The 57171-nt window shown below is 69.8% G+C and carries 50 protein-coding genes and 2 pseudogenes (1 of these 52 only partly in view); 30 read left to right on the plus strand and 22 right to left on the minus strand.

Going from position 1 to position 57171, the window contains the following annotated elements; translation table 11 throughout:
* Positions 1 to 296 (minus strand): annotated as a pseudogene (locus CHF15_RS37900) (RNA-guided endonuclease TnpB family protein); the annotation flags it as partial.
* A 144-nt stretch (positions 297 to 440) separates the two neighbouring features.
* On the opposite strand from CHF15_RS37900, the gene CHF15_RS37905 reads away from it, so the two are divergent.
* Positions 441 to 1610, plus strand: a complete 1170-nt coding sequence (locus CHF15_RS37905; protein ID WP_179280145.1) for an MFS transporter — start codon at positions 441 to 443, stop codon at positions 1608 to 1610.
* Between the two features lie 338 nt (positions 1611 to 1948).
* Here the strand turns inward: CHF15_RS37905 and CHF15_RS46095 are convergent.
* The 3 genes and pseudogenes from CHF15_RS46095 to CHF15_RS37925 form a co-directional block, all read right to left on the minus strand.
* Positions 1949 to 2017 (minus strand): annotated as a pseudogene (locus CHF15_RS46095) (hypothetical protein); the annotation flags it as partial.
* Positions 2018 to 2370: 353 nt separating this feature from the next.
* Positions 2371 to 3027, minus strand: coding sequence for a TetR/AcrR family transcriptional regulator (locus CHF15_RS37920; RefSeq protein ID WP_245939262.1), 657 nt, complete (start codon positions 3025 to 3027; stop codon positions 2371 to 2373).
* Positions 3028 to 3227: 200 nt separating this feature from the next.
* Positions 3228 to 4163 carry an SDR family NAD(P)-dependent oxidoreductase gene (locus tag CHF15_RS37925; protein ID WP_089228493.1) on the minus strand — a complete coding sequence of 312 codons (936 nt, stop codon included), beginning with the start codon at positions 4161 to 4163 and terminating at the stop codon, positions 3228 to 3230.
* A 312-nt stretch (positions 4164 to 4475) separates the two neighbouring features.
* Between CHF15_RS37925 and CHF15_RS37930 the strand changes: the two genes are divergently transcribed.
* From CHF15_RS37930 to CHF15_RS45265, 3 genes are read left to right on the plus strand one after another with little or no spacing between them, the layout of a single operon-like run.
* Complete coding sequence (locus tag CHF15_RS37930; protein ID WP_089228494.1) at positions 4476 to 5474, plus strand: RNA polymerase subunit sigma-70; 999 nt, start codon at positions 4476 to 4478, stop codon at positions 5472 to 5474.
* A 5-nt stretch (positions 5475 to 5479) separates the two neighbouring features.
* A complete protein-coding gene (locus CHF15_RS45260) occupies positions 5480 to 5755 on the plus strand; it encodes a hypothetical protein (protein WP_179280146.1) in 276 nt (91 codons plus the stop codon).
* Positions 5752 to 6207: a DUF6069 family protein gene (locus CHF15_RS45265; RefSeq protein ID WP_179280147.1), complete on the plus strand. Its 456-nt coding sequence runs from the start codon at positions 5752 to 5754 to the stop codon at positions 6205 to 6207. Before CHF15_RS45260 ends, CHF15_RS45265 begins: the two co-directional genes overlap by 4 nt.
* 281 nt (positions 6208 to 6488) lie before the next feature.
* Here the strand turns inward: CHF15_RS45265 and CHF15_RS37940 are convergent, their stop codons facing one another.
* Positions 6489 to 6965, minus strand: coding sequence for a hypothetical protein (locus tag CHF15_RS37940; protein WP_089228495.1), 477 nt, complete (start codon positions 6963 to 6965; stop codon positions 6489 to 6491).
* A gap of 264 nt (positions 6966 to 7229) precedes the next feature.
* On the opposite strand from CHF15_RS37940, the gene CHF15_RS37945 reads away from it, so the two are divergent.
* Together CHF15_RS37945 and CHF15_RS37950 are read left to right on the plus strand one after the other, a co-directional pair.
* Entirely contained in the window at positions 7230 to 7979 is a 750-nt protein-coding gene (locus tag CHF15_RS37945; protein ID WP_089228496.1) for a hypothetical protein, read from the plus strand.
* Positions 7980 to 8192: 213 nt separating this feature from the next.
* A complete protein-coding gene (locus CHF15_RS37950; RefSeq protein ID WP_089228497.1) occupies positions 8193 to 10889 on the plus strand; it encodes a DEAD/DEAH box helicase in 2697 nt (898 codons plus the stop codon).
* A 314-nt stretch (positions 10890 to 11203) separates the two neighbouring features.
* On the opposite strand, the gene CHF15_RS37955 is transcribed toward CHF15_RS37950, so the two are convergent.
* Positions 11204 to 11617 carry a hypothetical protein gene (locus CHF15_RS37955; RefSeq protein ID WP_089228498.1) on the minus strand — a complete coding sequence of 138 codons (414 nt, stop codon included), beginning with the start codon at positions 11615 to 11617 and terminating at the stop codon, positions 11204 to 11206.
* Between the two features lie 198 nt (positions 11618 to 11815).
* On the opposite strand from CHF15_RS37955, the gene CHF15_RS37960 reads away from it, so the two are divergent.
* Positions 11816 to 12469: a class I SAM-dependent methyltransferase gene (locus tag CHF15_RS37960; RefSeq protein WP_089228499.1), complete on the plus strand. Its 654-nt coding sequence runs from the start codon at positions 11816 to 11818 to the stop codon at positions 12467 to 12469.
* Positions 12470 to 12653: 184 nt separating this feature from the next.
* Here CHF15_RS37960 and CHF15_RS37965 read toward each other — a convergent pair whose 3' ends face one another.
* Positions 12654 to 13445, minus strand: a complete 792-nt coding sequence (locus CHF15_RS37965) for a helix-turn-helix domain-containing protein (RefSeq protein WP_089228500.1) — start codon at positions 13443 to 13445, stop codon at positions 12654 to 12656.
* Positions 13446 to 13563: 118 nt separating this feature from the next.
* On the opposite strand from CHF15_RS37965, the gene CHF15_RS37970 reads away from it, so the two are divergent.
* Together CHF15_RS37970 and CHF15_RS37975 are read left to right on the plus strand one after the other, a co-directional pair.
* Positions 13564 to 14181 carry a GNAT family N-acetyltransferase gene (locus tag CHF15_RS37970; protein ID WP_089228501.1) on the plus strand — a complete coding sequence of 206 codons (618 nt, stop codon included), beginning with the start codon at positions 13564 to 13566 and terminating at the stop codon, positions 14179 to 14181.
* A 104-nt stretch (positions 14182 to 14285) separates the two neighbouring features.
* Positions 14286 to 15248, plus strand: coding sequence for a patatin-like phospholipase family protein (locus CHF15_RS37975; RefSeq protein ID WP_089228502.1), 963 nt, complete (start codon positions 14286 to 14288; stop codon positions 15246 to 15248).
* Between the two features lie 273 nt (positions 15249 to 15521).
* Here the strand turns inward: CHF15_RS37975 and CHF15_RS37980 are convergent, their stop codons facing one another.
* Positions 15522 to 16541, minus strand: a complete 1020-nt coding sequence (locus CHF15_RS37980) for a nitrilase-related carbon-nitrogen hydrolase (protein ID WP_089228503.1) — start codon at positions 16539 to 16541, stop codon at positions 15522 to 15524.
* Positions 16542 to 17136: 595 nt separating this feature from the next.
* Positions 17137 to 17334 carry a hypothetical protein gene (locus tag CHF15_RS37985; protein ID WP_089228504.1) on the minus strand — a complete coding sequence of 66 codons (198 nt, stop codon included), beginning with the start codon at positions 17332 to 17334 and terminating at the stop codon, positions 17137 to 17139.
* A gap of 396 nt (positions 17335 to 17730) precedes the next feature.
* Here CHF15_RS37985 and CHF15_RS37990 point away from each other — a divergent pair, with 396 nt between their 5' ends.
* Positions 17731 to 17949: a PLD nuclease N-terminal domain-containing protein gene (locus CHF15_RS37990; RefSeq protein ID WP_089228505.1), complete on the plus strand. Its 219-nt coding sequence runs from the start codon at positions 17731 to 17733 to the stop codon at positions 17947 to 17949.
* Between the two features lie 74 nt (positions 17950 to 18023).
* Here the strand turns inward: CHF15_RS37990 and CHF15_RS37995 are convergent, their stop codons facing one another.
* Positions 18024 to 18932: a helix-turn-helix domain-containing protein gene (locus CHF15_RS37995; protein WP_089228506.1), complete on the minus strand. Its 909-nt coding sequence runs from the start codon at positions 18930 to 18932 to the stop codon at positions 18024 to 18026.
* 120 nt (positions 18933 to 19052) lie between these two features.
* On the opposite strand from CHF15_RS37995, the gene CHF15_RS38000 reads away from it, so the two are divergent.
* The 5 genes from CHF15_RS38000 (at position 19053) to CHF15_RS38025 (ending at position 24401) form a co-directional block, all read left to right on the plus strand.
* Positions 19053 to 19751 carry an SDR family NAD(P)-dependent oxidoreductase gene (locus CHF15_RS38000; protein WP_089228507.1) on the plus strand — a complete coding sequence of 233 codons (699 nt, stop codon included), beginning with the start codon at positions 19053 to 19055 and terminating at the stop codon, positions 19749 to 19751.
* Between the two features lie 452 nt (positions 19752 to 20203).
* Complete coding sequence (locus CHF15_RS38010) at positions 20204 to 21505, plus strand: amidohydrolase family protein (RefSeq protein ID WP_089228509.1); 1302 nt, start codon at positions 20204 to 20206, stop codon at positions 21503 to 21505.
* Between the two features lie 98 nt (positions 21506 to 21603).
* Positions 21604 to 22467: an LLM class flavin-dependent oxidoreductase gene (locus tag CHF15_RS38015; RefSeq protein WP_089228510.1), complete on the plus strand. Its 864-nt coding sequence runs from the start codon at positions 21604 to 21606 to the stop codon at positions 22465 to 22467.
* A 245-nt stretch (positions 22468 to 22712) separates the two neighbouring features.
* On the plus strand, positions 22713 to 23312 hold the full coding sequence (locus tag CHF15_RS38020; RefSeq protein ID WP_179280148.1) for an SMI1/KNR4 family protein: 600 nt from the start codon (positions 22713 to 22715) through the stop codon (positions 23310 to 23312).
* 105 nt (positions 23313 to 23417) lie between these two features.
* Entirely contained in the window at positions 23418 to 24401 is a 984-nt protein-coding gene (locus CHF15_RS38025; protein WP_245939269.1) for a helix-turn-helix domain-containing protein, read from the plus strand.
* 83 nt (positions 24402 to 24484) lie between these two features.
* Here the strand turns inward: CHF15_RS38025 and CHF15_RS38030 are convergent, their stop codons facing one another.
* Positions 24485 to 27148: an outer membrane protein assembly factor BamB family protein gene (locus tag CHF15_RS38030; protein ID WP_220093377.1), complete on the minus strand. Its 2664-nt coding sequence runs from the start codon at positions 27146 to 27148 to the stop codon at positions 24485 to 24487.
* Between the two features lie 1250 nt (positions 27149 to 28398).
* Here CHF15_RS38030 and CHF15_RS38035 point away from each other — a divergent pair.
* Positions 28399 to 28935: a hypothetical protein gene (locus CHF15_RS38035; protein WP_089228513.1), complete on the plus strand. Its 537-nt coding sequence runs from the start codon at positions 28399 to 28401 to the stop codon at positions 28933 to 28935.
* Between the two features lie 66 nt (positions 28936 to 29001).
* Here the strand turns inward: CHF15_RS38035 and CHF15_RS38040 are convergent, their stop codons facing one another.
* On the minus strand, positions 29002 to 29274 hold the full coding sequence (locus tag CHF15_RS38040) for a DUF3253 domain-containing protein (RefSeq protein ID WP_089228514.1): 273 nt from the start codon (positions 29272 to 29274) through the stop codon (positions 29002 to 29004).
* A 181-nt stretch (positions 29275 to 29455) separates the two neighbouring features.
* On the opposite strand from CHF15_RS38040, the gene CHF15_RS38045 reads away from it, so the two are divergent.
* The 3 genes from CHF15_RS38045 to CHF15_RS38055 are packed head-to-tail and all read left to right on the plus strand — an operon-like array spanning position 29456 to position 31938.
* Entirely contained in the window at positions 29456 to 29680 is a 225-nt protein-coding gene (locus CHF15_RS38045) for a hypothetical protein (protein WP_089228515.1), read from the plus strand.
* Positions 29677 to 30792 carry a sensor histidine kinase gene (locus CHF15_RS38050; RefSeq protein WP_089228516.1) on the plus strand — a complete coding sequence of 372 codons (1116 nt, stop codon included), beginning with the start codon at positions 29677 to 29679 and terminating at the stop codon, positions 30790 to 30792. The genes CHF15_RS38045 and CHF15_RS38050 overlap by 4 nt, the downstream gene beginning before the upstream one ends.
* 15 nt (positions 30793 to 30807) lie before the next feature.
* Positions 30808 to 31938 (plus strand): endonuclease/exonuclease/phosphatase family protein, encoded by a 1131-nt coding sequence (locus CHF15_RS38055; protein ID WP_089228517.1) that lies wholly within the window; start codon positions 30808 to 30810, stop codon positions 31936 to 31938.
* A gap of 30 nt (positions 31939 to 31968) precedes the next feature.
* Here CHF15_RS38055 and CHF15_RS38060 read toward each other — a convergent pair whose 3' ends face one another.
* Entirely contained in the window at positions 31969 to 33270 is a 1302-nt protein-coding gene (locus tag CHF15_RS38060; RefSeq protein WP_089228518.1) for a PP2C family protein-serine/threonine phosphatase, read from the minus strand.
* A 566-nt stretch (positions 33271 to 33836) separates the two neighbouring features.
* Here CHF15_RS38060 and CHF15_RS38065 point away from each other — a divergent pair.
* The 3 genes from CHF15_RS38065 to CHF15_RS38075 all read left to right on the plus strand — a co-directional run bounded on the left by CHF15_RS38065 (position 33837) and on the right by CHF15_RS38075 (position 35689).
* The gene (locus tag CHF15_RS38065) at positions 33837 to 34379 is read left to right on the plus strand and encodes an RNA polymerase sigma factor (protein ID WP_089228519.1); all 543 of its coding nucleotides are present in this window, start codon (positions 33837 to 33839) and stop codon (positions 34377 to 34379) included.
* The gene (locus tag CHF15_RS38070; protein ID WP_089228520.1) at positions 34376 to 34873 is read left to right on the plus strand and encodes a transmembrane transport protein; all 498 of its coding nucleotides are present in this window, start codon (positions 34376 to 34378) and stop codon (positions 34871 to 34873) included. Before CHF15_RS38065 ends, CHF15_RS38070 begins: the two co-directional genes overlap by 4 nt.
* Positions 34874 to 35116: 243 nt before the next feature.
* Positions 35117 to 35689 carry a TetR/AcrR family transcriptional regulator gene (locus CHF15_RS38075; RefSeq protein ID WP_179280149.1) on the plus strand — a complete coding sequence of 191 codons (573 nt, stop codon included), beginning with the start codon at positions 35117 to 35119 and terminating at the stop codon, positions 35687 to 35689.
* A 242-nt stretch (positions 35690 to 35931) separates the two neighbouring features.
* Here CHF15_RS38075 and CHF15_RS38080 read toward each other — a convergent pair whose 3' ends face one another.
* The 3 genes from CHF15_RS38080 to CHF15_RS38090 all read right to left on the minus strand — a co-directional run bounded on the left by CHF15_RS38080 (position 35932) and on the right by CHF15_RS38090 (position 38898).
* Positions 35932 to 36732, minus strand: coding sequence for an SDR family NAD(P)-dependent oxidoreductase (locus tag CHF15_RS38080; protein ID WP_220093378.1), 801 nt, complete (start codon positions 36730 to 36732; stop codon positions 35932 to 35934).
* Positions 36733 to 37221: 489 nt separating this feature from the next.
* Entirely contained in the window at positions 37222 to 38211 is a 990-nt protein-coding gene (locus tag CHF15_RS38085) for a phosphotransferase (protein ID WP_089228522.1), read from the minus strand.
* A gap of 9 nt (positions 38212 to 38220) precedes the next feature.
* A complete protein-coding gene (locus CHF15_RS38090; protein ID WP_089228570.1) occupies positions 38221 to 38898 on the minus strand; it encodes a hypothetical protein in 678 nt (225 codons plus the stop codon).
* A 371-nt stretch (positions 38899 to 39269) separates the two neighbouring features.
* On the opposite strand from CHF15_RS38090, the gene CHF15_RS38095 reads away from it, so the two are divergent.
* From CHF15_RS38095 to CHF15_RS38105, 3 genes are all read left to right on the plus strand, one after another.
* On the plus strand, positions 39270 to 41351 hold the full coding sequence (locus CHF15_RS38095; RefSeq protein ID WP_089228523.1) for an NPCBM/NEW2 domain-containing protein: 2082 nt from the start codon (positions 39270 to 39272) through the stop codon (positions 41349 to 41351).
* A gap of 206 nt (positions 41352 to 41557) precedes the next feature.
* The gene (locus CHF15_RS44560; RefSeq protein ID WP_089228524.1) at positions 41558 to 42346 is read left to right on the plus strand and encodes a hypothetical protein; all 789 of its coding nucleotides are present in this window, start codon (positions 41558 to 41560) and stop codon (positions 42344 to 42346) included.
* Between the two features lie 82 nt (positions 42347 to 42428).
* Entirely contained in the window at positions 42429 to 42923 is a 495-nt protein-coding gene (locus CHF15_RS38105; RefSeq protein WP_089228525.1) for a hypothetical protein, read from the plus strand.
* A 352-nt stretch (positions 42924 to 43275) separates the two neighbouring features.
* Here CHF15_RS38105 and CHF15_RS38110 read toward each other — a convergent pair whose 3' ends face one another.
* A complete protein-coding gene (locus tag CHF15_RS38110; protein WP_089228526.1) occupies positions 43276 to 43809 on the minus strand; it encodes a hypothetical protein in 534 nt (177 codons plus the stop codon).
* A gap of 482 nt (positions 43810 to 44291) precedes the next feature.
* On the opposite strand from CHF15_RS38110, the gene CHF15_RS38115 reads away from it, so the two are divergent.
* The 3 genes from CHF15_RS38115 (at position 44292) to CHF15_RS38125 (ending at position 46376) form a co-directional block, all read left to right on the plus strand.
* Entirely contained in the window at positions 44292 to 44687 is a 396-nt protein-coding gene (locus tag CHF15_RS38115) for a hypothetical protein (protein ID WP_089228527.1), read from the plus strand.
* Between the two features lie 282 nt (positions 44688 to 44969).
* Entirely contained in the window at positions 44970 to 45635 is a 666-nt protein-coding gene (locus tag CHF15_RS38120) for a maleylpyruvate isomerase family mycothiol-dependent enzyme (protein WP_089228528.1), read from the plus strand.
* Positions 45636 to 45908: 273 nt separating this feature from the next.
* Positions 45909 to 46376, plus strand: a complete 468-nt coding sequence (locus CHF15_RS38125) for a GNAT family N-acetyltransferase (RefSeq protein ID WP_245939263.1) — start codon at positions 45909 to 45911, stop codon at positions 46374 to 46376.
* 33 nt (positions 46377 to 46409) lie between these two features.
* Here the strand turns inward: CHF15_RS38125 and CHF15_RS38130 are convergent, their stop codons facing one another.
* From CHF15_RS38130 to CHF15_RS38140, 3 genes are all read right to left on the minus strand, one after another.
* On the minus strand, positions 46410 to 46982 hold the full coding sequence (locus tag CHF15_RS38130) for a 2'-5' RNA ligase family protein (protein WP_089228530.1): 573 nt from the start codon (positions 46980 to 46982) through the stop codon (positions 46410 to 46412).
* A 343-nt stretch (positions 46983 to 47325) separates the two neighbouring features.
* Positions 47326 to 48225 carry a TIGR03619 family F420-dependent LLM class oxidoreductase gene (locus CHF15_RS38135; RefSeq protein WP_089228531.1) on the minus strand — a complete coding sequence of 300 codons (900 nt, stop codon included), beginning with the start codon at positions 48223 to 48225 and terminating at the stop codon, positions 47326 to 47328.
* 463 nt (positions 48226 to 48688) lie between these two features.
* Positions 48689 to 49060 carry an iron chaperone gene (locus tag CHF15_RS38140; protein WP_089228532.1) on the minus strand — a complete coding sequence of 124 codons (372 nt, stop codon included), beginning with the start codon at positions 49058 to 49060 and terminating at the stop codon, positions 48689 to 48691.
* 355 nt (positions 49061 to 49415) lie between these two features.
* Between CHF15_RS38140 and CHF15_RS38145 the strand changes: the two genes are divergently transcribed.
* The gene (locus CHF15_RS38145; protein WP_089228533.1) at positions 49416 to 50885 is read left to right on the plus strand and encodes a DEAD/DEAH box helicase; all 1470 of its coding nucleotides are present in this window, start codon (positions 49416 to 49418) and stop codon (positions 50883 to 50885) included.
* Between the two features lie 145 nt (positions 50886 to 51030).
* On the opposite strand, the gene CHF15_RS38150 is transcribed toward CHF15_RS38145, so the two are convergent.
* Positions 51031 to 51771 (minus strand): hypothetical protein, encoded by a 741-nt coding sequence (locus CHF15_RS38150; protein WP_089228534.1) that lies wholly within the window; start codon positions 51769 to 51771, stop codon positions 51031 to 51033.
* 202 nt (positions 51772 to 51973) lie between these two features.
* On the minus strand, positions 51974 to 55666 hold the full coding sequence (locus CHF15_RS38155) for a S8 family serine peptidase (RefSeq protein WP_107418606.1): 3693 nt from the start codon (positions 55664 to 55666) through the stop codon (positions 51974 to 51976).
* An 888-nt stretch (positions 55667 to 56554) separates the two neighbouring features.
* Between CHF15_RS38155 and CHF15_RS38165 the strand changes: the two genes are divergently transcribed.
* On the plus strand, positions 56555 to 57171 hold the 5' portion of the coding sequence (locus CHF15_RS38165) for a hypothetical protein (protein WP_089228537.1). 61 nt of this gene lie beyond the right edge of the window; 617 of the gene's 678 nt are visible here — the first part of the coding sequence; the start codon lies at positions 56555 to 56557; the stop codon falls past the right edge of the window.

Genomic DNA, 57171 nt, shown 5'->3' on the forward strand with positions numbered 1-57171 from the left:
CGCCGCTTCGAACCCGGCCTCCCGAGGTTCCCCGCCTTGATGTTCGCGTGCAGAGTTGTGTATGCGTCGCTGACCTTCTTGATCGTACGTATCGCTGCCTGGGCACCCAGCCCAGCGGCCTTAAGCTCCGCATAGACGAGCTTCTGCAAGCCGAACTTCGAAAACTCCCGCTCGGTGAAGGCAACCTCGGCAGCCCGGTCAGCGCCGGCGTTGCATGCGTGCAGCGTCGACCGCAACGCGACCGCCTGCTCGGCAGTCGGCAGCAGCTTGACTTGCACAACAATCTTCACGCCCACGACCAGTACCGTATTCGGCCGGACTGACAACCGCCGCCGTTGACAGCCGACTTGAGGCACAGCGAGGTCTGGGCGTTTCACGCCCAGACGTTCAGGAACCGACTCCTCCCAGGGCCGAAGCCCGGGCTTCCTCGGCAGAACACGGTGAACTCCTCGGTGCCGCTGCTCATCGTGCTACGCGGCCTGCAGGGCCTGGCCGCCGCTGTCATGTCCCCGGCAGCCCTGTCGACCGTCCTGGTGCTCTTCCCGGACGGGCACCGGCGCGCACGCGCCCTGGGCTACTGGTCCATGGTCGCCACCGGCGGAGCCGCGGTAGGACTGCTCCTGGGCGGCGTGCTGACCCAGTACGCCGGATGGCGCTGGAACTTCTTCATCAACGTCCCCGTCGGCCTGGCGGTCCTCGGGCTCGTGCCCCGACTCGTCCCCGACCACCGGCCAGAACGCACCAGGCGCCGCGGCCTGCCGGACGCGCCCGGCGCGGTGCTGGCCACCGCCGGCCTGATGGCGAGGATCCTTGCCTTCAGTCAGGCGCCCGAGTGGGGCTATACCGACTGGCGCACCCTCACCGGGTTCGCCGCCTGCGCGATCCTGCTCGCCGCCTTCGCCGTCAACGAGGGACGCGCCGAGGATCCGCTCGTGGACCTCGGGATCTTCAAGATCCACAACGTCGCGGGCGCGAACGGCATGATGGCCGTGGTCTTCGCCGGCAACCTCGGCATGTTCTTCCTGCTCACCCTCTACCTGCAGGACGTCGAGCACTACACCGCGGTCCGCACCGGGCTGGCCTTCCTGCCCTTCCCCGTCGTCCTGGGCCTGACCTCCACCCGGATGGCCGGCCTGGTCCGCCGCTTCGGCTTCCGGCCGTTCCTGATGCTCGGCCCGGCCCTGGTCGTCGCCGGGATGCTGTGGGTCAGCCACCTTCCCGTGCACGGCGGTTACCTCGTGCACATGCTGCCGGGGCTGCTGGTCATGTCGCTCGGCTACGGCATGAGCTTCGCCCCGATGTACGCCGCCGCCACCACCGGAGTCCCGGCCCGCTGGGCAGGCGTCACCTCAGGGCTGATCACCACCTCCCAGCAAGCGGGGGGCGCGCTCGGCCTTGCCGTGATCTCCGGCGCCGCCGCGACCGTGACCTCCTCGCTCACCCGTGACCCCCTCCCCCAGGCCCTGACCTCCGGCTACAACGAGGCCATGGCCATCTCGGCCGCCATCACCGCCATCGCCCTCCTGCTCGCGGTCCTCGTGATCCGCGCCCCGGGCCGGCCGGACACACTTCCCGCCGTCATGCACGCTCGCCCCGATATGCAGCCGTGAGTGAAAGACGGCAGGTCGTGCGGCGTCTGGGCGAGCTGGGGGTGTGACGCGGTGGCAGGCGACGGCGGCCACGAGGTTGGAGAAGTCGTGGACGGAGGGCCGCTTGGGCAGGACCTCGGCTTGGCGTTCCAGGAGCCAGCGAATGTCGATGTACAGGTCCACTCACGCCACCCGGGAGGCGTCCAGGCGGGCCGGGGCGTCGTCGGGGAAGCCGCGTCGAAGGCGTCGGCCTGGTCGGCGACAAAAGCCCGGAAGACGTCGGCCGCGCTCTCCAGGCGGGGGTCGCGGACCGCGTTGCGCGCGGCCTCGGTGATGAGGGCGGTCACCGTCGTGCCCTCGGACTCGGCATGCTGCTGCAGCAGCGCGTGAAGCTCTTCGGGGACCCGGATCGTGACTGGCTTCGACATACGCCGAGCGCACAGCAGGGTGTACAGCAGCGGTACGGAAAGGGGCGTACTGCCTGGTCAAGGAGGGTGTGGGCGCGGGTGCCGGCTACCTGGTAGCAGCACGGCCCGGACCCGGGCCAAGCCCTCAGGCGCCGCCTGGAGGCCGCTCGGCGGCGCCGAGCGGCCTCATCGCGCTCCGTGCGCGGCCCCGGGCATCCAGCGGTTCCCCGAGCCTCCGCAGCCCATCGCCGACGGCAATCGGCAGCTACCCCCAGGGGACGACACGACATGCCATCGCCCCACCGAAGCACCAATCCACGCCTGACCAGCGGAAACGCAACGACCACCCCCGGCAGGAAGCCAGCTCCCGAGATTCAGCCGAGCTTCGGGCCTTCTTCGGCTGGGATGGGGCGACGGTAGGCGCCGTACCACCAGATCCGGGCGAGTTCGCGGGCGAAGGCGGCGTCACGGCTGCCGTCGTCGACCTGGATGTGGTGCGCGATCGCCTGGGCGCCGCCCCAGACGATGATCCGGCTCGCGGAAACGGCGTCCAGATCCGTCGTGGTCGTGCCGGCGGCCTGCTCGGACAGCACGCTGCGCAGCGTCGTCTCCTCGAAGCCTTCGAGGTTGGCGGTGTAGAAATCGCCCACCGCGGAGTCGTAGGACGCCGCCTCCCGGACCGCGGTGATCACCCCGTGATGGGCGCGGTGGATCCTGATGACTTCCTCGAAGAACCGAGCGAAGCGGTCGGCCCCGTCCTCGCCGGCGGCAGGGTCCCACTGGCGTGCCAGCGTCAGCAGCGACTCACGCAGACCGTCGGTGAGCCGCACCAGGACGTCCGACTTGCTCTGGAAGTGCGCGTAGAACGTGGCCCGCGACACGCCCGCCTCCTCCAGGAGCTTCTGGACGCTGATGTCGGAGAAGGCCGTGCCGGAATCGAGCAGCCGCTCCAGGGTGGACGTCACCTGAGTCCGGGTCGCGGCCGAACGCGCGGCGTAGCTGTCGGCCTGGCGTCGGGTCACAGGTCGCATCAGGCGTCCTCCAGTGTGTTGCGTGCCTCGAATCGACCCGGGCTCGGCGAAGGAGGTCCGTGATGGGGTGGCAGTGATCCTCCGGAGCGGCTCGCCCCACCTTCCCCGAGGTGGAAGCGGCCACGTGCCCGATGGGGGACCTGCCGGCGGCTTCGTGCGGCCGTCGGGTCGGTCCCCCATTGTGCACGGGGGTCTCCGGGTCAGCGCACCACGGGAAGGGCGTAGTCCCACAGGCGGTCCGCGGCGGCGGGGTCCACCGACCACTTCGCGACACCCACCATCACGTCGGGGCCCCCGTCGACGACCTCAGATTCCTGATTGTCCTCGAAGTACCGCCCTGTCACGTCGTCGAGGAGCGGCGAGGCGGCCAGCAGCACCGTGGTGGCGGCTCCCTGGGCCGGGGTCTTGAAGTGGTCGGGGGTGACCAGGTTGCCGTCCGCGTCCATGGCACCGAAGGCTTGCATGGTCGCCTGGTCCATGTGGCGAGCCAGGTTGGTGTGGATCACCCCCGGCGCGCAGGCGTTGGCGGTGATGCCGTGCTCGGCCCACCGACGGCTGATTCCGACGGCGAGCAGCACGTCCGCGGTCTTCGACTGCGCGTAGGCGAGGAACGGGTCGTAGGGGTGCCGCTCGAACTGGGGGTCGTCGAAGTCGAAACCCGCCCGCAGCTGGGCACCGGAGCTGACCACGACCACGCGCGCCTTCTCGGCGGCCTGCAGAGCGGTGTGCAGGCCCACTGCCAGGGCGAAGTGGCCGAGGTAGTTGGTGGCGAGCTGCATCTCCCAGCCCTGCGCGTTGACCTGATGCGTCGGGAGCATCATCACGCCGGCGTTGGCGATGAGGCCGTCGAGCGGCCCACTCCAGGCTTCGCAGAAGGCACGGACGGAAGCCAGGTCGGCAAGATCAAGTGCGACGGCGCGCGTGCCCGGCAGCTCCTTGAGCAGCGGCTCGGCGTCAGCGGGGTTGCGCGTGGCGATCGTGACCTGCGCTCCCGCACCGGCCAGCGCCCGCACTGTCTCGACACCGAGACCGGAGGCTCCACCGGTCACGATCATCCGGCGCCCGCTGAGATCGACTCCATCGATTACCTCAGCAGCGGTGGCCCGCATCCCGAACGAGGTGGTTGTCAGCGTCATGGCTGTGCCCTGCCTTCAAAAGAACTGGTTCCATGCCTGGCCGGTGAGGTCTCTCACCGCCTCGGCCGAGGCATCACAGAAGAAACCATACACCGTGTTCAGACTCTAATTCTGGACGGCCGGCAGACCTGCGAAGCAGCTTCGCCACGACACGGCGGCCGTGAAGGGCGGACGTGAACGGCGGCGCCGACATCGCCGTACAGAGGGCGGCAGCCGGCCAGGTCCTCCGTGCCGACCGACCCCGGTGATGACTTATCGCGCCCGCAGCCGTCACACCTACGACGGGACACGACGAGACCGAAGGACGACGTGATGAGTGCGGACACACGGCCGAAGGAGCTGGGCGAGAGCGGCCTTGGAGAGGTCGACGAGCCGGCGTTCTCGGGGCTGGCGGAGCGGCACCGGCGGGAGCTGCACGTGCACTGCTATCGGATGCTCGGGTCGTTCGAGGACGCCGAGGACACCGTGCAGGAGACGTTCCTGCGGGCCTGGCGGCGGCGGGAGACCTTCGAGGGGCGGTCGACGTTCCGCGCCTGGCTGTACCGGATCGCCACCAACGCCTGCTTGGACCTGCTCGCCAAGCGCCGCCCGGAGCCCGCGACCGGAGGCGAGGTGCTGTGGTTGCAGCCCTACCCGGACCGGCTGCTCGACGAGTTGCCCGCGGCCGACGCGAACGAGCCGGAGAGCGTCGCCGTCGCGCGGGAGACGATCGAGTTGGCGTACCTCGTCGCCGTCCAGCACCTCGCGCCGCGCCCACGCGCCGTACTCATCCTGCGCGACGTGCTTGGCTGGCCGGCGAAGGACGTCGCGGAGCTCCTGGGCGACTCCGTCAACTCCGTGAACTCCGCGCTGCAGCGGGCCCGCGCCGCAATGCGGGAGCACCTGCCCGTCGAGCGGCAGGACTGGAGCGGCGGTGCCGAGGACTCGGGGACGCGCGAGCTGGTACGTCGCTTCACCGACGCCAGCGTGGCCACGGACGTCGGCCGACTCGCCGACATGCTCCGTGACGACGTCCGCTGCTCGATGCCGCCCACGCCGGGCCTGACCAGGGGCCGCGACGCGGTGGTGACCGGCTGGGTCGAGGACGGCTTCGAGGGCATGCAGGGACTGCGCGGCGTCCCCACATCGGTGAACCGGCAGCCCGCCGTCGCTTTCTACCTCTGGAACGAGCGCGAGGGGGCCTACCTGCCGTTGACGCTCGACGTCCTGCGCGTCACCGGCGGGGTGATCACCGAGATCGTCACCTTCCACGCCGACCGGTTCCTGCGGCTCGGACTGCCGGAGCGCCTGGCGGCGGACGGCACGGAGTAGTCCCGGTGTGGACACTGTCGCTGCGCGGTGGCGCTCGCGTCGCGGTGGTCGCGTCGCAATGGTGCGACGCGTTCGGCGTCGTCACCCGCGGACGGGTGCAGCTGGAGCTGCGTGACGGCGAGCCCGGACCGGTCCTCGGACGCGACGCCGGGTTCTGGCTTCGCGGCACCGGCGTCCGCGCCCTGCGCAACCCCGGCCGTCGCACGGCGAGGGTGCGCATCATCGCCCCCGAGGCCAGGACCGTCACATGCCGGTCGCCGAATGGTGGAGGAACGACATGAACAACATGAACGACACCGGCGTCGCCGCAGGCCCGGCACCGGGCCGGACCGGTCGCACCCACCGACTCCGCAGGCTCGCCGGCACCGGCTTCATTGCCGCGCTCGCAGCGACGGTGGCCACCACCCTCGCCGCTGCGCTCGCCCAGGCCGTCGGCGTCGACTTCGAGGTCCCAGACGGTGGCGAGGCGATCCCGTTGACCGGGTTCGCCGTGGTGACCGGCTTCTTCTCGGTCGTCGGCATCGTCATTGCCGCCGCTCTTCTTCGCTGCAGCGCTCACCCCGCCAGGCGATTCGTGTGGACGGCATTGTCGCTGACCGCGATCTCGCTGCTCCCGCCGCTCCTCTCCGGGGCGAACACCGGCACCGCCACCGCCCTCCTCGGGCTGCACCTCGTCCCCGCGACGGTGATGATCCCCACCCTGGCCCGGAGCCTCCGCAGCCAGTCCGGTTGACGATCCCCAACGGGACGGCGCGCGGCGCAAGCGCGTACGCGAGCGCACCAACGCCGGTCATAGGTACCCGGTTGGGCCGGATCAACGTCGAGAGGGATGGGCGCGGTTACCGCAGCGCTCTGAACGGGCAGGACCAGGCCGTCGACGTAGCAGCCACGTTCGAGGCGCCCCAGTTACAGCGGCGGCGCGGGTCCAGCTCCAGACAGCGGTAGCGAGGCACCGCCGTCGCATACAAGGCGGTCGAACATTCCAGTCGTCCCTCATGCCCCCTTGGAGACGGGCTACCACGATGACCAGGGGACGCGCTTGTGCTGGCCGACCGGGCGGACATCGACAAGATCAAAGCCATCCTCGTGACGCACGAGATGCTGGATCCGCCCCAGGCCGGAGTCACGGACGAATCCGACCCACCCTTGCGTAGTCGCGAATCGAAGAAGCCACCCGACGACGTCCATCGTCACCCCGAAGTCGTCCTCATGGACGCACGCCCGGACGGTCAAGGCCCACGGTTCGCTGCCGTCCGGGTTCGGTCTGCCCACAGCACGAACGAGCAGGGACACATCGGCCCCGTCGAACGAGTGGCTCGCCGACCCGCCACCGAAAGCCTGCCAGGGACCACCCCAAGACTCCCAGTCGGTCGACTTCAACTCCGGCGGCATCTCCCCCTCCCCCAAGAGCCACCTCAGTTCCAAAAGCACCGGCTCGGGCAGGTCCGGCGGCAGATCCACCGCCAGGAACAGGTCGTAATGGTCACTCACGCATGGGACCTTAGCCCCAGCCGCTGACAGCACTCCGCGGCCAAGCAGCCCCCGCCGGAGCCCAGCGCTGTCCGGGCCGGTCACCATCCGTCGAATCCACGATCAGCAAACGCCGCCCAACTCACCGGCCGACGCCGTCCTGAGAATGGAACGAAGCCGCGAAGCCCCAAGACCTCGGGCGGCGCAGGGCGGAGTCCCCGCGGGCGCAGACGGAGCCTCCGATCCGTGTGCTGGCCGTCCCAACCCGGATGAGAGCCTGGACCAGTGCTGATAGAGGGATTCGAGAAGGCCCCCGTCGTCGCCGGGGAGGAACTGCTGGCACTGCCGGGTTTCTGGGCGGCTTACCTCCTGTGGCTGAGCCAGACCGAGGACTACGACCCAGATCTGTCGTACTTCGACATCGACGGGGCCGATGCCGACGCGGCCTACGAAGCGCTGAGCGACGAGGATCGGTGGCCCGTCTTCCGGATCCCGTTCGCGGGCGGCCACACAGCGATCGTCCTCGGCGTCAACATCCCCGACGACCCGGGCATGGAGTACGCCATCACCCACCCCGCATGGAGACGACACGGGCGCTTGGCCACCCTCGGCGGCCATCAAGCCGGCCCAGGGCTCTCATGGCGAGAACTCCACCACATCGCCCGCACGCCCGACCGCGACGCCCCCGGCGAACACAACGAACACGTCCGCCTACTCCTCCTGCTCCCCGCACTCGGCGACCAGGACATACCCGAGGACGCCGCGAAGCTCGTCAACGAAGCCCTCGCCCATGTGGGCATCACCCCGACCCGGGGCCTGTCCGAAGCCCTCCTCACCGAGCACCCCTTGTGGGAAGCAGCCCAGTGGGCCCCCCTTGCCCCCTCCCCGCTCTCGGGCAGCCGGCAGCCCTTCCGTGGAATCCTGCAGTGCGACGATCCGATGAGCCCGCGATGCGGCATTCACCTCGCCCAGGGCATCACCCGGGAGCAGAGCAACCGATTGGCCCACGCACTCGGCACCTGGCCCGCCACGTAGGGTCGCACCGGTCCCACCGCAGTGGTGAACGAGGACCGGCCTGGCCTCCGCCAACGCCTGGCTGCGGCCCGCTGCCGCCGCGCGGCGTGGCGGGCCCGGTACCGTGTGGCATTGGGCGCTGTGCCCGCCGCCCGTTCCAGCAGGCCCGGCGAAGGCGGACCGGGCAGGGCGGCAGCGCGTGAGGCATTGGCCGTGGCGGAAGAAGGAGCGGGCATGCCGGGAGTGCGGCTTCGAGAGCACCAGGTCGACGCGACTGCGCGGATCCGGGCATGGGCGGGGTTTCCCGCGAGGTCGGCTGTACCCGCCGAGGGGGCACGCGCCACCCTGGTGTCCGCCACCGGCTCCGGGAAGACCATCACTGCCGCCACAGCCGCCCTGGACCTGTTCCGCGACGGCCGGATCCTGGTGATGGTGCCCACCCTCGACCTGCTCGTGCAGACCGCGCAGGCGTGGCGCACGGTCGGGCATCGCGGGCCCATGGTCGGCGTGTGCTCGCTGGACGGCGACGAGGTCCTCGAGCGGCTCGGGGTCCGCACCACGACGAACCCGATTCAGCTGGCGCTGTGGGCGGGGGCCGGTCCGGTGGTCGTGCTGGCCACGTACGCGTCGCTGGTGGACCGCGACGACCCCGAGGACGTCACCGGGCCGGGACGGGTACGGGGGCCGCTGGAGGCCGCTCTCGCCGGCGGGGACCGCCTGTACGGGCAGCGGATGCGCGGCTTCGACCTCGCGGTCGTGGACGAGGCGCACGGCACGGCCGGGGACCTGGGGCGGGCCTGGGCCGCGATCCACGACAACGCGCGCATCCCGGTCTCCCACCGGCTCTACATGACCGCCACGCCGCGGATCCTGGCCGCGCCACGGCCCCCGGTCGGCAAGGACGGGAACGAGCTCGAGATCGCCTCCATGAGCGATGATCCGGCCGGCACCTACGGCCAGTGGATCTACGAGCTCGGGCTGTCGGAGGCCGTCGAGCGGGGCATCCTCGCCGGCTTCGAGATCGACGTCCTGGAAATCCAGGACCCCGACCTCACCGTCGGGGCTTCGGAGGAGGCAGTGCGGGGCCGACGCCTCGCGCTGCTGCAGACCGCCCTCCTCGAACACGCCGCGAAATTCGGCCTGCGCACCGTGATGACGTTCCACCAGCGCGTCGAGGAAGCCGCCGCGTTCGCCGCGAAGCTGACCGAGACCGCGGCCGAGTTGTATGCGAGCGAGGTGACCGAACACGCCCGGGCCGAGGCCCAGGCCCTGCCGGCCTCGTCCATCGGCGCGCAGGCCTACGAGCTCACCCCCCACCGGCACCTTCCGCCCGACAGCGTGTGGGCCCAGTGGCTGTGCGGCGACCACCTCGTCTCGGAGCGGCGCGAGACCCTGCGCCAGTTCGCGAACGGCGTGGACACCCACGGGCGCGGGGTGCAGCGGGCGTTCCTGGCCAGTGTGCGGGTCCTGGGCGAAGGCGTCGACATCATCGGCGAACGCGGCGTCGAAGCCGTCTGCTTCGCCGACACCCGCGGCTCCCAAGTCGAAATCGTCCAGAACATCGGCCGCGCCCTGCGGCCCAACCCCGACGGCACAGCCAAGACCGCACGCATCATCGTGCCCGTCTTCCTGGAACCGGGTGAGGACCCGGACAACATGATCGCCTCCGCCTCGTACCGGCCCCTGGTCGCCGTCCTCCAAGGCCTCCGCAGCCACGACGAACACCTCGTCGAGCAACTCGCCAACCGCGCCCTCAGCAGCGGACAGCGCACCCTCCACGTCAAGCGTGACGCCGACGGACGCGTCATCGGCGCGGACGGCGGATCGACAGACGGCGCGGGCGGCCCCGGGAGCGGGACGCAGAACGAGGAGGGTGCGGTGGAGTCGGCGTTGGTGCACTTCTCCGGCCCCCGCGACCCCGCCACGATCGCCGCGTTCCTCCGCACAAGGGTGTACCGGCCGGAATCCCTCGTATGGCTGGAGGGCTACCAGGCGCTGCGCAGGTGGCGAGACGAGAACGGCGTCACCGGCCTGTATGCCGTCCCCTACGACACCGAGGTCAAGCTCGGAGTCACCCAATTCCCCCTCGGACGCTGGATCCACCAACAACGACGCGCACACCGGGCCGGGGAACTGGAAGAACGCCGCAGAAAGCTCCTCGACGAGCCCGACGCCGGCATGGTCTGGGAACCCGGTGACCAGGCTTGGGAGACCAAACTCGCCACGTTCCGCGCGTTCCACCGCGCCCACGGACACCTGGCACCGCGCCAGGACGCCGTATGGAGCGACGGCCCCGACGGTGAGACCCACCCCGTACCCATCGGACAACACCTGGCCAACCTCCGCCGCAAAGGCGGCCTCGGCAAGGACCCCGAACGCGCCACAACGCGTGCAGCACAACTCACCGCGATCGACCCCGACTGGAACTGCCCCTGGCCACTGGACTGGCAACGCCACCACGCCATCCTCCGCGACCTCGCCCGAACCGAGCCCGACGGCACCATCGCCGACCTCCAGCCCGGCGTCATGTACGAGGGCGACGATCTCGGGGCCTGGATCGCACGACAAACACGGAACTGGACCCAGCTGACCGAAGAACAACAACGGCGGCTCACTGTGCTGGGCCTGACACCCGCGAAGCAGCCCACGCCTCCCCCAGGCGCCGGGGGCGCCAAAAGGCCCTCGACCAAGGCGGAGCAGGCCTTCCAGCGCGGCCTACGAGCCCTCGCCCAGTACATCGCCCGCGAAGGCCATCACCGCGTCCCCAGAACCCACACAGAACCGATCACGATCCAGGCCACGGACGGAGCACCGGCGCAGGAGGTAGCCGTGCGCCTGGGCGTGTTCCTCAGCAACCACAAGACCCGCCGGGACAAACTCACCGAGGAGCAGCGAAGCGCGCTCGCCGAGCTCGGCATGGATTGGGCGTAACGCCTCTCGGGAAGTGGCCAGTGGCGTCAGCGGGTCGGCAGCTGCGGTGGCAGGTCTCGATGAGGGGGCGGAACACGCGGTGGGTGCGCTGCCAGGCCATGGGCCGAGGCGTTCCCCGGCACACGCGCCTGGGACGCCAGGTCGGGGCGCGCCGCCCGTGGCTTGGGGGGACGGCGAAACTCGGACCGTCCGCCCTGGAGTACGGCGTTCGTCCCACAACGCCGCGCTCCCGCGGGACTGTTGTCCGTGTAACTGTCGAAGGGTGGTAGAGCCCGCGCGAGCGCCGCTTCGATGTCGCCTACAGCCCCTCTCCGTCACAGGTCGTAAGGCCACAGGCTGACGCTGTCCCGTGCGACTCGGACGTCCACCCACATGGCATCAGCGCCCTGCGGCGGTGACGGATCCGCGAGATCGAACAGGATCGATACGCCACCTACATCCAGGAAGGCAGCGCCGTCTTCGGTCAGGTGCAGTTGGCCACGAAAGGCGATCTGATCGCCCTCATCGCTCAACTTGGGTGCCGCCGTGGAAGCCGGCCAGGTGTTGCCCAGCCACGCAATGTCGTCGTCGACGGTCCACTCGACATAATGCTGACGGCCCACGTCCGCTGGGTCGCCCTTCCACAGCGCCACCACGGTACCGACCTGGGAACGCACCCGTCCCAGGACAGTGCCCGACGGGCTCTGCTCCACCGCCTCCACATCGACCAACACCGCACGATCATCCATGATCTCGTCGGCTCAGCCAATGCAGCGGGACACCGCAGAGGAACGCTCCTGCTCAGGGCGGGGCACGTGTGAGCTGCGCTCGATCAGGCGACCACCGTTCGAGACGACTGGTGACGGCCGTCAGGCGGCGGCTCTCCCCGTGGCAGGCGCTTGCGCCGTGGATCCTGCCTGTCAGTTCCCTGGTCTAGGGTCGCGCGCATGGCTGAGCCCTCCTTTCTGACCGCCGTGCGCGAGTCGTACGACACGGTCGCCGCCGATTACGTCGAGCGCGTCCCGCCTCCCGCCGCGCTGGACCCGCTCTCGCGCGGGATGCTGGCGGGGTTCGCCGAACTCGTGCGGACGGCCGGTCTGGGGCCGGTCGCGGACCTGGGATGCGGCCCCGGCCGCGTGACGGCGCACCTGGCCGGGCTGGGAGTGTCCGCCTTCGGCATCGATCTGTCGCCGAAAATGATCGGGCTGGCCCGGCACGCCCATCCGAACCTGCGGTTCAACGAGGGCTCGATGACCGCGTTGGAGATGGGGGACGACGAGCTCGGCGGCATCCTGGCCTGGTACTCCACCCACCACACGCCCCCACAGTGGCTGCCGGCGGTGTTCGCCGAGTTCCACCGCACGCTCGCGCCCGGCGGCTACCTGCTCTGGGGAGACTACGTCGGCGATGAACGGCTGCAGCCGACCCAGGGCTACGGCCGTCCGGTGTCCTACGAGTCGTACCTCCTGCCCCTGGACCGCGTGGTCGGGCTACTGGAACAGTCCGGACTCGTGGTCACCGCGCGGCTGGAGCAGGAGCCCGGCGGACGGGTGAACAGACCGCACGCCTGCCTGCTGGCACGCAAGCCCGAAGGGGCCTGACGGGGCTTACGCCTGCGGCGAGGCCGCTCGTGTCAGGCCGCCGACAGTCACGGCGACGCGCTCAGGGCGCGGGGTTGACGGCGCCGGCACGATCCACCACAGCGCAATCACCGGTACGCGGGGGCGGACGCGCCGGGCGGGGCGGAGTGTGCAGGCGAGAGCCGAGGAGTCCGGCCGGCCGCTCTCAATCGTGGCGGCGCAGAATGGTCTCGGTCTGCTCGTCGGCAGGGAAGAACAGCTCGATGGACAGATCGGCGAGGGTGACGTCCATCGGGGTCCCGAATGTGCTCAGGATGCTGAACATCGATAGTTCCTCGTCATCGAGCTCCAGCCGCCATGACAGCACCGGGTCGTCCACCTCGTCCGAGGAAAGGTGGCTCCAGGTGTGGCGTTCGGGGATGTCCGGCCAGGTCGCGATCTCGTCGGCGAGCGCGGCGAGACGGGGGTCCTGGGTCCGCACGACGGCCCGGTCGAGCCGGCGCAGCAGGTACGCGGACCATTGAGGAAAGTTGCGGGTTCGGCCGGCGAGTCCGGAAGGGTGCAGGGCCATGCGGAACAGGTTGATCGGCGTGCCGCACACGTCCTCTGGGATTCCGGAGACCAGTCGGCGCGCAGCGCGGTTGCTGAGATGCACATTCCACCGGGGGTCGATCGCGACGCCGGGGAACGGGTCGTGCCGGTCCAGTAGCGCCTGCACCGAGGCCCGGACCCGGGAAAGCGCCGGCCCGGTCAGGGGCGTCTCCGGATAGCGGGGAGCGTATCCGGCCGCCAGCAGCCAGTCGTTCCGCTCCCGCAGGGGCACGTCCAGATGCTGAGCGATCTTCAACAGCAGGCCACGGCTGGGCTTCGACTTGCCCAGCTCGACGAAGCTCAGGTGGCGGGGCGAGATGCCGATCTCATGCGCGAGGTTCATCTGGCTGCGCCGGGCCAGTCCACGTTGCCGGCGGATCAGGTGTCCGACGTTCGAATCTGTCACAAGACGTCACGATAGCCACGTGGCACGCGTCGGATCGAGTACCTGCCAGGTATTCGCATCCGCGTCCTCTATGGGAGCAGGATGGCGACGTTCGGCCAGGTTGTGAAAGGAACCGAGAATGTCGCTCCTCGACACCAGAAACGGAATCAGCCTGCTCACGCGAAAGCCGTTGCCTCTGAGGGAGCATCGGCGAGTCTCCGTCGACCGCACTGAAACCGGCGCCATCGTCATTGAGCAGGCGACGGTCGGAGATCTCTCAGAGGTCAACGCGATGCACCGTCGTTGTTCACCGGCCAGCCGCCGAGCCCGGTACCACCAGTCGCGTGAATCACTCAAGCCCGGCGAATGGAGAACGCTGTGCGGTCATGGGACCGGTTGGACCTGGCTCGCACGTCAAGCCGCCAATGACGGTCAGGTTCTCGGCATGGTGAGCGTGTTGCCGTATTCCAACCGTTCATCCTGGGACCTCTCGATTCTGATCGATGATGCCTGGCAGGGCCGCCGACTCGGCACGATCATGGCCCGTCACGCCGTCGCCTCGACCCAGGCAGCCGGCGTCGATTCTCTTGAGGCACTTGTCGAACGCGACAACGTCAGGTCCCTCAGGCTGCTGCGGCGCCTGGGCGCGGCCATCCGCTTCAGCGACGCGTCCACTGCGGAGGCGCACATTCGCCTGCACCAGAGCACGGTCACGTTCGCCCCCACATTGGCACTCAACGGGGAAATGCGGCATTAGTAAATTCCCTCTCTGTCGCGTGCGAGATATTTACCACACGCGAACAGACCGCACCTAGCCGGCATTTTCAAGAAGGCACATCACACAAGAAAGAAGGCGAAACGGTGACCGACCCCGTCCTTCAGCTGTTGCGTGACCGAAGGAGAAAAGGAAGTATTCCCGGGCGCCGCACCGACGACGCACGCTTGGTGCTCCTGATCGAAGGCGGCAGCTCTCGCGGTGCCTACTCGTACGGCATGGCGATCGCCATCGAAAAACTGGGACTTCTACCGCTTTTTGATGCCGTCTACGGTAGTTCCGCAGGAGCACTCAACGCCGCATGGCTGCTGTGCGGGCGCGCTGAAATCAGCATGCACGCGTGGTGGGATCCGATCATCATGCGAACGACCATCAACCCAAAGCGTGCACTGCGCCGACTGCCGGTCGTGGACACTCAGTTCCTCGTCCACACCGTGTACACCGAGATCATGCCGATGGGATTCCAGGAGATCCTCGACAGCACTGTCTCATTCCACCCGATCGCCACAGACGCCCTCACCGGCCAGGCCACCGATCTGCATGAGCGGATCCATGACCAATCCAGCCTGCAGGCCGCACTCCGCGCGTCCGCCGCCATGCCGCTCCTCGCAGGCGAACCCGTCGTCATCGACGGGCGCCCCTTCGTTGACGCCGGGGTGAGCGAGGCGGTCCCCGTACGGACGGCACTCGCTCAAAAGGCCACGCACATCCTTGCGCTGCGGACTCGGCGGACGGACGAGACCACGTCAGCTCCGTCCCTCGGCGAACGTATGGTCTTGTCGCGATGGTTCAACCAGCACGCACCAGGAGGCCTCGAGCCGTGGCTGCGCCGCCAGGCCGTCAGAGCGGAAGAAGAACAGCTTCTGGCCTCACACCCCGCGACCTTGCAGATCCGCCCGCCAATCGGCAGCGCGCCAATCGGGCGCAGCGAGCGACGCGCACGCGTTCTCCGCTCAGCTGTCGACACCGGCTGTCAGACGGCACTGAACAATTTGGCCCGCATCGGAGGCACATCTGCGACGCTCGACGCAGCTCTTGGCACGTGCTAGCCGTGGCCATGCACGGCCGCCGAATCGCCTACGCCGAGCGCGAGTCCGAATCACCCGCCGTGTTCCTGCGCGTCTGCTCGTCAACGCCAACCTCTGGCGCACGGTCCCGCCAGCCACCGCGGACGCGGGCTCTCGCCGCATGGCGCCGAGCTGACCGCGTGGTTCCTCGAGGCACATGCCCTCGCGGACGCCACCGCAGTCGCCAACGACTTCGGAGGCGCACTCACCCAGATCCCGATGGCGAGCCGTCCGGTGCGCACGTCCGCACCTCCCTCACAGAGGCAACGCCCCGAGGCCCGGCGCAGCCGCGGCTTCGGAGCGCAGGTCGTCGCGAGAAATGTGAACGGGATGGACCGGCGCGTGGCTGCTGCGGTCATGCAGCGGAGCGGTGGGTGTGCGGTCGATCTGCAGGTTGAGGAATTCGGGGCGGCTGTAGTGCCCCCGGGCGTCCATCAGGCGCTTGCGCCGGTCGATCAGCGTGAGGTCCAGGTCCGCGATGACCTCTCCCTCACCTGAGGTGAGCGGCTCGCCGATGATGCCGCCTTCGGGGTCGACGATGGCGGTGAAGAACCCTTGGGAAAAGACCCCGGCCGGGGCGCCGGTGTCCGCTGCGAGCTGCGCCTGCTGGTCGACGTCGAGCCAGGCGGTGGCGTTGACCACGAACGCAGCTGATTCCAGGGCGTGCTGACGGATGGCGACCTCCATCTGCCCGGCGAACAGCGGGCCGCCGAACGCGCCGGGGAACATCGAGGCGTGGATCTGCTCTCCGTCGGCGATCAGTGCGTAGCGGGCGAGGGGCTGATAGTGCTCCCAGCAGGCGAGCTGGCCGACACGGCCGACGGCACTGTCCACGGCACGCAGCCCGGAGCCGTCACCCTGGCCCCAGAGCATCCGCTCGTGGTACGTCGGCGTGATCTTGCGGCGCCGCTGGAGCAGCGTGCCGTCGGCGTCGAACAGCAGTTGCGTGTTGTAGAGGGAGCCCCCATCGCGCTCGTTGACACCGATCGAGACGACCATGCCGGCCTCGCGGGCCGCCGCGCCGATCGCGTCGGTGTCGGCGGACGGCACGGTCACCGCCTCCTCCATCAGCCGCAAGTGCTCCTTGCCCATGAGGTACGGCGGCTGCACGAAGGAGAAGTAGGGGTAGTACGGGACGACGGTCTCCGGGAAGACCGCGAAGCGGACACCCTTCTGTCCCAGCTCCCGGATCTTGTCCACGACCTTCCCGACCGTGCCTGTACGGCTGTAGAGGACGGGGCTGATCTGAACGGCAGCTGCCTTCACCAGGGTCATGTTGCGGTTCCTTCTCGCGATGCGGGGGCCGGCGCTCTCGGCGCCGTGGTGTCCATGAACAGGGCTCAGAGGCGAAGGGACCGGTTGCTTCCGGCCCCGTGAGCGGGAGGACGCTGATCTGCGCTGACGGCTCTGTTCAGGTGGCCTCGGCGGCCACTCCTACAATAAGAGCATATGCTCCTATCTGCGTATGGGCAATGGCCGGCTCCACCGAACCGGCGGACATGACGCTCGCCAGGCGGCTCGCATCCCGCGCACGGCAATGGCTCCGGCCGACCAACCCGACGCGGCCCGACGCTGCCCTGGCGAGGGATGCGGGAAGTGAGCCACCCGCGGGCACGCGGTCGGCTTTCCCGGATTCCGCCCGCTCCGTACGCGGCTCACACGACTCGGCCCGCACTCACACCCGCTACCGCTTGCGGCGCTGCCGCACGATCGAGGGGCGGCCCGCCGAAGGACGGCCTCGGGCCTCCGCGCTCCACGATGGACTCCACCGCCCAGCGAACCCGCAGGTCAGACGGCAAAGCCTCGCCGGAGCACGAGTGAACCCAGGCCGGACGCCGCAGGCACCTCTACGCCGAAACTCACACGAAAGTCATCGATCGTACTGGTCGGTGTACTGCGGCCCGTCCGTCTCGACCTTGCATCCCTCACTGCCATTCGGCTGGCCATGAGAGAGCACGAGAGCGTAAGACTGCGGAACGAAGTCGCAGCCCTTGCCGGACCACTGGGACGCAAGAAACGTCCAGCCGACGGCAGCAGCGGCGAGCGTGTATTTGGTCTTCACGTTCATACCTGATCGCGCCTCGGTCACACCAGACCATCACAGCCTGGCTTGGGATTTATGCGTAATTATGACCGGATTATGATCAAACGCGCGACCCGACCTTTCGAAGGCACGCACATACCGCAGGGCGGCCGACCATAGGCCTCGCCCGCCATCGGGCGGCCAAGGGCCTCGTGCCTCCTCCTGCCGATCACTCGGCCGAAGGAGGCGTTCATCGACATGAACCGCCCACGAGCTTGGGGTCACCACCGAGGATGCTTGCGAGTCGTGCTTACCCTCGTGGCCGTAGGCCGCCAGAGGAGCGCTTCGACTCCTTCAGCCACCCGTTAGGATCACCGGGAAGTGGGGCCAGGCCGTGCCGCACCACAAGCGGGCAGCCGCCCTTCCACATGAGGTGACTCGATGACGTCAGTGCTGGTCTACGCGATTTACGCAATGGTCGCGGCGTTGTACGTCCATGCGCTGGTCGACTGCATCAGGACCCCAGCCGCACACGTTCGCATGCTGCCCAAGATCGGCTGGCTCGTCATCATGGTCCTGCTCCCCATTCTGGGCGCCATAGCCTGGCGGAACCTGGGCAAGCGGTCCGCTCCGGTCGAGGCCCGGCCGTCTACAGCCTGAGCTGGGTTACGCGCTACTGCCGCCAGTCCGCCACGATCTGTCCGGTCGATTCGCCCGCCGCCGGGCAACGACATTCAGCCGGTTTCCGCTGTGCACATGTCCTGGCTGCCGATGGCAGCGAGCATCTCGAACTGCTGCGCCGTGCGGGATCCAGGCGGTGCCGAGTAGACCACGATCCGCAGGTCACTCCCGGGCACGGTGAGCGTGTCACAGTCCACCGTTACGGGGCCGAGATGCGGGTGGTGGACCGTTTTGCGGTCGGCGCTGTGGAACCCCACGACATGTGACTGCCACAGTTCCTCGAAGCGCCCGCTCACCTCGCGCAGGTCCGTGACCAGCCGGCGCAACTGCCGGTCACCCGGGTAGCGGACGGTCGAGGAGCGCAGGTCGGAGACGACGGCCGTCTCGAAGCACGCCAGCTGGTCCGGTTCGTGGGTGACCCGGCTGGGAAGCCCGGCGAAGTGCCGCCAGGCGATGCTGCGTTCACGGCCGCGGAGGCCCGATGAGTCACCGGCCAGGGCAGCCCACAGCGGGTTCCACGAGATGGTGTTCCAGCAGGCGTCGTGGACGGCGATCGGGTTGCGGCCCAGCTGGTCCAGCAGGCGCTGCACGCTTGACGGGATGGACGGGGAGATCTGCCGGTCCGCCGGGGGCGCCTGCCCGGCGAGCAGGAACAAATGATCCCGTTCCGCCCAGGTGAGCCGTAGAGCGCGGGCCAGAGCGTGCAGAACCTGCGGCGACGGAGTGGTGGCCCGCCCCCGCTCGAGCCGTACGACGTAGTCGACGGACAACCCGGCAAGCTGAGCCAGCTCCTCCCGCCGCAGGCCGGGCGCGCGCCGGATACCGGAGGCCGACCCTGCGGGCAGCCCGGCCCCTGCGGGACCGGTCCGGTCCCGCCAGTGCCGCAGCGCACGTCCCAGGTCGCCGTGGCGCGAGTCCGTTTCGGAGGCGTCGGCCGGAGGGCGGTGCGGTGGTCGGATCATCCGTCCAGTATCGGCGACCCCCGTGTGATCCAGCCTGGTACTGCTGGTCCCCCCGCACGCCCGTCCCCGCGCCGAGCAGGGCTCTGCCCCGGCCCGCGGGCCGGGACGAGTGTGGACGCCATGACCATCACCGTGATCACCGGGGCCAACAAGGGCCTCGGCTACGAGACAGCCCGCCGACTGATCGAGCAGGGACACACCGTGTACGCGGGAGCCCGCGACAGCGCCCGTGGAGAGCAGGCCGCCACACAGCTGGGCGCCCGCCCACTGCTGATCGACGTCACCGACCCGGCGTCGGTACACGCAGCGGCCGAGGCAGTACGGGCCGAATCCGGCCACGTGGACCTGCTGGTGAACAACGCCGGCATCACCGGCCGTCCCACCACCGCGGCCGAGCCTGAAGCCGAGCTGATGCGCCGGATATACGACACCAACGTCTTCGGGCCGGTTCGGACCATCCACGCATTCCTGCCACTGCTGTCGCGGCCCGGCGCGACCGTCGTCAACGTGAGCAGCGGGCTCGGTTCCCTCGCAGTCGCCGCCGACCCGGCACTGCGCGCCTCGGTGCCGGGCTGGGCGCCGTTCCCCGCGTACGCCTCGTCCAAGGCGGCGCTCAACATGCTGACCGTCCTCTACGCCCAGACCTTCTCGCACCTGGCGTTCCGCGCCGTCGACCCCGGCTACACCGCTACCGACCTCAACGGACACCGCGGAATCCGGACCGTGGAAGCAGGAGCGCAGACAATCGTCGAAGTGGCTCTGGGCGAACGAGCCGCTGGCACCCTGTTCGCCGGCGCGGACGGTGAGCTGCCCTGGTGACACTGGCGCCACCGATCAGTTGACCTCAGACGAGTGTCGTCAAGCGGTGCACATTCAGTAGTAGCCGTCCGGGTGGCCTGGCGCGCCAGGCAGGGCGCCGGGCCCCTCCCGAACTGCCACCAGAGCTGCAGGAGAGGGTGAGGCCGGCGGTAACAACGCCGATGTCCTGGTGGAGGAAGCCGGTGAAGGAGCGGATCGGCCTCGGGTCGCAGCGTTCGGTCTTCCGGATCCACTCACGGCAGGTTGCCGCGGCGGTGACGTGTCCCCTGCGGCCTTGCGCTGGTGGGGCCGGGCAGGCGCTGCTCGAGGGCGTCGATCCCGCGTGCCGCGAGGCCGGTGGTGCCGTGGAGGAGGGGCGACTCCCCCGCCGGTGGGGCGAGTTAACCTGACGCCGCGTGACGCCGTAGCGTCCCGCGCCTGCCCATCAAGCGCACTCGTTCGGGAGGGGCCTCGTGCCCAAAGCAACGGCGATCGTCAACGCGAGGGTCTTCGACGGCACCCGACTGCGGGACTGGACGTCTGTCCGGTTCGCCGACGGCACCATCACCGACTGCGCCACCGGTCCCACCGCCCACGACGGCGACGAGGTGATCGACGCGGAAGGCGGCACCATCCTTCCGGGGCTCATCGATTCGCACATCCATCTGGTGCCCGGCGCTCTGGCGCAGGGGCTCACTTTCGGCGTGACCACCGCACTGGACATGTTCAGCCCGCCCGACGTGATGGCTGTGGCCAAGGAACAAGCCGGCGCTCGGCCGGACGTGGCAGACGTGCGTTCCGCCGGGATTGGTGCCACGGCACCGGGCGGGCATCCCTCCGCGATGTACGCCCCGTTCCCGACCCTGACCGGCCCGGAGCAGGCCGAGCAGTTCGTCGCGGACCGGGTCGCCGAAGGCTCGGACTTCGTGAAGATCTTCGGCCCCTCGGGTACAGCGGGTCCATGGGCGATGCCGTCGTTGAACCCCGCCACGATCGCCGCCTTGACCGAGGCGGCACATCGTCGCGGACTCGTGGTCGTCGCGCACGTCAACTCCCTGGCCGGGCTGCGCGAGGTCGTGTCGGCGGGCGTCGACGTCATCGCGCATGTGCCCGTGGACGGCGAACTGGACAGGTCCCTGGCCGAGCGGATCGCCGAGGCCGGAATCGCGGTCGGCCCGACGCTGGCAACCACCGAGAACGTCTTGGGCGAACCGGGCGGCGCCGCTGTGGCCGCGGACCCGCGACTCGCCGGGATGCTCGGTGACGCACAGATGCGGAGGCTGACCTCCGGCGCATCGGCGCAGCATGGGCGGAAGACGCCGCCCTATTCCCGTGCCGAGGAGAACGTCGGCCGCCTGGTCGACGCGGGCGTCGCGATCCTGGCCGGCACCGACGCCCCGAACCCGGGAACCGTGTTCGGGGCAAGTCTGCACCGGGAGCTGGAACTGCTCGGCCGCTGCGGCATGACGCCCGCTCAGGCACTGAACGCCGCGACCGCCGCTCCGGCACGTGTGTTCAACCTCGCCGACCGCGGGCAGGTCGCACCTGGTCAGCGCGCGGATCTCGTCCTCGTGTCCGGCGACCCGCTGACCGACATCACCGCGACGCGGGCCGTCGAACGGATCTGGCGGGCAGGCGTCCCCTGTGACCGGCGTGCGTTCGTCGCCAACGCCGCCGAGGCGCAGGAACTCGACGCCTTCGACGCCCGTGTCGCCAGGGTCGTGGCAGCCGTCCGCGAGCGCCGGTACGGCTTCGGCCAGTCCAAGGCCGACTAGGGAGCGGCACAGTCCGGCGTCCGGCAGCGGCCCGGCATGAAGCCGCCTGCCTCCGAATGCGATTGCCCCGTCAGCGGCCGGCTGGGCATCCTGCTGGGATGCGATTCTCGATCAACATCCCCAACTTCGGTGACTTCGCCGACCCACGCAACGTCGCTACCGTGGCCGCTGCCGCCGAACAGGCCGGCTGGGACGGGCTCTTCGTCTGGGACCACGTATTGCACCGGCGGCACCAGGGGCGTCCCTTCGGGGACCCCTGGATGCTGCTGACCGCCGCCTCGCTGGCGACCTCACGAATCCGGCTGGGCGCTCTGCTGACGCCGGTGCCCCGTTACCGTCCCCAGCAGCTGGCCCGCCAGGTGGCCACCCTGGATCACCTCAGTGGCGGCCGGGTGATTTTCGCCGCGGGCCTGGGCGGTCCGATCGAGGACGAATACGGCAGCTTCGGCGACGCCGCCGAGCCACGCCTTCTTGCCGAACGTCTCGACGAGGGGCTGGAGGTGTTGAGGCGCTTCTGGACCGGGGAGCCGGTGAACCACCGCGGCCGGCACTACGAGGTCCGTGACGTGACGCTGCTGCCTGCCACGGTGCAGCAGCCCGGTCCACCGGTGTGGATCGGCGGCTTCTGGCCGCACCGGGCGCCCATGCGGCGGGCAGCACGGTGGGACGGCGCTGTGCCCCTGTTCGAGACGGCCCGGCATGGGCATGTGCCGGATGTGGAAGAGGTGCACGAGCTGGTCGGCTACGTGCGGAAACACCGTACAGACGAGGCCGAGCGGCCCTTTGAGTTCGTGCTCGGCGGTGCCACGTCCCCGGACCCGGCGAAGGCCAGGGACGTGATCGGTCCGCTGCATGACGCCGGCGTCACCTGGTGGGACGAGCGACAGGTCCAGAGCGATCCGGGCCTGGACCGGCTCCTTCCGGTGCTGCGCCGCATCGAAGCGGGGCCACCGGTGATCTAGCATCGCCATCCGGCTCGGTTTTGCGCGGTAGAACGATGCGCGCCAGGTCGCCTGCCTGGTCGGCGTGATCATTCCGCTGCTTCGGGTCCTCCCACCCGGGAAGCGTCACGCGCCCCTCGCCGCCACCTGATCTGCGGCCGCACACCGGCGAAGACGCCACCGCATCGTGATCCGTAGAGTACGGGCCGATACGACGCCGGCCTGCCGCGGAGAGCCGAGCCGGGCGCGCACAACGGAGGACCGCTTTGACCGACTACCTGTCCGCAGTCATGGCGATGCTCGGCCCCGCCCAGAACCGCTTTGCAGACCCTGCCGCATGGGACCGTCTCCACGCGGATCTCGGCATAAAACTGCCGTCCGACTACCGGATCCTGATCGACGCGTACGCCCCGATCCAGCTCAACAGCCACCTGTACCTCCATCACCCGGCAACCGAGGAATGGAACCTGGGCCAGGAGATCCGGGCAACCGTCCAAGCATGGTCCGAAGTGCCGTGGGACAAGCTCGACCTCGACGCGGACGAAGACCCGCGCCGGCTGTTCGGACTCGCCGAGCTCAGCTTCGGCACCCCCAACGGACTGTGGCCGATCGCAGGCACCGACCGCGGTGAGACGATCTTCCTCATCGTCACCACCAGTACCCCCAGGCTCGTGGTGAGCTATCACGAAACCTGGGCAGAGCACCGCATCAGCTTCGCCGAATGGCTCTACCGCTATCTCATCGGCGAAGACATGACCGGCCCCAACAGCGCGGCCTTCTATCCCGGGCCCGTGCAACTCCAACATCTGCCGATGTCCGCCGATGAACGCCCCGAGCCCTGGTACGGCCCCGAACGCGGCATGTGAAAAACGAACCCGGACTCAGGATCGGAGATCACCAGCTCTACCCGAGGATCGGTTTCCCGGTACACAATCGCGGCCGGGACACCCATATACACTTTCCACGTGACCATGCCAGACATCTCGGCCGTCAACTCGGCGTCCAACTCCAGTTCACCTCGACTGCACATCCAGGTTGCGCTGGCTCACGCAAAACGCGACGAGTTGCTGCGCCAGCGATGGCAGAACCTCAACAACGCCCGACCCTGGCATGCGCACTCATTGCGAGTTCCCAAACAGTACACGACAGGCCATTACCGGTGCTGGTTGGATTCCTCCACGATCGGGGACATCGCGGTAAGTGAACAATACGGCGACGCGGTGGAAGGCGTCATAGGCATGAAGCGGGCCACGGAGCGACGCACAGTGGTTCACATCGTGCAAAGCGGCGGGCTGAGTCTCACCGAGGCAGGCCGAACCGTTCAGGTCCCACCGGGCACGCTGTGCGCACGGGACGCACAGGTACCCAGGGAGTTTTCGTACCGGCCCGGCACACGCGCGCAAGTACTGCTGCTGCCCTCCGAAACACTGGCCGACACAGAACTCGATCGGTTGCCGACGCTCACGCTCATCTCCCAGAAAGCACCCGAAGCGCGACTGCTGCTGGGGCAACTTCATCTGATCCGCAAAACGCGGAATGATTTGAGTCCGGCAGGTGTCCGCGCCGCTCAGCGGTCTGTGCTGCAATTGCTTGCCGGAGCGCTGATGGCCCGCGGGGTTTCCGCGGATTCCGTCTTCCGCCCTTCGCTTCGCACGGCTGCCCGCAACTGCGTGGAGGCCCGCCTCCTGGACCCCCAGCTGTCCCCGGCCGAGATAGCGAGGACGCTGTCGGTTTCCGTTCGCACATTGCACCGGGCGTTTGCAGAAGTCGATGAATCCCTGATGGCATATGTACGGCGGCGCCGCCTGGAGCGGGCACGCGAGGAACTCATCGCGCTTGACGGGAGGTACACCGTGTCCGCCCTGGCGGCTCGATGGCACTTCGCCGATGTGAGTCACTTCAGCCGGGCCTTCAAGCGGCAGTTCGGCGAGACACCGAGTTCGCTCGCGCACTGAAGGCGGGACGGCGCGGGTCCTTCCGCTCCGCGTCCTGCCGGATCAGGCTTCGGCAGGACGCGGAGCGGTGGGCCGGGCGCGGTCTAGTGAGCCGACACCGGGGTTGTGACGTTGCTGAAGTTGTTGGCGCCGGCGGCGTTGGCCGCCGTGACCGGGCCGTGCGTCCAGATGCCGAACGTGTTGTTGGAGATCGTGTTTCCGGTGATCTGGATGGACATCGGGTCCACGGTGCTCACGAGGATGCCGGTGGTCTGCAGATCGTCGGTGGTGCCCGTGTCCGTGTCCCCGACGGTGTTGTTGGTACCGATCTGGTTGTTGCTGACGACGTTGCCACCCAGGTCCGTGCCGGACGCACTGCCGTGCACAGCCACGGCCGCCCAGCCGTTGCCGGTCATCACGTTGCTCTGCACGGTGTTGCCGTAGACCGCGCCGCCGGCCACGGCCGACGCGAGGGTGACACCGCCTCCGCCCGCAGCGAGTCCGTTGTCGAAGACGTTGTTGCCGGTGATGGTGTTGCCGAAGACGCCCCCGTCACTGGGGGCGCGCACACCGCCGGGAGCCGCCGCGCCGTTGCGGGAGACCAGGGCGAAGCCCGATCCCGAGGCATTGCCGTGCACGGAGTTTCCGCTGAAGGTGCTGCCCGACGCGGGACCGGTCTCGTCGCTGATGACGATCCCGGAGGCGTTGCCGCTGACGGTGCCGGCCAGCACGGTGGCGTTGGAGCTGCCGAGCAGGTGGATGCCTCCGCCGCAGTCACCGGGCTCGTCCGGCGTCCCCTGGCACGAGGTGTAGGAGTTGGCGACGGCGTTCGGGCCCGTACCGGTGTTGTTGCCCGAGACGATGGTGTTCGCGATGGTCGCGTTCTTCACACTGTTGACGAGGATCCCCTCGCCGACGGCGTTCTTCACCGTGAACCCGGTCACCGTGACGTCGGGCGCGCTGATCTCGATGCCGTTGATCAGATTGGTGGCGTCGATCGTGACGTTCGAACGGGCTTCGAGGGCCAGCGGCTTGGTGACCGCGACGTTCTCGTGGAACGTGCCGTTGCAGACGACGACCCGACCGCCGCCGGCCACCGCATTGACAGCCGCGTTGATCGAACTGAAAGCGGGAGTGCTGCAGCTGGTGTCCGCCGCGGAGGCGACGGCGGTGGGCGAGACGTAGACGGTCTGCGGAAGGGTCCGCGGCAGGGAGAACGCGTAGAGCTTGTTGTTGTCGCCCTTGGTCGGGAAGAACGGGCCCATGTTCTGCGTGTGGTAGCCGGATCCCCAGTAGACCGAGCCGTCCACGATCGACGCGCCGCCGAGGACCGCGCCCCCGCTGGGGAAGCCCCACTTGACGGCGCCGGTCGCGGCGTCGAGGGCGTACATGTTGTTGCCGGTCGGATTCGTGGACCCGCCGTAGACGACGCCGTTCGCGCTGGACACGAAGGACATGGGAGACGCCGAGTCGGGCGTCGCCGTCTCCCACAGGATGTTCCCGGTGGCCGGGTCGAGGGCCGCCCAGAAACCGCCTGTGGTGGTGGACTTCTGCCCGGTCGCGGACGTGAGCGTGATGGGCAGGTGGTTGGTGTTGGTGTTGGCGACGTAGATGCGCTTGCCGTCCACGGCCGAGCCCCACTGGAGGCCGCCCAGGTTGCCGCCGGGGCCGACAGCCGTGGCCCAGACGATCTTCCCCGTGACCGGGTCGAGCGTCCAGTAGACGCCGCTCTTCTGGCCGATGCCGAGCAGGTCGGTGGCCTTGCCGTTGACCGTGGTGGTGAAGAGGTTGGGCGCGGAGCCGAAATCGAAGTCGTCACCGAAGCGCTGGCCGACGGTCCAGGTGTCGGCGGTCAGCGTCTTCGTGGCCCAGGCGATCTCGCCGGTGTGCATGTCGAAGGCGACGATGGAGTCCTGGTAGTTGTCGTCCGCCCCGGGAGCGCAGCCGGTCTCGTCGGGCGAGGTGCAGACGCCGGGCGGCACGGTGTAGTTGTTGCCCGTGCCGACGTACACCAGGCCGGTCTTCGCGTCGACCACCGGGTTGCTGCCCCACACGGCGCCGCCGGTGTAGCCCTCGGGGACCACGTAGGTCTTCCACAGCTTCTTGCCGGTGACGGCGTCCAGGGCGACGACGCTGCCGCGGAACGTGAACGGCGGAGCGAATCGCTCGGCCTTGGACGACACGCCGACGTACACGACACCGTCGGCGATGACGGGCGACGACGTGACGATGGCGGCCGGGTCCGCGTCGATCTGGGTCTTCCAGAGCCGAGTGCCGCTCAGGGCGTCGATCCCGAAGAGGAACGCGCCGTCCTTGCTGTTGCTGCGCTGCTCGCCCGAGCCCGTGACGATGGTGCCGTTCCAGTACGCGGGGCTGAGCCGCGAGATGTCGCCCGCGATCCCGGTGTAGTCGCTGATCCGGTGGCTCCAGATCTTCTGACCGGTCGTCGCCTGCACCTTGTAGAGGTTGCCTGCCCAGTCCGGCGCGTACACGTAGCCGCCCACCACGGTCGGCGTCGCCGAGACGCTGTCTCCTGTGGTGAAGGTCCACTTGGTCTTCAGGTCGGCCACGTTGCCCGTGCCGATGGTGCGCTCGGCGGCCGCGTTGTGCGTGTCGCCGAGGTCGCCGCCCGCGTACGGCCAGTCGGACGCGGCGGCCGTCGGCGCGACCGGGGTCGCGGCGGTCGCGGACGGTGTGGCCGCCACGGCGGTGGCAGGCAGGGCCACTGCGATTGCGGCCATCGCCAGCCCGGCCAGGTGAGCTCGCACCCGCCCTCGCCTCGTGCGGGTGGGTACCCGGGGTATGGACATGAAAAGGAGCCTCCCGTTGCTTGCTGATCTTGCGATCGAGAGCATAGAGACGCTCTGCCGAGCCGGGCGGACACCTTCGGGGCCTGGCATACAGCCTTCGGGCACAGGAAATGGGATGAGCGCGGCCCGGTTTCCGGAATGCTCCGGAAGGTTCTCGAGACGGTTCGAACGTGTGGGGCGGCGGGGCTCCACCAATATCCGCTACGGAGCCCTGCACAATTTCACCAACGCCGGGGAAGTCTTCTTGGACGGGTCCCGAAGAATTGCCCTGAACGGGATTCAAGGATGCAGGCAGTGTCGCCGATCGACGAGCGTTCTCGAAGTTCCGTCCGGCATGACTTCCAGGGCCCGAACGACGCATTTTTGGCGCTGCGTTGAGGAGTTTCGGGGCGCAGCCGATGAGATGTGGCTCGACGTGGAGGAATGCGATGGAGCGTCACGCTCATCCGGCGCCGGCTTGATGTCGCAGCTCCGCGCACTGCGACCCGCGCGGCAGGCCGGAGAGTCTGGCGACGACACAGCGGCGACGAGGGGCCCGACAGCGCTACCGCTGCCAGCACAACCATCGCCGCCTGGCCGGTCGTGCCGCACCGCAAGCGTGAGATCGGACCGCCAGCTCAGGCTCCGGCACAGCCTCGGCCATCTCGCCCCGAAGCAGTAGTGCCGCGAGCTCATCGCCGCGTTCGCGGCACCGCTCATGTTCTACCGGAGGCATGAGGGCGCATTGACGACCGTCATTGAATGATCCTGAGGGGCAAGCCACCGGTTATGCGATACGAGACGGCGCGAGCTGCATGAGGCAAGGCTCGGGCAAATTTGCCGGCCACGCCTTAGAGGCCGTGCCGCAGGCTTACCTGACACGGGGAAGCGGGCCCGGCATCGAGCCTGCAAATCAACGCACCCAGAAAGGCGAGGCTCATCAATCGCAGGTCGCGAGGCAGTACGCGGCCGAGGCACCGTGCAGCAACCACGCTCATCCCGGGGATGCCTGGCGAGTGTGGCACGGAAGTTCATGTGCCTGGCGCTCACCTTCCAGTACGCCGGCAGGAGTTCGTGATCCTCATGTCTGGATGGCCTCTCGTCGGCAGTGGACGGGTTCCGCACCCCTGAGCCTGGAGGTCGTCGGGATGCGAGGTCTTCGTCGGCGACGCACACCGGTTCGAGAATCCTCCAGCCGACCGGCTGCTCTTCCGCCTAGGGTGTCGATCATGTTCAAGTCAGGGGTGGGATTCCTCGCACTGTTCGGGCTCGGCTGGTGGCTGCTGGCCACGAGCGCATTCGACGGCACGGCTCGGCTCATCGAGGTTGTGGCCGGCTGCACCGTCGCGCTGGGGCTGATGCTTGCCGCGCGCCGTTTCCTCCCTCCGTCGGCAGGGGGGCCGTTTCCCGCCGACCGACGTCGGCGGTTCAACCAGATCAACGGCTTCCAGTGGCTCCTGATCGTCGCCATCGCCGTGGCGTGCGCCCGCGCCGGGATGCCGGTGCTCGTTCCCCCGCTGGTGGCGATTGTCGTCGGGCTCCACTTCCTCCCGCTCGCCGTGGTGTTCGAGCAGCCCCGGCTGCGGGTGCCGGCGGCTCTGTTGATCGCGGCCGGGATATCGGGCATGGCCGTGTGGCTCACGGACAGCCCGGACGGGACCGTTCGCCTTGTGGTGGGCCTCATCGCCGCGCTCTCCCTGTGGGGTATGGCGATCTGGACGGTCACGGGGGCGGCATCCGCCGGCGCGCGTGCCGTGCGGGAGTAGGGGCACCGCAGGTACGTGATGGTCATCCTGCGTGGGGATGCGCCCCAGGCAGGAGCGGCCGCGACGTCAGCGCAGGCGTCGGATACGGATGGGGCCGCGCGCCTTGTCCGGGTCAACGGGACGGCCAGCCTGAGTGATCTCCACCTCGCCGGCCGTGGCCAGCCGCCGAGCCGCGCGCCGGGCCGGTTCCATCAGCGCGCGCCAGCCGTCATCTTCCCCTTCGAAAACCGCCCGGGCGGCGTCGGAAGGGCAGATCGTCGCGCCCGGGGCACGCCCGTCCAACAGTTCCAGGATGGCTCGCTCCAGGCGCTGGTCCGTCTGCCGTTCGTGCTGCGGCACTCAACCAGTGTCCCAAGAACAATGAGCGGTCGCTTCACCCGACGGGAAGAGGCAGGGCACCGAGTGGCGGCCAGGTGCAGGGGCAACACCTGATGCCGAGGCCGGCGGTCCGGGCCCGGGCTCCCGTATCCCCGTGGTTTTCGATACGCCGACGATATGTGGCGACTCGTACTCTCGGAACATGCACGTGTTGATCATCGAGGACGAGCCCGCCTGGGCGACTGCGAGCTTCCGGCTCGACCCGTTCGGCCGTGACCTCTCCCGCAACCGGCGCCATGTCTCGTCGGCCGGGAAGCAGTTCGCCGCTCTCGAAGGCGAAGCCGCGTCCGCCCCTGCCGTGTGCGTCACGTTCGCGGCAGTGCGGCGCCACACGGCCGGCGGCCGACCGCGAGGGAGCAGAGCGTGAACAGGCGGCCGGGGCTCAGCGTTCGGTTCAAGCTCACCCTCAGCTACGCCGGTTTCCTCATGTTCGCCGGTCTCCTGCTGCTCGCGGCGGTGTGGGTGTTCCTCCTGCGCTACGTCCCCGATCGCGCGATGCTCATCAACCCCGATGACCGGCTCAAGGGCGTCTTTCCCGTCCGGTCCGCCCTCCTGGACGTATTCGTTCCGAGGGCAGCCGCGGTACTGGCGTTCCTGCTGGCGTTCGGTCTCGTGGGCGGGTGGATTCTCGCCGGTCGCATGCTCGCCCCGCTCACCCGCATCACGGGCGCCACGAGCATGGCGGGCAAAGGGTCGCTCTCCCACCGGATCCGGCTGCCGGGCCGAAAGGACGAGTTCCGTGAACTGGCCGACGCATTCGACACGATGCTCGCCCGCCTCGAGGCGCACGTGGCCGAGCAGCGGAGATTCGCGGCCAACGCCTCGCACGAACTGCGCACCCCGCTGGCGATCTCGCAGGCGCTCCTCGACCTGGCCCGCAACGATCCGAAGCAGGACCTCGACGAGATCATCGGCCGCCTGCACGCCGTGAACACCCGCGCGATCGACCTCACCGAAGCGCTGCTCATGCTCAGCCGTGCCGACCAGAGGTCCTTCTCCCGGGAGCCTGTCGACCTCTCCCTGCTCGTGGAAGAGGCCGTCGAGACGCTGCTACCGCTCGCCGAGAAGCGCGGGGTCACCATCGAGAGCTCCGGTGACGTCGCCCCGGCCTTCGGCTCACAGGCACTCCTGCTGCAGTTGACGACGAACCTCCTCCACAATGCGATCGTTCACAACCTGCCCGACCGGGGGACGGTGTGGCTGGAGACCGGCGCCGGCCCCGAGACCGTGGTGCTCACGGTCGAGAACTGCGGCGAGAAGCTCTCCCCGCAGTTGGTCTCGACGCTCACCGAGCCTTTCCAGCGCGGCACCGAACGCGTTCGCACCGACCACGCGGGTGTCGGACTCGGCCTGGCCATCGTCCGGCGGATCACCGAGGTGCACGACGGTTCCCTCACCGTCACCCCGCGCCCTGAGGGCGGACTCCGCATCGAGGTTCAACTGCCCGCACCACCGGCACTCTCCCCGAAGGACATCTGACACGTGAGCGAAGCAGTGCGAGAGGTTCCGGATGCGCGGAAGCAGGACGACGTCCAGGAGCGCGCCGAGATCGTGGCCACGGGTCGGGAGGGACGGGGCGGCGCCGGTCGCGGGGGCACGGGCTCGGGTGCCCGGCGGGCGCGTATCCGCCGGGCGCTCCGCAGCCTCCGGGGGCCGGAACCGTGGCGGCGTGGCCCGGTGCTCACGGCGCTGGCACTGCTGCTCGGCCTGCTCATGCTGCTGCACACGGAGATCACGGACCGGGGCGGTCTCGGCAGCCTGGTGGAGACGTTCCTGCCGTGGTTCGGGCTGATCGTCGCGGTGCTCCTTGCCGCGGCTTTGTGGCGCCGCTCGGCCGCGGCGGTGGTCGCCCTGCTGCTGCCGGTCGTGGTCTGGCTGAACCTCTTCGGCGGACTGCTTTCCGACAAGTCCCAGCCGGGCGCCGACCTCACCGTGGTCAGCCACAACGTCAACGCCGACAACCCCGACCCGGTCGGTACCGCCCGCAACCTGGCCGCTTCCGGGGCGGATCTGCTGGCGCTGGAGGAGATGACCCCGCGGACCGCGGTCGTGTACGGGAAGGAGCTGGCCAAGGCGTACCCCTTCCACACGGTGCAGGGCACGGTCGGGCTGTGGAGCAGGCTGCCGCTGTCGCACTCCCGGTCGGTCGACGTCCTGCGCGGCAATGTCGGGCCGCTGGCGAAGACCCGGAAGGCCGAGGACCTCCCCGTGGACCCGCCCCGGGCACTGCGCACCACGGTGGCCACGGAGCGGGGGCCGCTGGCGGTGTATGTGGCGCACCTGGGGTCGGTGCGGCTGATGCCCAGAGGGGGCTTCTGGACGGACTCGCGTGATGCCGGCGCGGCCGCCCTCACCGAGGCCGTCGCCGCCGAGCGGAACGAGCGGGTGGTCGTGCTCGGTGACATGAACGGCACCGTCGAGGACCGCGTCTTCCGCGGCCTCACCTCGCAACTGGAGTCGGCCCAGGAGGCGGCCGGGGACGGCTTCGGCTTCAGCTGGCCGGCGTCCTTTCCCATGGCGCGGATCGATCAGATCCTGGTCAGGGGTGTGGAGCCGAGGAGCTCGTGGGTCCTGCCGCCGACCGGCAGCGACCATCTGCCGGTGGCGGCAGGCATCAGCTGGTGAACCCGCGGTCGCACACATCAGCGGGTCGCTTCAGGAGGGCACGACACGCAGGATCATCATGGCGGTGTCGTCGACGGCGTGCCCCCCGGAATGGGCGGACGCCGCCTGCCAGAGCCGGTCAAGGGTGTCCGCGGCATTGGCGCCGTGGGTGGCCGCCAGTGCGCGGCCGAGGCGGTCGGCGCCGAAGAGCGGGCCGCGGTGCCGGTCGCGGGCCTCGGTGAGACCGTCGCTGTACAGCAGCAGCGCGTCACCGGGGCACAGGCGGAAGGCGGTTTCGTCGAAGTCGTCACGAACGGCCGGGATCTCGGGGCTCAGCAGGATGCCGGTCGCGTCGAGTTCCTCGACGGTGCCGTCCGCGCGGCGGATCAATGCCGGGGGGTGACCCGCGCTGGCGTAGAGGCCGGTGATCCCTCCGGGGCCGGGCTCGAAGACGGCCATGGCAGCGGTCAGGAAGCGCTCGCTGACGTGTTGCTCGACCAGGGCGTCGTGCAGCCGGTGCAGGACGGTGGCCGGGTTGTCGTACCCGTTGGCCTCGGCGCGGATGGTGTAGCGGGCGAGGGTGGTGACCTTCACCGCGTCGAGGCCCTTGCCGCACACATCCCCCATGACCGCGGACCACTTCCTGCCGCGTGTGTGGAACAGGTCGTAGAAGTCGCCGACCACCTCGGCTCCGATGGCGCCGGTGGCGTCGGCCGGCCGATGGATCGCGGCCACGTCGAGTCCGGGTGCCTGCGGCAAGCAGGGCGGCGAGAGGCTTTCCTGCAAGGTCCGGGCCAGCGCCGCTGAGGCGTCGCCGGAGGCTTGGGCCTCGCGCAGCGCGTGCCGCAGCGCGATCTCGGAGGACACCGAGCGCGCGAGGATGCGCAGTGCCTCGGACTGCTGCGAGGTGAAGGGCCTGGCGTCGTTGTCGATCACGCAGAATCCGCCGATGACGTGGCCGCCCGGCGAGACCACGGGGTAGCCCGCCCAGGCCCCGATCCCCAGCGCGTCGACAGCGGGGAGATCCTTGACGCGCGGGTCGGTCCGCGCGTCCGGCGCGAGGAGTTCCTTGCCGGTACCGATCAGGATGTGGCAGGGACTGTCACGAATCCCGTTTTCACGCACAGCCTCGGGGTCCACGCCGACTGCGCTCTTCCAGAACGACCGCCGCCCGTCCGCGACGGTGAAGAAGGCCATCTGCGCGCCCGTGATCGCCAGGGCGAGCTGCGCGATGTCGTCGAACGCGCCCTCGGGCGCGGTGTCCAGCAGCCCGGAGGCGGCCACCGCCTCCAACCGTGCCGGATCGAACACCGCTTCCGGCAGTTCTCCGGCCGGGCTCTCGTTCACCGTCATGAGCTTTTTCCTGTCTTGCCGATCCCCCCCGCCGGCGGACTGTGTATGTCGTTTCCGGGCCTGCACGTCGGGGCGGGCACCGCGGGTGTCAGACCGCGCCGCCGGCCTGGAGGGGCCGCGTATGGGTGGCCGTGCCGGTCTCGGCGTGCTTCACACAGATCTCCGATGTCGTCCGGTACCCGTTGCCCGGCCCGCTTGCTTCGAGGGCCGCGGCCCTCGATCGAGCCTCGCTTTGCACAAGTACGACCAGCCTGGGTCTGTGCTCCGTGACTCGGCCTCGGGATGTGTGGGGAAGAACACGTGCCCGCGCGCCCCGGCCATGGTCAGCCGTGCGCCACGAACCGCGCCCTCTCCGGCCTGCTGCAGCTGTGTCGGTGGCGTGGGATTTCCGCGTCGGCCGCCATTGGCCGGGGAGGTGTCCGGTCGCAGACTCGTTTCTGCGGGCCCTCGGACCGTGAGAGCCGGGGAGCCGGCCCGGCCTGAAGGCGATGGCCCGTGGCCGTGAACCTTTCCGACGCGGGTACCGACTGTTCCGGTGATGTGGGGCGCCGGGACAAGGAGGTGCAGTGAGCGAGGACAGTCGCTCCGGATTGCTGGTGGTGCGCTGCCAGCTCGGGGAGCGGGAGGCTTTCGGGGAACTGGCGGGCCTGTGGCATGACGCGTTGTGGCGTTATGTGCGGGCCATGGTCGGCTCACCGCACGTCGCGGACGATCTAGCCCAGGATGTGTGGGTTGCCGTGGCACGCGGGCTGCCGCGACTGCGAGAGCCGGACCGATTCGCCCCGTGGTTGTTCACCATCGCCCGGCGTGCGGTGGCCGACCATCGGCGGGAGGCGTACAGGGCCCCGCAGACGTCGGCGGGGGACGAGGCGGACGTCGCCGACAACGGCTCGCTCAACGGTCTCCTGACCACGATGGAGATCGAAGCCGGCCTCGGTGAGCTGCCGCCGCTGGAGCGCGAAGTACTGATCCTCTTCCATCTGCAGGACCTGTCGCTTGCTTCCTGCGCGGAGGTTTTGGGTGTACCACCCGGCACGGTCAAGAGCAGGCTGCACCGCGCGCGTCGCACGCTGCGCGAGATCCTCACCGAAAGGGGCCACGAGAGATGAGCGAGCCGGACCACGGAGCGCCCCGGGGCATGCCCGCAGAGCTGGAGCGCGCATTGGCGGCGGAGGTCTCGCTGCGTTCCCGCATGCGGTACGTGGCCGTGGGTCTTGCGGGAGGCTGCGCAGCGGGACTCATCGCCGTGCTGTGGGCGACCGAGCCGCGGGCCCTTCCTGTGCGCACCCAGGCGGTCTTCGCCGGACTGATCGCCGTCGGGCTGGCCTGGGCTGCCGTCGCCGCTTGGGCCCTGACCAGGCGACGTCCGTTGTACGCACAGGATCAGGTGGTGGGAGCCCGGCTCGCTCTCGTGGTGAGCGCGGTGACGGGAATCGTCGGGACCGTACTGGCTGCCGCGCGCGGCACCACGACCGCGGTCCTGACCACCGCTGCGGTCGGCACCGTGCTCACCGCGATCGCGGGGTTGCTCCTTGCTCGGGCGCGATCCCGCCGCCGCGAGCTGCTGCGGCTGCGTGATGTGCTCCGCGGGGGTGGCGCGTGACGGAGCACGTTCCCGGCCGTGAGCGGGGCTTCATCCGACCAGCAGTGGGGAGAGGGGGCCGGTACGCGGGTTGGAGGCGACGGCCGCCGGACGCAGGTGACCGGATCGTCGCCACAGGGACCGGTCGGGCGCGGCGGCCGTCACCGACGGCTGACACGCAACGGCAGCGAACGTTAGACGTCAGGCATAATCTTAGATGTCGGGTGTCAATACGCCGGCCGGCGGCGCTACGGAGGGTGAAGGATGAGTCGCGTCTCGCAAGCAGAAGCAAAAGCCAACCGAGAGCGAGTGGTGGCCGCGGCGTCTCGGCTGTTCCGCGAGAACGGTGTCGCCAAGGTCGGCATCGCGGACGTGATGAAGACGATCGGACTCACCCAGGGCGGCTTCTACAAGCAGTTCGCCTCCAAGGCCGCGCTCGTCGACGAAGCGGCCGCCAAGGCCTTCGCCGACAACCTCCAGGACCTCAAGGCTCTGGACCAGAAAGCCGGGAAGCATCAGGCGGCCTGGCAGTCGCTGCTCGAGTCCTACCTCTCCGTCGAGCATCGCGACGACCCCGGCCACGGCTGCCCCGCGGCCGGCTTCGCGGGCGACGTCGCGCGTGAGCCGGAGCACAGGGAGACCTACGCCAAGGGCATCCAGGAGGTCGCGGACTGGATCGCGCCTGGGGACGCCGGCCTGGCGGCCTATGCCACCATCGTCGGCGGCATACTCCTTGCCCGCGCCACCGCAGGCACACCCCTGTCGGAGAAGATCCTTCAGGCCGCACATGAGGCGGTGGCGACGGCTGCCGACAGCGGTCGGTCGGCAACCGACTGACGGGCCGTACGGCGGGGCGCGTTCATGAGCGCCCCCTGGTCGCCACCGCGGTCGGCTCGTACGGCATCGCCGCCGGTTCGCGAAATGACCGGCCCCCTCCCCACGTCGATCGAGGGCTCGCCGTCTGTTCGGCGCCGCGACCACCGCAGAGGGCCGCCGGCCTGAGGCGCACAGCAAGAGGGACCGCGGGCCGAGGGCGAATGGCCCCCGGCCCGCGGCAGTGAACGTGCTCGCCCCCGCGGTCAGCGGGCGTAGCGTCCGGCGGGGCTCGTCAGGGACAGGCCCGGCAGGAGTGCCTGGCGGGCGTTCTCGTACGCCTCCCATTGGGCGTGATCCGGCAGCGAGGGGATCGTGACCAGCTCGCCGGCGTCGAGACCGGCGAGTGCGGCCCGCGCGGCGTCGCGGGGGGCCATGACGGCCTCCTTCGGCAGCTGGTCGAGTTCGATGCCCGAGCCGTCCCAGATCGCAGTCTCGAGCGCCCCGGGCATGACGACCTGCACCCGGACGCCGGAGCCGGCGAACTCCTGCGCCAGGGCCTGGGTGAAGGCGATCACATACGCCTTGCCCCCGCCGTACACGGCGCCCACGGGCAGGATGTTGAGGGCGAGGGCGGACGAGATGTTGACGATCGTGCCCGTGCCCCGGCCGGAGAAGGCCTTCGCGGCGGCGGCCGCCAGCCTGGTGGTGGAGGTCAGGTTGAACGTGATCAGCCACTCCAACTGGTCCGGGTCCGCCGCGGACAGGGGGCCGAACAGGGCGCTGCCCGCGTTGTTCACCAGCATGTCGATCGAGGGGTCGGCCGCCAGCCGGTCCTCGACGCTCCGCATGCCCTTCGGCGTGGCCAGGTCGGCGCTCAGCACCGAGACCTCGACGCCGAAGCGCTCCGCGAGGTTCGCCGCGGCGGACTCCAGCCGTGCCTGGTCGCGGGCGACGAGCAGCAGGTCGCGCCCGCGCGCCGCCAACTCCTCGGCGTAGGCGGCACCCAGACCCGCGGTCGCGCCGGTGATGAGTGCCGTCCCGGCCTTCGCTGTGGACATGGTCATTCCTCTTCCTTCAGTCGGAGTCGCATCTTTAGATGGAGACAGTAATCTAAAGCGGGATGGTCGTCCATCCCGGCCCCTGCGGCACGCGACATGGCCGGCGAACGGTGTCAGGCATGGGTACTTCGGCGCGGTCCGCGTCCCATCGGGTGTGACAGCGGCAGGTACGGGCGCCGAAGTGGTCGCGCTGGGCCTGGGTGAGGCGCGGCGGCGAAGGCAGGCGCGGGCGCACCATCGCGCGTGGCCCGGGACAGGAGCAGGCGCCGACTTGATCTTTCGCCCGTGCGGCTTGGGCGTGAGTCGGGGGACTTCTCCGCTCGCCGCTACGTGGCGCCCTGCGCGCCGGTTGAGCGGACGTCATGGCGCAGAGCGAGGCGGGTCTTCGTTCGACCGGCGCGCCCGACGTCGCGGCGGACGCGGGCGGGGCCGGGTCCGTACGGGCAGGCCGGACTCCCCCGGCGCCGAGATCGCCCGAGCCCGGCCGGCGCGGTGCTACCGGGCGAGCAGGGCCAGCGCTTCCCTCGCGTTGTGGTCGGCGATGCCCTGCATCAGCGAGCGGTGCGGGAAGTCGCCGTCCAGGATGCGCAGGGGTCCGGCCACCAGGGACAGACGCATCGCGAGCATGAACAGGTCGAGCCGTGCGGGATCGAGACCCGGGCGCGACAGGGCCGGGTAACGCTCACCGAAACGGAGCTGCAGGAACACGTGCTCCCACTCGGCGTCGAAGAACATCAGGCCCTCGATGTCGATGAGGACGGGGTGTCCGTGGGCATCGAGAAGGACGTGGTCAGGCCCGAGTTCGCCATGGATCAGCCGGTACTCCGTGCGCGGGGCGACCCGTGCGGCCAGCTCCTGCAGGCGGTCTCGCAAAGGGGCCGCGGCCGATCCGATCCGGGGGTCGCGTTCGGCCGCCTCCGCGAGGTCCTCGAGGGCGCGCTCGAACACGACCTGTTCGCACGAATCGCCGCTGGCCTTGTCTCCGCGCTCCAGCACGTCCACCCTGCCGTAGTGCCGACTGCGCTGCTGGTACATCACGTCGAGCATGGCGGCCAGTTCACCCAAGGCATCCGACGCGCGTACGGGATCGGTTCTCAGGAACGCTTCCAACGTGGGCCCGGCGATGTCCTCGACCACCGCCACATCGGCCGGGTGGCGGCGCCGGCTGTCGTCGGCCAGGACCAGCCCCGGAACCCGGACCCCGATGCGTTCCAGCGTTCGTTGCGCCGCCAGAAAGGGAACCAGCCCGGAGGCGGGAGCGAACGGGTGGACCGCATCGGCACCCTCCGCGGCCGGCCAGAAGTTCTCGCCCTCGGCCCAGCTGTAGACGATCACACTCGCCGCACGCGAACCGCGCACATGAACCCGGTAGACACCCTTCTTGCTCCCGCCGCGCAACCGGTCCACCCCGACAACGTCGGCTCCCGCCCCCAGTGCCTCACGTACGATCCCCGACAGCACTGCGGTCTCGGTGAACTGGCGCATCCGCCGACCCTATCCTCGGCCCGGTACGCCAGTGACCACCTTCCACCGCGTCAGCCGGCGTCGGCCGGCGTCGGCCGGCGCGGGAAGGTCGAGCACGCGGGCCAGGGCGGCGGTGACGGGAACGCAGCGGCCGGGAAGGTGCCTGGACGACCAGTCGATTGCGAGCGTGAGGAAGTCCGTCAGGTCGCGCTCGGCAGCGGTGAGCAGGCGGCGGAGCCCGGTCACGGACAGTTCGATCACCGCGCTGTCGTGCTGCTCGGCGTCGACGGTGAGCCGTACGGTGTCGCCGAGGCTCTCCGCAACCCGTGACACAGGGTCGTGGCCGAATCCGAGCAGGCCGCCGTTGTCGGCGAACCGGTGCCAGTCGCGCCAGTCCTCCAGCCCGTCGCAGCAACCGGGCAGGAAGGTGACCCCTGTGGAGGTGTCGGTGACCCGCAGGCCGCCGGTTGCGAAGAGGTCGTCGAAGGTCAGCAGTCCGTGCAGGAACGAGTCGAGTGCGGCGGCCAGGCGAGGTGGACGATCGCCGTCGGGATCGACGTCGTTGCAGGCGGCGATGCGCATCACCGCCGTCCCGACCTCGGCGGGCGAGAGCCCGCCGTTGAGCGGCAGGACTCCTGACGGCTCGGTCGTGGCGACGGACCAGAGGCCGAAGCCGTCGGGTGCGCGTGTCTCCGGGACGGGCTGCATCACGATCACCCGGCGAAGTGTTCCGCATCCCGCGCCCGCATCGCCTCCCGATCGCGCCGAGTGCCACTGACACTTCCAGCGGGAACAGGCCTCGCGCGTCTCCTCATGTGCCACTTCTGACGTCAGGTCATGGATGCCCCGGTTGGTGACGGTTGGATCGCCTCACGAGGCCCCACCAGTAACTCTTAATTTAGGAATTATTATTGACGCGCGCCGGTAACCCCTGCAGGATCCTGGAAACGAGATCGCAGGCGCGCGGGCATGGACGGGTCCGAAGACCACCGCCGCACCCTCCACGAGGGAGCGGCACCCCAGGGTCATGACCGGGACGGGTCGGCACGCCTGATCGATCGGACAGCGAAGGATCCGATGTGAAACGACATCTCACCGCCCTCCTCGCCCTCGTGGCCGGCTTGCTGGCGCTGCCGGCACCTGCCTACGCGAGCCCGGCGGCGGCCACTGCCACGGCAGGGACGCCGGCATCGGGGCAGGTGCTGAGCCCGACGCCGTACATGGGCTGGAACACCTACTACGCGTTCGGTGGCGATCCCACCGAGGCCGAGATCAAGTCGACTGCCGACTTCCTCGTCAGCAGCGGCCTGCGCGACGCCGGCTACCAGTACGTCTGGATCGACGGCAACTGGGCGGCGCCGACCCCGCGCAGCGCGGCCGGTGACCTGACGCCCAACCCCGCCCAGTTCCCGAACGGGCTGAAGCCGCTGGTCGACTACATCCACTCCAAGGGCCTGAAGGCCGGCATCTACACCGACGCCGGCCCGTACATACCGGGCAAGTGCGGACTGGGCAGCCACGGCTACTACCAGCGCGACGCGGACCAGTTCGCCGCCTGGAAGTTCGACGCGGTCAAGGTGGACTACCTCTGCGGTATCGCCGCGGACCTCGACCCGAAGACGGTGTACACCGAGTTCGCGCAGGCGCTGCGGAACAACGCCAGCAAGCGCCCCATGATCTTCAACCTCTGCAACCCGGTGACCTCCCCCGACTGGGGCAACTACCCGGAGGAGCAGCAGTCGACGTACTCCTGGAGCTACGCCCCGAAGATCGCGCAGTCCTGGCGGACGTACACCGACGTGGGCTTCGTCGACGAGATCAAGTTCAAGGACGTGCTGCGCAACTACGACGCGAACGCGCGGCACCCCGAGGCCGCGGGTCCCGGGCACTTCAACGACCCTGACTACCTCGGTCCCGAACACGGAATGTCCGACGAGGAGTTCCGTACCCAGATGACGCTCTGGTCGGTGGCGGCCGCCCCGCTGATCATCGGCAGCGACGTCACCAAGCTGGGCAAGACCTCGCTCAGCACTCTCTCCGACCCCGATGTGCTCGCGATCAACCAGGACCCCGCCGTCGTCCAGGCCGTCCGCGTCGGCCCCGCCGGCACGACGGAGACCTGGGTGAAGCGACTCGCCAACGGTGACCGTGCCGTGGTCCTGCTGAACCGGGGCGACAGCCCCGCGACCCTGACCACGAAGGCGTCTTCGGTCGGTCTGTCAGGCCACCGGTTCACCCTGAAGAACGCCTGGACCGACGAGATCACCGAGAGCGCCGGAACCATCAGCGCCGCCGTCCCGGCCCACGGCGCGGCCCTGTTCCGGGTCCGCCCGGCCACGGGCAAGCTCGGCCTTCCGCACGTCGTCGCCGGCCTGCCGCAGGTGACGAAGGTCGGCAGCGACACGGTGCCTGCCGGATCCGCTCCCCTGGTCGCCGGCGGCGACCAGGCCCAGATCGAGGTCACCGTCCGCAACGACGGTACGCAGCCGGTCCTCACGCCGCAGGTGGAGCTGGCGGTGCCCGCCGGCTGGACGGCCCGTCCCCTCGGCAATGCGCCGAAGCTGCTGGGCATCAACAACTCCGCGACCCTCGCCTACACGGTGACCCTGCCTGCCGACGCCGCACCGGGCAACGCCACGGTGACCGCGGGCACGTCCTACACGGTGGTCGGCAAGGGACGCCTGCGGCAGGAGACCGCCACGGCGATCGTCGTCGCACCGGCGGCGCCGCACGGCGACACCGTGCTGTCCCACCACAAGTGGATCAGCGCCACCAGCGGCTGGATGAGCCCGACCGTCGACAACAGCGTCGGCGGCTGGTCGCCGATCAGCATGCTCGGCCAGGTCTACCCGACCGGCATCGGGGTCGCCTCGCCGTCCACCGTCCGCTACTACCTCGGTGACCAGTGCAGCCGGCTGACCGCGACCGTCGGCATCGACGACGCGGTGCGCAACGTCGGCCCGGAGGGTGGCACGTCCACCTTCCAGGTGATCGGTGACGGCAAGGTGCTGTACGACAGCGGTGTGGTCACCCGCGACGACGTCCACCAGGCCGACGTCGACCTGACCGGCGTCCGGGTCCTCGACCTCGTGGTCGGCGACGCCGGCGACGGCGGCTACAACGACCGCGCCAACTGGGCGGGCCTCGACGCCACCTGCTGACCCGGCTCGGCCGCACCCAGGAGGCACCACACCCCGGGTGCGGCCGATCCGCCAAGCCTCTCGACACGCCGTGACGCGGTTGCGCGTCACGGCGTGTCGCTTGGTAGGCCCGCGACGGGGAGCGCACCACACCGGCGGGCAGCAGCACTGCTACTGTGCGGACGCCCTCGCCCCGACCGACGACCGAACTCGGAGAGCACCCGCAGATGGCCCACACCTCGGGATCCTTCCCCTCCGCCGCCGCCTACGCCGACGGCGTGGTGGGCGGCACAGGCGCCCCTTTCAGTTGGAGCGATCTCGAGTCCAGCGCCTTCACGCGACTGCCGGAACTGCACAAGGCAGTCAAGGCGGCCGGCGCCGATCTCGACCACACCAAGACCCGGCGGGACCACGCGCTGTCCGCGGGCTGGCTCGTTCTCCTGTTCGCACCGCTGGCCCTGCCCCTTCTGGCGATCCTGGCCGTCAGACATGAGGACTCGGCGGTACTCCTGCACGTCGCCATCGCGCTGATCTGCGCCGGCCACATCGCACTGCGCGCCATGGAATGGCGGCGGACACGGAGCGGCGGGACCCGGGCAACGGACCAGGAGGCCGTACTCGCCTCATTCGAGACCGTTTTCGCCGCCGTGTCCGCCGGCATCTACGCGGTCGCCGCCGGCGTCACGCCGTCACCGGGACTCTGGCTCCTGTGCGCCGGCCAGGCGGCCGTGGCAGCCATGTGCGTGGTGAGCATCCGCGTGACCAGGAAGGCCGCCGGCCGCGGCGTCCCGACATCACAGCGACCGGCCTTCGAGGACGTCCTGGCTCTCGTCTCCGCCCTCGACGACAACGAGCGCACGGCCCTCCTCGCCGACCTGCACCTCGCCCTCGAACGCCTCGCCGACGCGGGCGTGATCACCCCGGCACAGTACGACGAAGCACACCGAGCCCCCCTGGGAAGCCTCGCCCGCCGGCTCTGGGCACTGGAGCGGTCCCCGGCCCGCCAGACGCGATAGGCCCCCATCCTCACGTGCCGGGCCGCGCCGAACGCCGCTTGAGATCCCCGGGTTGTCAGTGCTCTCCACTACGGTGCGCGGCATGAGGCACTGGATACGCCAGCCACTCCCGCAGCACGAAGAGATCAACGTCGTCTTCTTCCGGGGCATGTCCCTGGACACGCTCACGCGAGGGCTCCTCGCCGCGCAGCGGATGCCGCTCGCGTACGGCAAGGGCACCGAGTGGGGGGTGATGATGCACCCCATGCTCAGCTGGAAAAACGACGACTACGACCTCACGAACTACGCGCCGCTGTGCCGGGACGGTGGAGAACTGGTCGTCTTCGTGACCGAACCCTGCAGCGTCAAAGGCTTCCCTCCCGACTTCCACTACTACCGCGATGGGCGCCTGCTCACCTGCTTCAGCTTCGAGGCCCTGGACTACCCGGGTGGCGACAGGCCCAACCTTCTGCTCCCTGCTCTCACCGCGGCAAAGCTCGTCGCCCCGGACGCGGACTACGACAGCGGTGACTACGAGGAACGGATCGTGCAGGCGATCACGGAATTCCTCGCCCTGCCCGAACTCGACATGCCCTGACACCGAGCCCCGGACACGACACCGGGCCGTCTCTGGCTGCGGTCGAGTGGGCGGTCGGCAGGACGCCGGCGATCGGGCGGTTCCCCTCGCGAAGGAGATCCGCGGTCTGCCCCGACGCCGTCACACGGCACAGTCACGACTTCGCCGAGATGCTGGACCGCGTCCTTGCCGGCAGCCTGCCGGGCTTTCGCTCCCTGGTCAGCGGCCCGCAACGAGACTGCGACGCTGTCCGCATGGCCTGGTGACGAGCCGACCTCGACCTCCCACGCTGACGCGCACTTCTCGCCCCATGACCCTGTGACATCGCAAGATCCCCGACAGAGCGGAAGCACGCGACCACCCACAACACCGTTCAGATGTGAGAAGTAAGACCAGTGACGGGATCGTGGGAGATCAACGTCGGCATCCCCGGGCTGTACAGAACGGTCTCGCCGGTCAGCAGGGCCGGACGTCGACTGGCCGTCGCGACCTCAACCAGAAACCGCAGCACGTCGGCCACCCCCGCCCCGTCGACGACCTGCTCAGGCCAAACGGAGAACTCGATCTCCTCCTCGTCGAGGGGCAGGGCGAAGAACCACACGGCGCCGAAGCGGGCCCGGAAGGCGAAACTCGTCCCCTGGCCCTCCGGCTCGTCCGCCCAAGCGCGGAAGAGGTCGGCGAAGGCGGGACTCACGGGATCGAGTCGCGGGTAGGTGTGCTCCACCTCGGTCTCGTCGGCCACGACACGCAGGCGTTCGAAGACCGCGATCCACTCGGCGCGGGTCGCGTCGAGGACCCGAATGTCCCTCAGGCTGCCGTCGAGGTAGAACACATCGCACATCCACGGCTCGGGCAGGCACCGCGCGCTCGAACCGCGCTCACCGGCGTGGACGTCCTCGTGCCTCAACTCGGCCTGCCCCTCACGTTTGTCTCGCCCAAAACACCATGGTAGGAGGTCACCGTGGCATGGAAGGAGCTGCAGATCGCCCTGAACAAGTGCTTCGACGTGGCCTACAAGAGAACCGCGTCGTACTGGCCGCTGGAGGAGGACGGTGCCTTCGGCCCCAACACAAGAAGGCACCGACCGAGGCGCAGGACTACTTCACGAACGTGCCCGCCGACATCGACGGCGTGTACGGGCCGATCACCCGTGACCTCCTGCTGTGGAGGCTCAACAGCGGCAATGGTTGCTGGTTCTACCAGACGGCCGGCCGCCAGGGGTTAGCCGGCCTGGCGGTTGTGCGGTCCCCCCGCCGGCTGCGTGCAGCCGGAAAGGGGCGTTGTCGGTAGGGCTTCGTACTCAGCGCGAAGGATGCCGTCGGCCTCCGCCAAGGACTACTACTTGCGCCCGATGGTTGCGGGTCGGTGCGCCGTGCATAGCCTCTCCGTGTGACGCACTCACACCGCACCTTCGAGAATCCTCCCGCGCTTCCCCATGACGTGGTCGCCAAGGCGCTGGTAGCGGCACTGCGCGACAGTACGCTGGAAGCCACCGCAGCGGCCGTGCTGGTCGGCATCGCTTTGAACGACGACGATCGGGCATTCATCGAGCAGTGCTGTACGGAGGTGGGAAGCAGGGCGGCGAGCGGAAGCCAACTGCTGGGGCTGGCCGGCCTGTGCTTGGGGCACACGGCTCGCAGGTTCGGACAGCTCAGTGATCGAGCGGTCGTCCTCGCTGAGGCTCTCGCGGCCCGGGCCGAGCTCGACCCGTCGGACGTCGACGGACGAGCCCTCGACGGACGCGACGACATCCGGTCCTATCTGCGCCGCGTCGAAGGCGAGTAGCCCTTTCAGTCCAGCTTTTCCTCGCGACGATCTCCCGGGGGCATCCGGTGACAGCGTGCCGGCCCGTCAAATGACGCAGTGGCGGATCACCACGCCGTACACGCGGACTGCGGGACCTGGCTGCTCGCGGGAGACCGAGGATCGGATGCCGGAGGAAACATGGCTCACGGGCGATGACTTTGCCCGTGAGGAAGAGTCACCCTCATGAGTGCCCCCGCCGGAGGCCACAGCTCCGGCGCGCCCGCGACGCAGCGCACGACCCGTGACAGGAGACCCTTCCTCATGACCGATCCGGAGCTGACAGCAGACCAGAGCCGCGGGAACGGGGTCTGGCCCTCGATCCGCACCGAGCGGGCGGCGCTGGCGGCCGATCTCACAGATCTGACCGACGAGCGCTGGGCAACGCCGTCGCTGTGCGGCGGTTTGACGGTGCGTGAGGTACTGGCGCACCTCACCGCCTCCGGGAGCCTCAATGCCGTGCGCTGGATGGCCGGAGTGATCCGCTGCAGGTTCGACTTCGACAAGCAGGTCGCCATGCGACTGGCCGAGCAACTGGGCACCACCCCCGGCGAGACCCTCGAACGGTTCCGCCGCATCATCCCCAGCACCACCAAGCCCCCCTTGCCCGCCATCGCCATGCTCGGCGAGACGATCGTCCATGCCGAGGACATCCGGCGCCCGCTGGGCATCCGCCACGACTACCCCATCGAGACCGTCACCCAGGTCGCCGAGTATTACCAGGGTTCCGACCTCGTGGTCCTCGCCAAAGGACGCATCAACGGACTGAAGCTCGTCGCCGACGACGGCCCCTTCACCACCGGCAGCGGCCCCCTCGTCTCCGGCTCCACCCTGGCCCTGATCATGGCGACGACCGGACGCGCTGCCTACTGCGACGACCTCGAAGGAGACGGTGTGGAACTCCTCCACAGCCGCTGCCAGACGGCATGACCCGAATCCGGCCCCACACAGTGAACGACGGAGGGGGTCGATGATCCGTCGGGCCGGGACGGCGTGGTCTCCCCCGATGACCGGGAACGTTCACCGGGAGCTCGGTCCGAGTGAGCGCATCGAGCCGGTGGGGCGTCGACCACTCCGAAACCCGTTGGACATGCTCCAGAGCGCTCCGAGATCATCCGCGCTGTGACAGATGAACCCGCGCGCCGGTCCCCAGCTCTCACCGTTCTGAGGTCGGTGAGATTCGTCGATCTCACGAGCACGGCCATGACCGCCTTGCTTGACGGCGACCTTCCCCGGGCCAGTGCCGAAGCCGGAGTCCAACTCACTGACTACTTCCTCACTGAGCAGGCGAAGTGGGTTTGGCGGTACCGGGTCGATCAGCTGGCCTCGGACCCGGGTAGCGCGGGGTGGCTCACCCGGGCTGTGGTGGCCGAGCCCGATGGCGTCGTCGTGGGGTATGCCGGGTTCCACGGGCCGCCCGATGAGCGGGGCATGGTGGAGATCGGCTATTCAGTGGCCCCCGGCCACCGTCGTCAGGGCTACGCCAGGACGATGTTGACCGAGTTGATGCGTCGCGCCGCCGCCGAATCCGGAGTCAGGACCGCGCGGGTGACGATCAGCCCCGAGAACACCGCATCGCTGGCCACGATTTCCGGATTCGGCTTCGTGGAGGTCGGGGAGCAGTGGGACGAGGTGGACGGCCTGGAACTCATCTTTGAGGTCCCCGTCTGAGGGCGCTGCTGCCGGCCATACGCGCCGACCCGGTCAGCGTTGTCCGTCACGGCGCGGAACGGAGATCCGTGGTGCACGCAGGGCGAAGTCGGCCTGTTCACGCCACACGATGCCGTCGAAGACCAACAACTGGACCGAGCTGACGTGCGTCGCGACCGGCAGCCGACGCGCCAGATCGGCCTCGACGGTGTCCAGCACACTCGGCTCCTGGCCGTCCGCCACCGTCAGATGGGGAATGACCTCGGCGAACCGGCCCCCATACGGCGGCGCCTCCGGCCACCGAGCAGCGACGGCCAGGGTGAGTGCCCGGAACTGATCGTCCGGCTCCGGGGCGAGGTAGAGCACCCCAGGGAAGCGACCGCACGTCGCGAATCGAAGATCGAAAGCCCCGTGGGACCCGAAGAGTTCCGCCACGGCACCCAAGACTTGATCACCGATGTGGTCCTGGTTCAAAAACGGATAGAGCACCGACACGTGCGCCGGGACCCCGGCCTCCGCCGACGGGTCGAACCGCTCACGCCAACCGCCCACGACCGGCTCGGCCTCGGGCACCTTGACGATCAGCGCAGTCTCGCCCGCCCGATACCGACCCGCGCCATCTGCCATGGCGACATGATGCCAGCCTGTCGGCCCCCGACAGCAAGATCACGACATCCACCACGCGTTCGTCGCCCCGGCTGCGTCGTCATCTGCTGGCGATGACTCCGCACGTTGTCGTGCGCAAGGGCAGGCGATGCGCCCCAGGGGATGGCCTGCTCAATGCGTCAGAACGCATTCGAAGTAGTCGGGCTCGCGGAGACCGTCCCCGACGGCCAGTCCGCGACGACCCGGTCCGGTGGGTCTCAGGGCCGGATCCGGGCCTCGTCGCCGGTGGCGGCGGATGAGGCCGCCCCGACGTGTCTATGGGCGGAAGACGAGCCGCCTCCCGCCCACAGACCCGCCGGCGCGGTCAGCCGCGCGCGACGAGGTCCAGTACCTGCACCATCTCCTCCAACGTGGCATCGACGTTCGGAGCGGTCATGTTCTCGATCATGAAATGGTCGATACCGGTCCGCTCGCCCAGCATCTTCACGATGTCCACGAGCCGGCCGACCGGCACGCCCTCGGACGGGTTGACGCGCATGATCGTGTCGATTTCGCCGGGGTCGCGCCCTGCCTCCGCGGCCGCCGCATGGATCGCCGCCCGCTGGGCCAGCACTGCGTCCACATCGAGATATTCCGGCACCACGCACGCGGGAAGCCAGCCGTCGGCCCGCTGACCGATGCGCTTGAGCGCCGCGCCGGAGAAGCCGCCGATGTAGAACGGCAGGCGCGGCTTCTGCACAGGCTTCAACGGGGCGTACTGGAGGGGAACTTCGATGTGGGCGCCGTGATACTCGACCGGGTCCCGGGTCCACAGCAGATCCAGCGCGTCCAGCAACTCGTCCATCCGGGCGCCGCGCTTGCGGAAGTCCACGTTCGCGCTCTCGAACTCCTCGATGGACCAGCCCACGCCGAAGCCCGGGATCAGGCGGCCCCCACTGACCAGGTCGATCGTGGTCAGGCTCCTGGCCAGTTGCACCGGCGGATAGAGCGGCGCGATCAGGACGTGCGCCCCGAGCTTGACCCTTTCGGTCACGGCCGCCGCGATGCCCAGCATGACGAACGGGTCCGCGGCCGTCCGGTACACCTCGGGAATGTAGTTGCCCACGCCGCCGGCCCCGATCTTGGGATTGACCGGGACGAAGTTCCGGTCGCCCACCCACAGGCTCGCGGCCCCGGCCTTCTCCGCCTCGCGCGCGAACTCGGCCGCCCGGTCCACCTCGTGGGCGGCGTTATTGAGATAGGGGATCGCAAATCCGATCTGCATCTGCACTGTCCTTTGTTCGGGGAGCCATGGGCGGGTGGGTGATGTCCGGGCCCCGTGACAACGCGTGCCGCGCCGCACCGGGGAGGCCGACCCCGTCGTCACCTCGCCGAACCGGCCCGGCTCGGCACACGCTGGTCGGCACTCGGCGCGGGAGCCTCGCACGACCCCTGGCACACCACCCGGGCGAAGCAACACACAACCCCGAATATACTTGCTGAGTCAAGTATCAGTCGGCTCCCCCGTCTCCGTGCCATGCACCGGGTCCGAATCCGCGGTCCCGGCACGCGTCTCCGCCCCCGACGGCCCCGCTCACCAGGGATCATCCGCTTATCCGCGCCTCGGGGCAGCCCCGCGCCCGGCCGCACCGTTGGGGCATGGCCACCGACCCCGAACCCCGCACGGCGCGGGCTCCGGCAATGACCGCATCACCGCAGTCGTGGGGTGCCCTGCGAGTCCGCGGGCGTCACATCCACAGCACACCGTCGTTCTCGTGCTCGCGGACACGGAACACGATCATGCGGCGCAGCAGATCGATCGGGACGGGCCGGCCGTACGGGAGCTTCACCGAGCCCTTGCCGGTCGGGAAGCCGTCCAGGTCGGCGTCGAACGCCTCGCGGGTGCTGGGGGTGAACACAACGTTGGCGTGCTGGGCGTGGGCGCTGGCCACGAACAGGATGGTGCCGGACGGGTGCACCCAGGCGGGATGTCCCCACTTGATCGCCTCGCTCGCCTCCGGAGCCCCCTCGAGAGCCAGTGCCCGTACCTGCTCGAGCACCTCGCGGCCCTTTCCGGTGACCCCTTCGATGTACGCGTCGACGGTCTGCGGCCTGTCCATGGCGTCAGTCTGGCACGCCGCACCTCGCAGCCGTCCGCGTTGACTCGCGACGTCGCCCACCGGCACTGGATGGCACACGCCTGCCGGCGTGGCCGGTCCAGAAGCGTCTCGCCCCGTGCGGGGCCGCGGACCCGCACGGGGAATCGGGTCGGGCGGGTAAACTCGCGGGGAAGTGCGATCCCGCAGGCATCGGTACCCGGCGTCGGCACGCACGACGCAGCTGGACCCCACGCGGTATCGACGGGACCACCCGCTGTCGGTCACCGTCTTGTCTTCGGCTCGTTCTGGCGACTCCCCGGCCGCGCATTGCACCGGGAATTCCCTCGATGCGTGCCCCGTCGAGGAAGGTTCGCCCATGAACCGTACGCCCCGGAACGACCACCGCTCCCGCCGGGCCGGTCGTTCGCGCCCGCAGGCTCCCGGCCGCACCGGCGGCAAGGAACGGCCCACCGCCCCGCAGGGTGAATTCTCGGCACCCGTGACGGTGACCCCCGCTCTGCCGCCGATGACGGCGTTCACGGAGCTCAAGCTCCCGCCGGCCCTGCTGACGACCCTGACCGACCTCGGCGTGCACGAGCCGTTCCCCATCCAGGCCGCCACGCTGCCGGACGCGCTGGCCGGCCGGGACGTGCTCGGCCGGGGGCGTACCGGCTCGGGCAAGACCCTGGCCTTCGGCCTGCCGCTGCTGGCCCGCACGGCCGGACAGCGCGCCGAGCCCAAGCGGCCCCGGGCACTGGTCCTGGTGCCCACCCGTGAGCTGGCTCAGCAGGTCACGGACGCGCTCACCCCCTACGCCGGGGCGCTGGACCTCAGGCTGGCCACCGTGGTCGGCGGCCTCTCGATCGGCCGGCAGGTCGGAGCGATCCGGGCGGGGGCCGAGGTCGTCGTCGCCACGCCCGGGCGACTGAGCGACCTCGTCACGCGCCGTGACTGCCACCTGGACCACGTGCGCATCACGGTCCTGGACGAGGCGGACCAGATGGCCGACCTGGGGTTCATGCCGCAGGTCACCGAGCTGCTGGACCAGGTGCGGGCCGGTGGCCAGCGGATGCTGTTCTCGGCCACGCTCGACAGCAACATCGACCTCCTGGTCCGCCGCTATCTGACCGATCCGGTGGTCCACTCGGTCGACCCCTCGGCCGCGACCGTCGTCGCCATGGAACACCACGTGCTGTACGTGCACGCCGCCGACAAGTACGCCGCCGCCACCGAGATCGCCGCCCGCGACGGCCGGGTGATCATGTTCCTGGACACCAAGCACGCGGTCGACCAGTTCACCAGGCACCTCGAGGGTTCCGGGATCCCGGCGGCGGCCCTGCACAGCGGGAAGTCGCAGCCGCAGCGCACCCGGGCCCTGGCCCGCTTCAAGACCGGCGAGGTGACGACCCTGGTGGCCACGAACGTCGCCGCCCGTGGCATCCACGTCGACGACCTGGACCTCGTGGTCAACGTCGATCCCCCCGCCGACTCCAAGGACTACCTGCACCGCGGCGGCCGGACCGCGCGGGCCGGCCGGTCGGGCCGGGTGGTGACGCTGGTGACCACTCACCAGCGCCGCGATGTGACCAGGCTCATGTCCGACGCGGGCATCCGGCCCACGATCACCCAGGTGCGTTCCGGCGAGGCGGCGCTGAGCCGGATCACCGGGGCCAAGGCCCCGTCCGGCGTTCCCGTCGCGGGCGCACCGGCCGCGAACACCCCGGCCCGCGGTGGTGCCCCGTTCCGCGGCCTGGGCACGCGGCCCGGCCGGGAGTCGCGCAAGGCGGCCGAGGCCCGCCAGATGGCGGCGGCCCGCGAGGCCGCCCGCATCCGCCGGGCCAAATAGCCCGCGCGGGCTGCGCCGCCCCAACCGTCGGCGTCGCCGCGGGGCCACCCGCCGGACCGGCCGTCACCGGAACGTACTCCCGGCAACCGGGCTCACGGATCACGGTGCCGCGGTCCCCCATTCCTGACGGGAACCGCGGGCGGGGTCAGCGGAGTTTCGCGAGCTGGGCGTCGATGACGTTCCTGGGCAGCTTCGGAGTGTCACCGGGGAAACCGTGGACCATGAACCAGACGATGACGGAGCCCTCGCGCACCACCAAGTGGTGGAAGGGAGCGCGGATCACTCCCTCGTCTCCGTCGATCTTCTGCGTGATGGTGTACTCGACGGCCTCGTCACCCAGGTGCGGGTCCGGCAGCGACCGGGGGTGCTCGAAGTGCTCCGTCCCGTCGGCCGGCATGGTGAACGACCTGCAGCGGGTGAGCGCCGCCCGAAGGTCCGCCACGGCTTTGTGGGCGTCGCCCGCGCCGCAGGCGACCAGGGCCACCTCGACATAGTCGCCGTGCCCGGAGACGAGGGTGTCGGTGCGTGCGCGCTGCGGGTACTCGCTGCCCTGCTGGGTGTTGTCGTAGACGGGCTGACACGCCGCCGGCTCGATGCGGGGCAAGTAGCCCGTGAACAGGTGCACCGGCACCTGCGCGTCCTCGCCGCGTCCGGCCAGCGTCTGAAGGGTGTAGCCCGGTACGTCCTTGCGGTGGAGAGCGAGGGATTCGGCCTCGCGCTGACTGACCACACGGGAGCCGATGCCGCTCCCGTCCCCGTTGCGAGCCGCGGGCTTGTCGGCCGCGCCGTCGGCGCCGCCGCTCCCGCACCCCGCCATCGTGCCCATCAGCGCGGCCGCGCAGACCGCCGACGCGGCGTGGGCCACCCATCTGTTCGACTTCGCCATTCCCGCCCCTGACACCCGTTCCGCTGTCCTTCGGCAAGCCCCGTTGACGGGCCTGACAAGATCATTGAACACCGCAACGGTCATGGCCCACCATCGGGTTCAGCGGGCCGGGACGGAACACAGGCGACGCCGCTCTCGCGGGCCGTGCGCCGGTGCGGCGGCCCCGTGGGGAGGCCGCACCGGCGCACGTGTCGGTCGCGGACTATCCGGCCGGCCAGTGCGGCCATGCCGGGGCGTAGCCGCACCACTCCTCGGGGCAGCCGGCGCGGTAGGCCCGGGTGACCGTCTCCGTCACCGACGCGCCGGTGCGGTCCGCCGCGGTCACCTGCAGCGAGACCCAGCCGGCGCCCGTCGCGGGCACGGTCACCCGACGGTCGCCGTCGCGGCCCCGGACCTCGGCCGAATGCCAGGTGGCTCCGTCGTCCGTGGAGTACCGCACCGACACCCGCTCGATGCCGGCGCCGCCGCTCGCTCCGGACTGCCGGCCGATGCCCAGGCCGAAGGTGAACTCCCTGTTGGCCGGGACCGAGTTGTCGCCGTCGAGCCCGGCCATGTCGTAGCGCGTGTCGAGCAGCGGCAGCGGACGCTCGCCGCCGGTGTGCTCCGAGCGGAAGCGCCAGGTGTCCGTGATGTGCGTGCCCAGCTTCCACTCCGGGCTCTCGTGGTGCGCGGACGAGGTGAGCTCGTACCACTGGCCGCGTGCGGGCACGTCGAAGACGCCCTGTCCCGGCTCGTCGTTACGGGCGATCACCTTGCCCGATCCGTCACGCAGCACCGTCTCGCCGGACTCCAGGACCCGCAGCGGTTCGGACCGGTGGCCCGCCGCGTCCGAGAACATCGGCAGCGCGAGACGCAGCTTGTCCCCCGCGCGGGTGGCCTGCGCCCGGCCGTCGGGTCCGTTCACCGACAGCGACGGGTTGAACGGCGCGGTCAGCCAGTTGTCCGTGACCGTGCGTCCCTGGCGGAGGACCGTCGGATTGGTGTATTGGACTCCCAGCGGCCCGGCGTCCAGCGCGTACTCGAACGTGGCCGTCGTCCACGGCACTTCGGGCGTGTAGTACGCCGTCATCCGGTGCGGTGCGCGGAACACCGTCGACTGCTGGGCGAGATTCAGTCCGCGGTAGGTCACCCATCCGTAGATCCCCTTGGGGTCGTTGGGGAATCCGGTGGTGCGGAAGCTGTGGTCCACGCGGGCCAGGTCGCGGCGCCGGTCCTGCCAGTTCGCGCCCGCCGGCACCCCGTCGTCATGGGCGTGGAAGGTGAAGTAGGTGCGTTCGCCGTTGCGCTGTCCCTTGATCCGGAGGGTCACCTCGCCCTTGGCGAGCCGCTCGCGCAGCAGGGTCAGGCCGTGGTCGTCGATGCCCAGCGTGGGGTCGGCCGCGTCGATCGACGCCGAGCCGGCCAGCAGGATCGCCGCCGGCCGGTGCGCCTTGATCGCCTGGTAGCGCCCGTCCAGCTCCTCCCAGGGCAGGCTCCAGTCCGACTCCAGGAGCACGATCCGGTCCTCGACGTCGAGACCCGTCAGGTCCCCGCCGTAGCCGGCGTCGGTGACCCGCTTCTCCAGGTCCCAGTCCGTCCGCTGCGTCATCAGCCCCACCGGTACGTCCACCGGGGTGCCGGAGCCGCCGGCGGTCGTCGCGAGGACGGACGGCTGCTCCCAGGAGGCGGCGGAGAAGTACGTCAGTCCGGGTATCTTGGCGCTGCCCACGGCATACGAGCGGTAGGCGCCGGAATAGAGGGGCGCGATCAGGCCCTTCGCGTCGCCCGCGGCGGCCGACGAGACCAGCCCGGTCGCCGAACCCCACTCGTTGAGCCGCATCTTCGGGTCGTCGATGCCCATGGTGACCGGCTTCGCGGCGGACAGATCGGTCCTCAGCGTCCGGTCGCCGGTGAGGGTCACGCGCCGGGCGACGACGACGGACGTCTCGGGCACGCTCGCCCTGCCGTACCGGACGTACTCCCACACCCCGCCGAACACCCGGTAGTCGCCGACCGGCAGCCGCAGTTCCTGGGTCCCCTCGGTGAGGCTGACCAGCTGGGACTCACCGGTCCTCTCGTTCTGCACCACCAGGTTGGTGTACGCCGTCTCGACCCCGGCCCGCAGGGCCGCGGCTTCGAGGGTGAGGGTGGCGCTCGGGCTCTCCGCCTCGACGCCGACGGGGGTGCGCGCCGTGCTGCCGTCACTGCCGCGCGCGGTGATCCAGGCGCCGTGGGCGCCGGCCGACGCCCGGGCGGTGTCGATGCGCACGGTCGCCTCGGCGGTGCCGCCCGCCGGGACGGTCAGCCGGCGGGTGACGAGCGAGACGGGTGCCTTCCCGGTCAGGGAGAGGTTCAGCCGGATGTCCTTGGACCCGCTGTTGCGGTAGGTCACCGTGCGGGTCGGGTTGCCGCCGTACGGCCAGGCCAGCTCGGCGGAGACCGCGGCCGGGGAGGCGGTGACCGGCGACGAGAGCGCACCGGGCACGTCCACACTGCCCGCGCCCTGCTCGTACACTCCGGCGCCGTCGACCGGGTCGGCGGCGCCGATGAGCGCCGCCTTGAGCTGCTGCGCGTCCCAGTCGGGATGCCGCTGCTTGAGGATGGCCGCCGCGCCGGAGACGTGCGGGGTCGCCATGGAGGTGCCGCTGATCGTCGCGTAGAACTCGCTGTTCGCGGCCGCGTCCAGGGTGCCCGCCGCGCGGGCGGCGGTGATCGCGCTGCCCGGCGCGGTGATCTCGGGCTTGACGCCGCCGTCGGTCACCGCCGGGCCCTGGGAGGAGAACGAGGACATCTCGCCCTGCTTGGTGATCGACCCGACGGTCAGGGCGCTCGGCGCGGCGGCCGGCGTGCCGATGCTGCCCGGCGTGCCCTCGTTGCCGGCCGCGACGACGAACAGCGGCCCGCCGTCCGCGGACAGGGTCTCGACCGCCTGGGAGACCGGGTCGCTGCCGTCGCTCGGCAGGCTGGAGCCGAGGCTCATCGAGACGATGTCGGCGTCCTGGGCGGCCGCCCACTCCATGCCTTCGAGGATCCCGCTGAAACTGCCGGACCCGCCGCCGTCGAGCACCTTGCCGATCAGCAGCGAGGCGCCCGGAGCGACGCCCTTGTAGCGGCCCTGCGAGGCCGCGCCGCTTCCCGCGACGGTCGAGGCGACGTGCGTGCCGTGGCCGTTGAGGTCGGTGACGTCCTCGTCCCAGGTGAAGTTCTTCTCCGCGACGACCTTGTTCTTGAGGTCGGGGTGGGCCGGGTCGTACCCGGTGTCCAGCACGGCGACCTTCACGCCCTTGCCGTCGAGGCCCTTGCGCCATGCCTCGGGCGCGCCGGTCATGGCGACGGACCGGTCGAGGCTCGCCTCGACCTCGGCGTCCAGCCAGAGTTTCCCGGGCGCGGCGGCGCGGGACGTCCCTCCAGCGGCGAGGAAGCCCTGCCAGGCCGCGGCCGCCTCGGACTTGGCGACCGTACGGGCCGCCAGCCCCAGTTCGGGGAAGGTGTCCCGCTGCGTGGACCCGCGCAGTGCGGAGCCGGCCCGGGCCGTCGTGATCAGCGGAATGGACGCCCGGGTGGCGTCGTCGAGCCCCTGCGCGGCGAGTGCGGTGACGTCGAAGAGCTGCCGGTCGACCCGTCCTTCGGCCAGGGGTTGCGTGGCGTCGACGGGAAGCACGTACTCGTGGTCGTTGATCCTCGCCCGGGTGAAGGCGATGTGGCCGCGGCCCTTGCCCGGGGTCACCCCGCTGACCTGGAGCCCGCTCCCGCTGCCGGTGAAGGCGACCCGGTCGCCGCTGATCAGTGTGACGGTGAACTGCCCGGGCGGCGCCGGTGGTGCGGCGGCCGGACGGCCGGCCCCGGCGACGGGCTCCGGCTCGGCTGCCGCCGGCAGCCCGGTGGCGAGCAGCGCCACCGCGGTGGCCGCGACCACGGCCGCGGTCCTCGATCTGGATCGCATAACCTTGTACCAACTCCCCTGAGATCGCCCGATGAACGAGCGTCACCGGCGTGTGCCCGGCCACAGTCGGGCCGCGGGTTGAGGCCGTGCCAGGTGGCGGGGCTGGCGCAAAGGCGCCATGTCACCTGTTCGCCAATCGGCAACCCCGCGTTCGTCGACGCGACCGGGGAGCGCGCTCGCGGGGCCCGAAAGCCCGTGCGGCATCGCGGTGTTGAGGCCGGGCATGGTGTCCGTGTGTTCGTGCGGGTCGCCGAGCGACGCACCGACAACCGCAGCCCGACGACTTGGGAATCCCGCCGGCCGCTGTGGCCTGTCACCGAGGGGAGGACGTGGGACGCCTGGGCGGGGGCCCGGGTGACCAGGTCCTCGATTCAGCCGGTGGGGTTCTCCGTTCCGAGCAGATCGGGGATGGCTTGGGCCTGCCGGTCGAGAGCCCGGCGCATCTGATACCCGGTGTGGGCAGTGTGGCGACCGACTCTGACACGGCGTACCTCGTGCGGATTCTCGGCGCTCCACGCGAGCTCGGTGTCGACGTGGTCCTCACCCGCGAACGACAGGATCAACCGCGTCTGAACGTCACGTCAGCCCGGTGGTAGCGGACACGCATGGCCCGCGGGTATATATCGTGCCGGACTTCATCCACTTCGGGGCCGGTGAACCCCAGCCCTTCCACGACGGCACCTATCCGAAGACATGCCTCGGCGACAAATGTCTTCACCCGGATGTCCACTCAACGAGTATCGACCGCAACACAGATCGAACGACTGCCGCTCTAGACGTGCGCGTCACCATGCCTTGCCGCGCAGGAGGGTTTGGCCCGCATACGCACGGTGCTGCGCCGGTCCGTGTAGCGTCCTTCCCATGATCAGCGTCGAACACGCGGCGGAACTGGCCCGGATCCACGTGGACGAGGACCCTCTCAACGCACAGGTGCAGTTGGTGCCGATCGAGGGCTACGTGGCCGTAGTCGCCGAGGTCGCCTACTTCGGGTATCAGGATCGCCGGTACCTGGAGACCGGCGACCCGTCGATGATGGTGATCGGCATCGGACCCGTACGCGTGGACCTGGAAACAGGCGAGTGCAGGATGATGGGCTCTCTCGAGGCCACGGAACTGGACCTGTTCGACGTCGATGAGCTCGAGTTGGTCGGGCCCGGCGGCTGGCGCCTCGTCCCGCCCGAGCTGACGGCCTCCTGGCGGGCCGTCTTCGACGCCGAGCCCGCCGCCGGCGACCTCACCGGGCCCTGTCCACAGTGCGCTGCGACGGATCTCCACCGCTGGTACCGGGTGGACGGACCTCTCGACGAGATGATCGACGGGGTGCACGCCGTTGCCTTCGGATGGCTCACCGAGTGGTGCGCCTCGTGTCATCTGTGCCACGAGGACGGCGACAGCTTCGTGCCGGACTACTGGCGGTCCCCGTATGACGTACCCGATGCGTACGCGGTGAAGTTCGCGCCACGGCTCGTCGAAGCCGC

It is taken from the genome of Actinacidiphila glaucinigra, from assembly GCF_900188405.1.
Taxonomy (GTDB): domain Bacteria; phylum Actinomycetota; class Actinomycetes; order Streptomycetales; family Streptomycetaceae; genus Actinacidiphila; species Actinacidiphila glaucinigra.

Excerpts from the sequence above, each read along its gene's own strand:
- CHF15_RS37980 (WP_089228503.1), bottom strand. The coding sequence starts at position 16,541 with ATGACCCTGGTGAAGGCAGCTGCCGTTCAGATCAGCCCCGTCCTCTAC.
- CHF15_RS38075 (WP_179280149.1), top strand. The coding sequence starts at position 35,117 with ATGAGTCGCGTCTCGCAAGCAGAAGCAAAAGCCAACCGAGAGCGAGTG.
- CHF15_RS38105 (WP_089228525.1), top strand. The coding sequence starts at position 42,429 with ATGAGGCACTGGATACGCCAGCCACTCCCGCAGCACGAAGAGATCAAC.
- CHF15_RS38035 (WP_089228513.1), top strand. The coding sequence starts at position 28,399 with ATGTTCAAGTCAGGGGTGGGATTCCTCGCACTGTTCGGGCTCGGCTGG.
- CHF15_RS45265 (WP_179280147.1), top strand. The coding sequence starts at position 5,752 with ATGAACAACATGAACGACACCGGCGTCGCCGCAGGCCCGGCACCGGGC.
- CHF15_RS38000 (WP_089228507.1), top strand. The coding sequence starts at position 19,053 with ATGACCATCACCGTGATCACCGGGGCCAACAAGGGCCTCGGCTACGAG.
- CHF15_RS44560 (WP_089228524.1), top strand. The coding sequence starts at position 41,558 with ATGGCCCACACCTCGGGATCCTTCCCCTCCGCCGCCGCCTACGCCGAC.
- CHF15_RS37970 (WP_089228501.1), top strand. The coding sequence starts at position 13,564 with ATGTCGCTCCTCGACACCAGAAACGGAATCAGCCTGCTCACGCGAAAG.
- CHF15_RS38135 (WP_089228531.1), bottom strand. The coding sequence starts at position 48,225 with ATGCAGATCGGATTTGCGATCCCCTATCTCAATAACGCCGCCCACGAG.
- CHF15_RS37930 (WP_089228494.1), top strand. The coding sequence starts at position 4,476 with ATGAGTGCGGACACACGGCCGAAGGAGCTGGGCGAGAGCGGCCTTGGA.
- CHF15_RS38015 (WP_089228510.1), top strand. The coding sequence starts at position 21,604 with ATGCGATTCTCGATCAACATCCCCAACTTCGGTGACTTCGCCGACCCA.
- CHF15_RS37990 (WP_089228505.1), top strand. The coding sequence starts at position 17,731 with ATGACGTCAGTGCTGGTCTACGCGATTTACGCAATGGTCGCGGCGTTG.
- CHF15_RS38080 (WP_220093378.1), bottom strand. The coding sequence starts at position 36,732 with ATGACCATGTCCACAGCGAAGGCCGGGACGGCACTCATCACCGGCGCG.
- CHF15_RS38070 (WP_089228520.1), top strand. The coding sequence starts at position 34,376 with ATGAGCGAGCCGGACCACGGAGCGCCCCGGGGCATGCCCGCAGAGCTG.
- CHF15_RS37995 (WP_089228506.1), bottom strand. The coding sequence starts at position 18,932 with ATGATCCGACCACCGCACCGCCCTCCGGCCGACGCCTCCGAAACGGAC.
- CHF15_RS38125 (WP_245939263.1), top strand. The coding sequence starts at position 45,909 with ATGACCGCCTTGCTTGACGGCGACCTTCCCCGGGCCAGTGCCGAAGCC.
- CHF15_RS38120 (WP_089228528.1), top strand. The coding sequence starts at position 44,970 with ATGACCGATCCGGAGCTGACAGCAGACCAGAGCCGCGGGAACGGGGTC.
- CHF15_RS37960 (WP_089228499.1), top strand. The coding sequence starts at position 11,816 with ATGGCTGAGCCCTCCTTTCTGACCGCCGTGCGCGAGTCGTACGACACG.
- CHF15_RS37950 (WP_089228497.1), top strand. The coding sequence starts at position 8,193 with ATGCCGGGAGTGCGGCTTCGAGAGCACCAGGTCGACGCGACTGCGCGG.
- CHF15_RS38090 (WP_089228570.1), bottom strand. The coding sequence starts at position 38,898 with ATGCAGCCCGTCCCGGAGACACGCGCACCCGACGGCTTCGGCCTCTGG.
- CHF15_RS37925 (WP_089228493.1), bottom strand. The coding sequence starts at position 4,163 with ATGACGCTGACAACCACCTCGTTCGGGATGCGGGCCACCGCTGCTGAG.
- CHF15_RS37955 (WP_089228498.1), bottom strand. The coding sequence starts at position 11,617 with ATGGATGATCGTGCGGTGTTGGTCGATGTGGAGGCGGTGGAGCAGAGC.
- CHF15_RS38085 (WP_089228522.1), bottom strand. The coding sequence starts at position 38,211 with ATGCGCCAGTTCACCGAGACCGCAGTGCTGTCGGGGATCGTACGTGAG.
- CHF15_RS38045 (WP_089228515.1), top strand. The coding sequence starts at position 29,456 with ATGCACGTGTTGATCATCGAGGACGAGCCCGCCTGGGCGACTGCGAGC.
- CHF15_RS38060 (WP_089228518.1), bottom strand. The coding sequence starts at position 33,270 with ATGACGGTGAACGAGAGCCCGGCCGGAGAACTGCCGGAAGCGGTGTTC.
- CHF15_RS38140 (WP_089228532.1), bottom strand. The coding sequence starts at position 49,060 with ATGGACAGGCCGCAGACCGTCGACGCGTACATCGAAGGGGTCACCGGA.
- CHF15_RS38130 (WP_089228530.1), bottom strand. The coding sequence starts at position 46,982 with ATGGCAGATGGCGCGGGTCGGTATCGGGCGGGCGAGACTGCGCTGATC.
- CHF15_RS38145 (WP_089228533.1), top strand. The coding sequence starts at position 49,416 with ATGAACCGTACGCCCCGGAACGACCACCGCTCCCGCCGGGCCGGTCGT.
- CHF15_RS38150 (WP_089228534.1), bottom strand. The coding sequence starts at position 51,771 with ATGGCGAAGTCGAACAGATGGGTGGCCCACGCCGCGTCGGCGGTCTGC.
- CHF15_RS37920 (WP_245939262.1), bottom strand. The coding sequence starts at position 3,027 with ATGCGACCTGTGACCCGACGCCAGGCCGACAGCTACGCCGCGCGTTCG.
- CHF15_RS38025 (WP_245939269.1), top strand. The coding sequence starts at position 23,418 with ATGCCAGACATCTCGGCCGTCAACTCGGCGTCCAACTCCAGTTCACCT.
- CHF15_RS37985 (WP_089228504.1), bottom strand. The coding sequence starts at position 17,334 with ATGAACGTGAAGACCAAATACACGCTCGCCGCTGCTGCCGTCGGCTGG.